Annotated in this window: 32 protein-coding genes and 1 pseudogene (2 of these 33 running past the window's edge); 9 read left to right on the top strand and 24 right to left on the bottom strand. The window is 53.3% G+C overall.

Going from position 1 to position 57671, the window contains the following annotated elements:
- The 10 genes from SCARR_RS27710 to SCARR_RS27755 form a co-directional block, all read right to left on the bottom strand.
- Nucleotides 1-153, bottom strand: partial view of an IS4 family transposase gene (locus SCARR_RS27710; RefSeq protein ID WP_136060137.1) — the 5' portion only. It extends 1092 nt beyond the left edge of the window; 153 of the gene's 1245 nt are visible here — the first part of the coding sequence; the start codon lies at nt 151-153; its stop codon lies off the left edge, out of view.
- A gap of 395 nt (nt 154-548) precedes the next feature.
- Nucleotides 549-1367, bottom strand: a complete 819-nt coding sequence (locus SCARR_RS27715; RefSeq protein ID WP_136065987.1) for a hypothetical protein — start codon at nt 1365-1367, stop codon at nt 549-551.
- A gap of 99 nt (nt 1368-1466) precedes the next feature.
- Complete coding sequence (locus tag SCARR_RS27720; protein WP_136065988.1) at nt 1467-4823, bottom strand: hypothetical protein; 3357 nt, start codon at nt 4821-4823, stop codon at nt 1467-1469.
- 430 nt (nt 4824-5253) lie between these two features.
- Nucleotides 5254-6060 carry a response regulator transcription factor gene (locus SCARR_RS27725; RefSeq protein WP_136065990.1) on the bottom strand — a complete coding sequence of 269 codons (807 nt, stop codon included), beginning with the start codon at nt 6058-6060 and terminating at the stop codon, nt 5254-5256.
- Complete coding sequence (locus tag SCARR_RS27730; RefSeq protein ID WP_168433677.1) at nt 6057-9200, bottom strand: sensor histidine kinase; 3144 nt, start codon at nt 9198-9200, stop codon at nt 6057-6059. Before SCARR_RS27730 ends, SCARR_RS27725 begins: the two co-directional genes overlap by 4 nt.
- Before the next feature lie 84 nt (nt 9201-9284).
- Nucleotides 9285-10247, bottom strand: coding sequence for a type I phosphomannose isomerase catalytic subunit (locus SCARR_RS27735; RefSeq protein WP_136065994.1), 963 nt, complete (start codon nt 10245-10247; stop codon nt 9285-9287).
- Nucleotides 10248-10399: 152 nt separating this feature from the next.
- Nucleotides 10400-11800 (bottom strand): Gfo/Idh/MocA family protein, encoded by a 1401-nt coding sequence (locus SCARR_RS27740; protein WP_136065995.1) that lies wholly within the window; start codon nt 11798-11800, stop codon nt 10400-10402.
- A 58-nt stretch (nt 11801-11858) separates the two neighbouring features.
- Nucleotides 11859-13604, bottom strand: a complete 1746-nt coding sequence (locus tag SCARR_RS27745; protein WP_136065997.1) for an arylsulfatase — start codon at nt 13602-13604, stop codon at nt 11859-11861.
- A complete protein-coding gene (locus tag SCARR_RS27750) occupies nt 13605-15230 on the bottom strand; it encodes a sulfatase-like hydrolase/transferase (protein ID WP_168433678.1) in 1626 nt (541 codons plus the stop codon).
- Nucleotides 15231-15329: 99 nt separating this feature from the next.
- Nucleotides 15330-18179, bottom strand: coding sequence for an alpha-mannosidase (locus tag SCARR_RS27755; RefSeq protein WP_136066001.1), 2850 nt, complete (start codon nt 18177-18179; stop codon nt 15330-15332).
- Nucleotides 18180-18285: 106 nt separating this feature from the next.
- Between SCARR_RS27755 and SCARR_RS27760 the strand changes: the two genes are divergently transcribed.
- From SCARR_RS27760 to SCARR_RS27780, 5 genes are all read left to right on the top strand, one after another.
- A complete protein-coding gene (locus SCARR_RS27760) occupies nt 18286-19269 on the top strand; it encodes an HAD family hydrolase (RefSeq protein WP_136066003.1) in 984 nt (327 codons plus the stop codon).
- Between the two features lie 127 nt (nt 19270-19396).
- A complete protein-coding gene (locus SCARR_RS27765; protein WP_136066005.1) occupies nt 19397-20374 on the top strand; it encodes an aldo/keto reductase in 978 nt (325 codons plus the stop codon).
- 12 nt (nt 20375-20386) lie between these two features.
- On the top strand, nt 20387-21367 hold the full coding sequence (locus SCARR_RS27770; RefSeq protein WP_136066006.1) for an aldo/keto reductase: 981 nt from the start codon (nt 20387-20389) through the stop codon (nt 21365-21367).
- 21 nt (nt 21368-21388) lie between these two features.
- A complete protein-coding gene (locus SCARR_RS27775; protein ID WP_136066008.1) occupies nt 21389-23404 on the top strand; it encodes a sulfatase family protein in 2016 nt (671 codons plus the stop codon).
- A complete protein-coding gene (locus SCARR_RS27780) occupies nt 23404-24162 on the top strand; it encodes a carbohydrate-binding family 9-like protein (protein WP_136066010.1) in 759 nt (252 codons plus the stop codon). Before SCARR_RS27775 ends, SCARR_RS27780 begins: the two co-directional genes overlap by 1 nt.
- Before the next feature lie 41 nt (nt 24163-24203).
- Here the strand turns inward: SCARR_RS27780 and SCARR_RS27785 are convergent, their stop codons facing one another.
- The 11 genes and pseudogenes from SCARR_RS27785 to SCARR_RS27835 form a co-directional block, all read right to left on the bottom strand.
- Nucleotides 24204-27494 carry a sulfatase-like hydrolase/transferase gene (locus SCARR_RS27785; RefSeq protein ID WP_136066012.1) on the bottom strand — a complete coding sequence of 1097 codons (3291 nt, stop codon included), beginning with the start codon at nt 27492-27494 and terminating at the stop codon, nt 24204-24206.
- 227 nt (nt 27495-27721) lie between these two features.
- Nucleotides 27722-29563, bottom strand: a complete 1842-nt coding sequence (locus tag SCARR_RS27790) for a metallophosphoesterase (protein WP_136066013.1) — start codon at nt 29561-29563, stop codon at nt 27722-27724.
- A 136-nt stretch (nt 29564-29699) separates the two neighbouring features.
- Nucleotides 29700-32741, bottom strand: coding sequence for a glycoside hydrolase family 71/99-like protein (locus SCARR_RS27795; RefSeq protein WP_168433679.1), 3042 nt, complete (start codon nt 32739-32741; stop codon nt 29700-29702).
- 8 nt (nt 32742-32749) lie between these two features.
- Nucleotides 32750-37315, bottom strand: coding sequence for a discoidin domain-containing protein (locus SCARR_RS27800; protein WP_168433680.1), 4566 nt, complete (start codon nt 37313-37315; stop codon nt 32750-32752).
- 125 nt (nt 37316-37440) lie between these two features.
- On the bottom strand, nt 37441-38196 hold the full coding sequence (locus SCARR_RS27805) for a PEP-CTERM sorting domain-containing protein (protein ID WP_168433681.1): 756 nt from the start codon (nt 38194-38196) through the stop codon (nt 37441-37443).
- Nucleotides 38197-38268: 72 nt separating this feature from the next.
- Nucleotides 38269-41016: a fibronectin type III domain-containing protein gene (locus SCARR_RS27810; protein ID WP_136066021.1), complete on the bottom strand. Its 2748-nt coding sequence runs from the start codon at nt 41014-41016 to the stop codon at nt 38269-38271.
- 249 nt (nt 41017-41265) lie between these two features.
- A complete protein-coding gene (locus SCARR_RS27815; RefSeq protein ID WP_168433682.1) occupies nt 41266-42108 on the bottom strand; it encodes a response regulator transcription factor in 843 nt (280 codons plus the stop codon).
- Nucleotides 42101-43258, bottom strand: a complete 1158-nt coding sequence (locus tag SCARR_RS27820; RefSeq protein WP_168433683.1) for a sensor histidine kinase — start codon at nt 43256-43258, stop codon at nt 42101-42103. The genes SCARR_RS27815 and SCARR_RS27820 overlap by 8 nt, the downstream gene beginning before the upstream one ends.
- A 152-nt stretch (nt 43259-43410) precedes the next feature.
- Nucleotides 43411-44763 (bottom strand): annotated as a pseudogene (locus SCARR_RS27825) (transposase); the annotation flags it as partial.
- A gap of 68 nt (nt 44764-44831) precedes the next feature.
- Nucleotides 44832-46880, bottom strand: a complete 2049-nt coding sequence (locus SCARR_RS27830) for a ligand-binding sensor domain-containing protein (protein WP_136066027.1) — start codon at nt 46878-46880, stop codon at nt 44832-44834.
- A gap of 20 nt (nt 46881-46900) precedes the next feature.
- Nucleotides 46901-47857 carry an aldo/keto reductase gene (locus tag SCARR_RS27835; protein ID WP_222846500.1) on the bottom strand — a complete coding sequence of 319 codons (957 nt, stop codon included), beginning with the start codon at nt 47855-47857 and terminating at the stop codon, nt 46901-46903.
- Between the two features lie 148 nt (nt 47858-48005).
- Between SCARR_RS27835 and SCARR_RS27840 the strand changes: the two genes are divergently transcribed.
- Genes SCARR_RS27840 through SCARR_RS27855 form a run of 4 tightly spaced genes read left to right on the top strand, consistent with a single transcriptional unit; the run spans nt 48006 to nt 53939 of the window.
- Nucleotides 48006-49313 (top strand): Gfo/Idh/MocA family protein, encoded by a 1308-nt coding sequence (locus SCARR_RS27840; RefSeq protein WP_136066029.1) that lies wholly within the window; start codon nt 48006-48008, stop codon nt 49311-49313.
- Nucleotides 49314-50714: a sulfatase gene (locus SCARR_RS27845; protein ID WP_136066031.1), complete on the top strand. Its 1401-nt coding sequence runs from the start codon at nt 49314-49316 to the stop codon at nt 50712-50714.
- Entirely contained in the window at nt 50711-51340 is a 630-nt protein-coding gene (locus SCARR_RS27850; RefSeq protein WP_136066033.1) for a 3-keto-disaccharide hydrolase, read from the top strand. The genes SCARR_RS27845 and SCARR_RS27850 overlap by 4 nt, the downstream gene beginning before the upstream one ends.
- Before the next feature lies 1 nt (nt 51341).
- A complete protein-coding gene (locus tag SCARR_RS27855; RefSeq protein ID WP_136066034.1) occupies nt 51342-53939 on the top strand; it encodes a glycosyl hydrolase family 28-related protein in 2598 nt (865 codons plus the stop codon).
- A gap of 25 nt (nt 53940-53964) precedes the next feature.
- Here the strand turns inward: SCARR_RS27855 and SCARR_RS27860 are convergent, their stop codons facing one another.
- The 3 genes in view from SCARR_RS27860 to SCARR_RS27870 are tightly spaced (at most 10 nt apart) and all read right to left on the bottom strand, a layout consistent with a single transcriptional unit that may run on beyond the window.
- Nucleotides 53965-55326, bottom strand: coding sequence for a Gfo/Idh/MocA family oxidoreductase (locus SCARR_RS27860; RefSeq protein ID WP_136066036.1), 1362 nt, complete (start codon nt 55324-55326; stop codon nt 53965-53967).
- Nucleotides 55327-55336: 10 nt separating this feature from the next.
- Entirely contained in the window at nt 55337-56950 is a 1614-nt protein-coding gene (locus tag SCARR_RS27865; protein WP_136066038.1) for a sulfatase, read from the bottom strand.
- Between the two features lie 4 nt (nt 56951-56954).
- Nucleotides 56955-57671, bottom strand: the 3' portion of a protein-coding gene (locus tag SCARR_RS27870; protein WP_168433684.1) for a sulfatase. The gene runs 690 nt beyond the window's last position; 717 of the gene's 1407 nt are visible here — the last part of the coding sequence; the start codon falls outside the window, past its right edge; it ends in the stop codon at nt 56955-56957.

Raw genomic sequence — 57671 nt, forward strand, 5'->3', positions numbered from 1 at the left:
ATGGCTCCATGGCGTGTACGTCCGGCTTCGGGCATCGACGCCATGCTTCTTCGCAAGGTTCGTGACCATGTGTCCGGGAATCAGATTGCACAATTGCTTCAAGGTTGTATACCTATGTCCGGCTGGTTTGTGTTTTTGTCTCTGTTTTTTCATACCCTCCGAGTGGAGGATTTAGAGCTCACAAGCCAGCCTTTTTATTTAAAATCTATGGGATGACAGTGCTTCATTCGGATTGTTTAAACATATGTTGTGCGCCCGTACTTTTCTTTTAACGGCACATCTTTTTCGACAACACAACGCCCTTTCCTTTTACCAACACTGATAATAAACCAAAGATGATAAAACCTTTCTCAACGCTCCCCGTCATTCTTTCGACAATGACTCTCGAAGTACCTTAAAAATGAATAATTAGCGCCTAATCCAATCTGTAAGAGTCCGGCATCACATCAGGATAATGATGCGCATAGCATGGTATATCCCTCATTATACCGACAAAAAAACACCCCAGCGTGCGGGGTGTTTTCTCATGCTTCAATCTTGGCTCAACCTCAAAGCATAAAGCGGCGACGGATGAACAGGATACCCGCACCACAGGCTGCCACCATGCCGAGCGTGGCTGGTTCCGGAATCACGTCGAAAGTAAAGTCAGCCGCTCTCCATTTTTCAGTAGGCCCACCACTCACACCAACTCCCATAACGACGATATCGCCATCGTTTAGCACCCAGCTACCACCCACGCCATCATCTATTGGGCTGCCTGCAGTAGTACCATTGTATTTCATATCCCACTCTTGGAACGTGATCGTATTATCCGTCTTGTTGTAGACCAAGAAATCAGTACGGTCGCCGGCAGTCATTAAATTAAAATCAACCTGCTGAAGAAGAACTGACTGACTCACAGAAAGACCGCTATTCTTGACTTCAAGGAACAAAACTTCGCCCTGAGCTTCAAGAGTAGAACCATTCCCCAACCCATCGCCATTATCTACCCCAAATCCAAAAATAGGTTCTCCAGAGAGACTATTGCCGCCACCGTCAACGGTAGCAGCAGTCAAACCGGAAATATATGTTCCGAATGTCCCTGCGGTAATATTAGCCTGCGCAGCAGAAGCATTCCAGTTTGAGGCCGCGGAAAAATTGAACGTAATGCTCGCCGCAAGATCTATATTACCCGCGGCCGAAAACGTACCACCGGCTTGCGGGGTATTATCACCCGTTACAGTAGGCGCGGTGTTGTTTAAATCCGTCGCCACCCACTGCCGCGTTAGCCCAGCCTGGCCTGAGTCAAGCTCAAATATAACACTCGCCTGAGCACTCATCGCCCCGATCAATGCCACTGCACATATTCCAAATTTTATTTTTTTCATTTATTATTCTCCTTTATTTTTTGTAATCAAAGGGTGATCCGCACTACCTGAATATACCTGTTGGCGACCGGCCGGAACCGGCCACCACAACGTATCGTTCTATTCAATGTTCAGCTGAACAAACTTCACAGTCGTATTCGTGGTCGGGATCCTGTTAACCACGGTATAGAAGCGATCGTCGCCTTCCCATTGAACGAGGGTATTGACAACCGCATTGGTCACATCTGTGAAACCCGTATACTGCAGGTTATCTGTTTCCGTCAGATTGTGGTCCGGCGACGGCTCTTTCACCATCGCATGCCGGACGACAAAGTAGTTCGTATCACCACCGTTCTCAAGTGACGTAACCATCTCCGTATAGCCTTGGTCGTTGACATCCAGCGGATCGCCGCCCAGACCCCATTCCGAGGCATTGTTGTACCCGTCGTTATCCGGATCGGTTGTGCGGACCGCATTCTCGTTATAGAGGCTGACAGTGTCGGCCCATTTGTCGAAGTCATTTGCGGCAGACCCGGTTGTCACTGACATCTCGATGACCGCAGATTTCCCGCTTACATCCCAGACATAGTAACCAACGGCATCAACGGCGGTGAGGCCTGCCACCGGGGCATAGGTCAGATCAAGAGGATCGGCCATCATGGTGGTCGTAGAACTGGTAGCGATTTCTATTTCCGCCCAGTTTGCATTGCCCATATCCGTAAGGTTGACAAGCGCGTTCTGAGCACCATCGAAGTCAGTCTGGCTGATGTACCATGTGCCGGCATTCCGGATCGCAAAGCGCATTTGAGTACCCGATAGACTACGAGCATACGCTGCACTGTATACATTATTCGCCATATCGAGCGGTGCCGCTGGTTTCATATATACCACTGCTGTATTTGTCGCCAAAGCAGTAGCGCCTTGTACAATGCGATCGGAGGGGTTCGCGAAGCTATCTATACCGGTCTTGCCATCAAAGGACGCGCCTACAGACATCTGCAGAACACCATACAGAGATGGAGCTTCACTGTAGTTTGCCTGGGTCGAGTGCATTAACGCATTATCTGTTCCATTGCCTTCGCTGAATATCACATTGCCAACCACTGCATCGGGCGTACGTGTAAAGCCGATATCTGAGCCAACGATGTTTTTAGATGGACCCCAACGGAGTTCCGTGACTTCAACCGTACCTAGAGCACGGGCAATCAGGATTTCCGAGTCTTCGCTGTCGACACTTCCCGGATAATTAGCAACGAACTTGTAGAAGTACGTGCGTTTGTCGGTCAACTTAGCGCCTTCGTCGTCGTCCGTATAGCTGAACGGAGGAGCGGCGAACGTAATGTTGGTGATCTCCGTGTATGGCCCTACATCCGGATTCGTTCCGTCGGAACGCCAGATGGAGAAGCTGTCGGCATCAACGGCACCTTCCCACGTCAGATCAAGCTCCAGGTTGCCGTTAGCCGCGCCCAACTCAATGGGAGCAAATGCCTCGAATCCGTTGTTCGTGTGCGTGAGCGAAAGCGAGTCGATCGATACATTCACCGGGTTAACTGCGCCTAAGCCTTCTTCCAGCGCCTGCGCATCATGGACTATACCGAAATACACGACATCAGCCGGCCAGACATTATCGGGCTCGGAGTCACCACCTTGCAGCGAGCCAGGATAAATATATTGAGGAATAATGTCCCATGTATTCGAACTCACAGCTACGTCGACCGTCAACACGTAGGCATTGGTTACCGAGAGTTTCCGGATTTTCCAGTTCACCGTGATCGGTTCGGTCACGAAGCTGGGGGCACCGTTGGAAGAGTCATCGCGCCACTCAGGGTCCCAACCGACATCGCCGCGTTGTAATGATATTCCAGGATCATTGAAGCTGTTCATGTTGAAGCCAACTTGCACAGCGCCATTGCCTTGCGTGCGAACCGCAACCAGCGCATCTCCGCCACCATTTGACGCCAGAAGATCGAGTTCCTTGTCGTCGGTGACGCCAAATGAGAATATATGATTGTTCCCCAGATCGGCCACCTGCTGGATATTTTCCACGACATCATCGGAATTGGTTACATAGAGGCCCGGCTCCGGTTCGACATTCAGGCTGAACACCGTGGTGCCGCTCCAAGCCGCATTGACGCCATTCGACATTATTTTGTTGTAGATTATCGCGTTGCCGACATTCGTGTTAAAACTGCCTGTAAAGGTCGCGGTTTCGGCAAATCCGGATCCGGAGGAATCCACGTTGAAGGCATCGTCAGCTTGCGCCGCATGTGCTATCCAGCTATTTTGACCTACAATATTGCCATCCGCATAGTCGGAGGAATCAAAGGTGGTGTCAAATATGGGGCCGGTGACAGCCGTATTCGGTTCGCCCAATACAGGAGCGGAATCCACAGAGGGTACGCCGGCGCCATTGGCGGTCACAATATAAGTGTATTCAGTGCCGTTCACGAGGCCAAGATGTTCATAGCCGTTTGTAGTAATAGCGCTGCCGCCGCTGAGAACATTGGTGACGCCTGCGGTAATCAGCTTCACGTCATAGGATGTAGCCTCAAGGACATAATCCCAGCTCAGGTTAACGAATTGGTTGCCTGATTCAGCGCTGACGTTTGGCGCAGCGAGCGGTACCGTTACACCTGATTCTTTGATTATACTCAGGTTGTCGATTTTGATGTCGACGACTTCTGTATCGTTTGAATAGGTGGCGGCTTCGACCTGCCCCATTAAGATGTAGGGCGTTGCGAAGGCATATAGCTCCGGTTTTGTCAACGTCACTTCATTGCCATAAAAGTTGGTGTGGGTGACCATGTTGCTCACAGAAGCACTCATGGTGTAGTAGTCGGTCAGTTCGCCGGTGCCGTTGCGGGTCTTGCGAACGTCCCATGTGAGTCGCAGCTTGTCGGTCGTGATGTCGTTGGTGCCGTTCCATCCAACGTCCGCGGCATCAATATTCATGAAGAGGCCATTTTCGCCACTACCGTTATTGGATCTGAAACCGACTCTTCCGTCATCAAACGAGGCTACACGCACAAACAGCTGATTCGTGGAATCGACGCTGCTTGACAGATTGGTATTGATGACGGTGGAAAGGCCCAGCCGCCATATATCCCCAGCCGCGTCATCAAACCCACTGGCGGTGGACAACGAGAGTTCGAAATCCACTACGCTGGTCCATTGGTCGTTCGCTTCATTGCCTGCCGAGGCTCCTGTGAGGTAAACAAAGTCGCCGGTATTGGTGTCAACCCCGTCCGTTGGGGCCGTGTCTATAAAACCGTCATTTGCGGTATCGGTGACATCGAATGCGTTGGCGCCGGTATTGGCCACCGCGGCCCAAGCCGCGTTGTTGACCAGGTCACCGTTGAGATATGTACCGTCGCCCGGATCGCTTGTGAAACCGGTGTCGATAATGGTCGTTTGCGCCTGCGCGCCGATTGCTGTGGCCATTAAGGCCGCTACTATTGCTGTGTACCTGGCTTTCATCTCTATCCTCCTGGTTTTATGCATTAGTCCTGCATTCATTCGATGAGCTTGCGTCATCTGCTTTCTTCCTGCCACTGGATATAAATAATCGTTTCATCATTTATAAACATATTAAGCTGGACCCGTTCATGAAACATACCTTTGCCCAGCTACAGTTAATAATTAACCAAAAAAAACAAAATCATACTCAACACTGAGCATCATAAATTCAACTGAGACTGTCAATTATGCTAAATATGCGGTATTTTAATGGATTAACGGAAGTTAGTACCCCAGAGTGAAAAAAAACTACAGCAGAGATGGACCGAAGGCTATGCCCTAGGCATTCGCCTATAAAACAGAGATAACGTTTTCTCCATTGAAAAACATACCGAAAGTGAACCTTTCAGGAATCAGGTCTTACCGGAGTGTTTCCGGGGCGCCCTTCGATCTAAGGTGCCGAGGAATCGGCGCGATACTGCGATGGCGTTACACCATACTGCGCCTTAAAGAGACGACCAAACTGGGTTGACCCGTCGACGCCGACTTCGTAAGCAATCTCTGTTATATTCAGCGAACTCTCCGCCAGTAGCCGGGCAGCCGTTTTCAGCCGCACCTCATTGATCATCTTCATCGGTGTGTGGTTTGTGATGGCCTTCATTTTGCGATGCAGTGTGCTCACACTCATGTGCATTTCTTCGGCAAAATGATCAGGATTGAAGGTCGGTTCGCCCATATGCTCTTCCACCACACGGAGAGCCTGTGCCAGGAAATCACGCTCCATAACACTTTCCGGAAGCGCTTGCTCGGACATGGATGAAAACTCCACCCCCAACCGTTCCCGGAGTACGCGGCGCGATTCCAGCAAATTATGAATCCGAACCTTGAGCAACCCCATGTGAAACGGCTTCGTGACATAATCGTCCGCCCCGGTTTCCAATCCTTGGATCTGGCTTTCAACGGAATCCTTTGCGGTCAACATAATGACCGGAATATGTGAAGTATGCGTGTTGCTCTTCAGCTCCCGGCAGAGTTCAACGCCATCCATGACCGGCATCATCAGATCCGTAATCACTAAATCAGGAATCGACTCCAACGCCTTCTCCAGCCCGACGCGACCATTCCCGGCGGTCACAACCTGATATTCATCCATCAATTCCAGCTCAATCAGTCGCTGCATATCAGAATCATCTTCAACAACCAGCAACGTCGGTTTTTCAATCTCTTCGTCAGCCGATGCGTTAAATTTTCGGATCATATTGAATCTCCTGTTGCTGGCAACTTGCCAGAAGCATTGTTCGGGGGAATGGGTAAAGAAACAATAAAGCGTGTGCCCGGATTCTCCAGCTCAGCACGAACCGGACTTTCAGCCCGGATAGTCCCGCCCAGAAGTTCCACGAGCTCTTTGGTCAAGTTCAGCCCAATACCGGATCCATCCACAATCGACTTTTCGGGAATTCGGTAGAACCGATCAAAAATACGCTGCAAGTGAACCGGCTCTATCCCCGGCCCCGTATCCTCCACTTCCAAAATAAGCAGCTCGCCCCCTTCTTCAGTCATGCGCTTGCTGAGTGCCACCCGAACCTCGCCGCCTGATGGAGTAAATTTGATGGCATTGTTAACCAGATTTTGAACAATCTTTTTCACCATCTCCGCATCGAACCAACCACACCACTGATCGGGACTGGTCACCGTGCAGCTGATCTGTTTTGCGATGGCCGCCTGCTCCAACCGTTCGATCACATCGCGCACACAAACCACAATATCCCCTTCGGCGATATCGACCCGCATTTGTCCCTGTTCCAGTTTTCGAAAATCCAGCAATTGGGAAGCCAGATTCCATACGCGACTCGCATTGCGCTGGGCCATGGAAAGCATTTCACGCTTTTCGTGATTTTCTTCCGATTCAAGCAAACGCTCTAACGGTCTTAAAATCAATGTCAGCGGCGTACGGAGTTCATGCGATATATTCGTGAAAAACCCGGTCTTTATCTGATCAATCTCAACCAGATGACGGGCACGATCTTTTAGCCGTTTGTCATGGAAATAAATGAGCACCCCGACAAACGCGGTGGTCACGATGGTCATCATCAGAACCATGCCGACAAACCAGCCCCTTTTCCAGACCGGCAACGCTACCGAAAAAAAGCTTATCGCCGGCGTCGCATCGACATTAAAGTCACGATCGCGCGCGCGCACTTCCAGCGCATGCTCCCCGTTGTCTAAATTGAGAAACGTCTTGCTGACTTCGTAAGAAAACGGAGCCCACTCCCCGTCATCTATTCTCCAGGAAAATTGCAATTGGTCGCGCCGGGTATTTGACCACACGTCCCGCCCGGACCATGAAATATGGATATTCCCTTCGGAATCCACGTGCTCAAGATGGTTTTCAATAAAGGTATCCGGAGACTGATCATCGCTCACATACCGAACGGTGCGATACCGTTCCACGCTATCAATGTTCATGGAAACCTGTGATGACCGCACATCTTTACTCGTGAAATTGAACCAGACAGAACCGTCTGCCGATTGTCGCATACTGCCGCTTCTGGTCGACATTCCGAAGTCGGAACTGAACATGTTTCCCATCCAGCTCTTCCCGTCAAAACGGCTGATCCCAAGATCAGATGCCGCCAGCAGTGTTCCATCCATCAGCGGAAGCAAATCGACAACAAGTTTCCCGCCAAGCGCATCTTTACCGGATATTTTTCTCCATCCGGACGCCTCTTGCCGATAGACGCCGGTTAAGCCTTTGGCGATCCACAAATGATCGGTACCGTCCACAACCATATCCTGTGTATGAACCGTAGGGAGTTGAGGTACAACTTCGACCTTTTCCTTCGCTATGTCATAACGCTGAACCACAGGAGCCCCGAGCCAGAGGGTTTTGTCCCGGGTTTGCGCCATTCGCGCAATGGTATAGGGAAATACACTCGATGCATGATGCCTCAAACACCGGACCTTGCCGTGCGAAGTCACTTCATATTGCAGCGCTCCCCCGGTGCGGTTAGCCGGGAGACCCAATCGGTCGCCCATGGCCCCGAACCACATGGTGCCGTCCGCACTCTCAAGCACGGCTCCTTCAATCATCATACCGAATTCCGGATGCTCAAACCGCGTCCATTTCATTCCGTCAAAGACGCCGATGGCCGCACGCCCTTTATGACTGCCCGCCGCCCAAACCAGCCCATGACTGGAAACATGCAGAGACCGGGGCCAATCAATCACTCCATCAGCCAGCTTATAATATATCCAATCCCCGGTCGTAGGGTTATGCGAAACCACACGACGGGTTCCGGTCAGAAACCACTGCTTTCCACCCGGTTCGTCACACTCATAATGAAGGTCTTCATACGTCAACCACTGCCCATCGCCGGGATCCATGGCATAGACATAACCGCCACGCCCAATCACCCACCATTTTCCAGCGGCCGTTTCGTGAATTCTCAGAGGACTGCTGGGCAGTCCCAGTCTGGATGGGGAATAATAGGTCCCCCCGGACGCCTTGATGGAATAGAGCTTGCCTGTCCCCCCTGCCCAAAGCGTTCCGCTTTTATCCTTTATCAGCGAATAATAACCCTTCTGAGAGTCCGGCAGGTCCGCGACGGTCCAGGTCCCGAGAGCTGGGTCAAAGAACCAGATCGCGTTATTAGCATTGTTGTCCACATACCAGATCTTGCCGTCCGGGCCGGGGCATATCCGCGGCTCACGCCCCGTACTCTCAAGTTCAACCGGATAACTTTCCCAATCCTCTTCATATTCCGGAGAAACTTTTAGTAAAGGGATATGTATTAATTTTGCGGACTTTTGGAATGAGTTCAGGATGACCCAGATATCCCCCTGCTCATCATGGCACATCGTCGTCAAACGTTCTGCAGGCCCGCCTTCGAGCAGTATATACTGCTCCGTCAGATCTTCGCTGATACGCCAAAGTGCATTTTCGACCAGCAACCAAATCGTACCGTCTTCCGCCTTTTCAATCCGGGTTTGATACGAGGGATTTCCAACGTTTGGAATAACAACGCTCCATTCCCCGTTTATCCAGCGCACCAGGCCGGACTCTAGTACGACAAGGAGGCTTCCATCCTGCAGGCAGAGCACGCCCATGGCCCAGGGTTCGCGGTTTTCATTGTGTGCAATGCCCGACAGAAGTTTCTCATCAAACGGAATCCGCTCCACCTCAAGCCCGTCATACCTGGCCAGCCCGCCGATGCAACCGAACCAGAGCAATCCGTCCGCCGCTTCATCCATGCAGAACACGCCCTGCTCCGCGAGCTCTTCCATCTCCTGCCAACGCCAGGGCTCCAGCACCGGATCAGCAATCCGAGGAACATATGAATCAGCGGCAACACACCCCAGCGGGAGCAGCAGACTTAAAATTATGACTTTCCAGTTCATTACAACACGCATACCACAGACACTCGAATCATGCACGACCGTATTACCCAGCCCCGAAAAATTAAACGTCCGAAAACGGATTCCTCATTCAGGCATCGATGTTTTCAAAATCGTTATTTTTTGGACGGATGTAAGTTGATAAGCCCCGATCTCGGCAGGAATCAGGACTGACTCTCCTTTTGCAACCGATTCAACCTGTCCATCCCCATACGTCAGTTCAAATCCACCCTCGGCAGAAAACAAAGCGTGGAAACTTTGTCCCTCGGTATTTTGCTCCGCTCCATCTTCTACAGTAATCTCATCCACCACAAAGAAGTCGGACGTGCAGATGTTCCGAACATGGGAAGAAACCTGAACCGGTTTACATACCGGATCATCCGCGTCGTCAAAATCAATCACCTGCAGCGCTTTATCCAGATGCATCTCGCGCGGTTTTCCGTCGTTGCCTACGCGACCCCAGTCATAGACACGATAGGTGGTGTTTGAGTTTTGCTGGATCTCAAGGATCAGACAACCGGTATCAATCGCGTGCACCCTGCCGCCCGGCACAAAAGCCGCCCCGCCCTTTTCAGCCGGCACCGCACGGAGGATCTCTTCAAAAGATTCATTTTCCATCGCCCGGATAAAATCATCGCGGGTCGTTCCCGGTTTGAGACCGCAATAGATCTGCGAAGGCTCGTCGTTCAAAAAATACCACATTTCGGTTTTCGGTTCTCCCTGCACCCCTTCAGCATTTCCATTGTTTGGATGAACCTGAACACTTAAAGGCTTAGCCGCGTCGATCAGCTTAATCAGCAGCGGAAAATCATTGCCCTCAACGTTCGACCCCAGAATTTCAGCGGCGGATTGCTTTATTACCTCCGACAGCGTTTTTCCGGCCAGCTCTCCGTTCGCAACCACGCTTTCCCCATCCGGATGGGTGGATATTTCCCACGATTCGGCATAAACACCTTCCGGCGCTTCCCGATCAAACAGGGAAGGAAGTCGCGTGTTGCCCCACGGATAGTCCTTGTAGACGGGCTTAAACATGAGTGGATATAAATTCATAATGGATACCTTAGTTGTATTGGATAGATTCCAGCGTCACAGCTTCAACGCGCATGTTTTTAAAGGCCTTGTGATTCGGCGTCATCATGACCCGCCCCAGACAGGCCATCAGGAACAATAAATATTTCATCAATGAATATGCGCCGGCGGTGTCAGGCGATGCTTTTCAGCGGGCCCCAACCTTTACGTGGTTCGCGCCAGGCCAGTTCGTTAATTTTCGGGTCACTCGTAATTTCACCGGCTTCGTTCAATACCAGTTTCTTTCCGGCGCGGGCACAGAGGTTACCCAGCTGAATATTTGCGGTCATCGGTCCGGAATAGGAAAAGTTTGACTGGCTGAATTCGCGCGGTTTTTCACCCCGGCAGGCCATCAAGAATTCAGCATGATGCCCCGGAGAACGCTCCAACAACTTTTCCGGACGCCCGAATTCTCGGCGTTTCGCTTCGGGAATAATGCGCGGGCTGTTCCAGTAGTCGCCCTGAACCAGCATCTTGCCTTTACTGCCGACAATCAGGTTTCCAGTCCTTGGAAGTTTTGACCCGTCCTTGATCAGCTCTTCCGGCGTTTCCGGCATGTAGGCTTTACCCTTCTTGTCCTTGCCCTCGTACCAATAGGTCGCAAATCCAGGACGCTCCTGCGTCGCCCGATACGTATTTTTGACCACCATGCCGGCCGGATATTGATCCCGCACTTTACCATTCATTTCCAAAGGTTGTGCGGTTTCGGCATACCCGGGATTCATCAAGGCATAGATGCCGTCGGTGGTGTGACAGGCCATATCGCCCAGCGCGCCGGATCCGAAATCAACAAAACCGCGCCAGTTCCACGGATGATACGGCCCTCGCGGAGTTCCATCTTTCGCACGAGGGGAATGCTCATTTGGACCGACATACTCCCTGAATGCGGCAGACCCCAGCCAGGCATCCCAGTTTAGATAACCCGGCACCGGTGAGGTGTAGTCCGGTTTGTCCCCACCCTGCGGCCAGACTGGACGATTGGTCCACGTATGAAATTCTTTCACATCTCCGATCGCCCCGCCCTTGACCAGTTCGTAGGCCACACGCCACCCTTCCATAGCATGCCCATGATTCCCCATCTGGGTGACAACGTCCTTGTTCTTTTCATAGGCTTGTGTCAGCAACTGCGCTTCCCGCACTGACCAGGTCAACGGTTTTTCCGTATAACAATGAATTCCCATGGAAACAGCAGTCATACTGGGAGCAAAGTGGGAATGGTCCGGCGTGGCCACAAAAACCACATCAATCTCCTTACCGTGTTTCGAGAACACTTCACGCCAATCGGTATATCCTGCGGCACCGCTCCAGCCTTCTTTGTCCAGCACCCCTCCCCACGTCCGTTCATCCACATCGGCAAAAGCTACGCATTGAAGCCCTTGATTATGGCATTCCAGCGTATGGGTCTTGGCCTTACCACCCACTGCCACAAAGCCGACCTGCAGTTTCTCGTTCAAACCCCGCGCACGTACAATCCCCGGAAAACCAATCGATGCCGCAGCACCTGCTTTCAAAAAACCCTGTCTATTCAATTTCATCAGTTTGCTCCGTCCTGAGTTATTTACTCTATTCGTTTCTCTTAAAGTGGTCCGAATGCTAGTCGATACGAGTCAGCAGCATCAACCGAAAGTCCATCACCTGTGCACCGAGGATTTCCAAAGCCTGAAGTTTCAGTGTGCCCTCGCCTTTTTTCAGGATAATCGTACCGAAGGTAACACGTTTAAAATCCTTGTTGTACGACTCGGTTCGTTCAACCCGGTCGCGTTCCATTCCGAACAGTGGCGGATTATGAGCTTTAGTAATTTTACCAACCATTTTTTCGTCGTTAAAACTAAGCTCAACCGTTGAACCGGCATCAGCATCGGGGCAGGTGTAGAACAGTTCGACTTTATACTTTCCCGTCTGCCCTACTTCGCAATGCCATTCGATCGAATCCTCAAGACTCGTCCAGTTCGTAAAGTAGGAATCGTTGGCATGCTTGCAGGAACGCTTGATGCCGCCCTTGCCCACACCATCACGGGCAGGAATCTGCGTCATCTTCGCTCCGGGATGGCCGATCACAAAAGGACGATGGTCAAATTCCTTACCGTGCCGGCTCACCATTTCGGCCCGCCATTTCTCGGCATATTCCTTTAACGAAGCCGCGGTTTCCGGAACCTGATCGTTGATCGCTGTACGTTGTCCGGGATCCGTAACCATATCGTAAAGATTGCCTTTCTGATCCAAACGATAGCCCGGCGTGCGAATAGAAAGCTTGTGCCAATAATGGGCCAGCGTCCGGTCCGGCCAGTTATTCACTTCACCGAAAAGTAAAGGTTTCAAACTCGTTCCATCGATCGGCTTTGTTCCAGACATTGGAACATCCGTCAAATCGGCAAGCGTCGGCAACAGATCATAAGCGGAACAGATCGGGAGCACTTCCGTACCGGGTTTTATTTTGCCCGGCCACCGGATAAACAACGGCGAGCGCACGCCGCCTTCGTCCGTTGATCCTTTTTTGCCACGCATGTCGCCGTTCCACCGGTTGCCGTTGGGACCGTTGTCGCAGAAGTAGACCACAATGGTATTTTCCGCCAACTTCAACTCATCGAGTTTCGAGAGCAGCCGTCCCACATTCCAGTCGATGTTCTCGCACATCGCCAACGCGGCACGGGTGTGATCGATGTTTTCTTTCTTTTTATCGCGGTGGTCCTGTGTCAGTTCCAAATCCTTAAACTTGTTCCACCAGCGGTCAGGCACCTGCATGGGTGAGTGCGGCGTATTGAGCGGCAGGTAGACAAAGAACGGTTTCTCCTGATGCGTCTCAATATAATCCATAGCACGTTCGGTAAAGTCGTTATTCACATAACCGGTGCCCGTGGTGATATCCCCGTTATGGTCGATCATGGTGTCGTAATAGTTGCCCCAATGCCCCGAACAGAAACCATAGAACTCATCAAACCCCCGCGCATTCGGATGATAGGGAAACTGCATGCCGCTATGCCACTTGCCGAAAGCCGCCGTTTTATATCCCGAACGTTGGAATAGTTCTGAAATCAGAACTTCGTCCGGGTTAATCCGTTCTCCACCAGCGGTCACCCCGTAAACCCCGGTCCGGACATGATGCCGCCCCGTAAGAAACTCGGCCCGTGTCGGCGCACAGACTGGACTGACATAAAAACGGTCAAACATTGCACCGTCCCGCGCCAGGCGGTCCACGTTGGGCGTATCAATGGCCGTATTGCCGTTGATACTCAGATCGCCCCAGCCCTGATCATCCGTAAGTATGACAACGACATTCGGCTTTGCCGAAATATGAAACGTAATTAGTGAAATGGCTATAACAGTTAAAAATTTCTTCATCTATTGTCCTGCATTAACGGCGCCTCGTTTCTTCACTCCTGCGAGGTGCGGTGAATCCGTTTTTTCCAACCATTGGACGAGCAGGCCTTTCATGAACTCAGCCTGTTTCCTGTTTTTCTCCGCCTTGGGGTTGTTGCCCAGCAGGTTATTCATTTCCAGCGGATCATTCTTTAGATCATAGAGTACGTTCATCACCTTGGAATCAGCCGTGTTGGGAATAAAATATTTCCATTGTCTAGTACGGACCATCAGGTTGGGCTGCACGGGACCGCGCCAGTTCCATTCGGCCACTGCACACGCATCCTTTTCGTTCGATGTTCCTTCAATATAACGTCGCAGACTCTCTCCATCGGACGCGGTTTTCTCTATTCCCAGATAATCCTGAATAGTCGCATAGAGATCGATCTGAGAAACCGGCGCATCCACCTTTGTTCCGGCCTTGATTCGGCCCGGGAAGCGGATCATCAGCGGAACATGGACCGATTCTTCGTAGAATATATTCTTTTCGCGCATGCCGTGCGCTCCAAGCATTTCACCGTGGTCGGAGGTAAAAATGACCATCGTGTTTTCCGCAATACCCAGCTCATCCATTTTATCCAGGATTTCGCCCAGCCAGATGTCTATCTCCTTCACCAACGCATAATAGTTGGCGATCATATATTTTATTTTATCGTGATCCCGATACTGCGATAGGCGCTTGCGCCCGTTTTCATTGATGTAGGGCGAGTTATCCATTGGATCATCAATGCTTTCCGGAACCGGCATATCCTTCGGCTTATACATTGAAGCATAGGGTTCCGACGGCGTGATCGGCGAATGCGGACAGTGGAAAGAACAGTGCAGCGAAAACGGTTCGTCCCTCTTCGCAAGGCGCTCCAGCGCCGCGAGGGTCTGCTTGGCCTGAACGGCCGTAATCGTATGTTCCTTCGGCACGGTCGAGATACCATGCTGATCCGGCTGAGCCACTTTCAACTTATCCCCGTTTCCATCCGTCTTTATGCCCGGCTCCATGCCATAGCGCGTGTCGAGCGGATTGGGTTTATAGGAGCGATGATCGAAGGTTTGTTCCTGCAGGCCGGAGTTGGCATATTCCGGATTGTTGTAGAGCTTGATTCGATTGACCTTACCCTTGAGATAGCCTTCATATTCCTTCGAGAGACCAGGCCCGCGCTCCCATTCATGCATCCCGGCGGGTGCAACAGCATTATCGTATTTCAAGGCACGCCCCAGCGGAGCGTGCCACTTGCCATAGTATTCCGTACGATAGCCCGTATCCGACAACAGTTCGTCGTAGCATGGCATCGGGGTGATATCCCGCTCATCGGTGGCCATATTGGTGCGCACCTGAGTCTTTTCAACCGAGCGGCCCGTCATCAGGCTCGTACGGGCGGGACCGCAAACCGGACACTGAGAATTTGCGAGTGAAAAATAGGCGCCCTCTTTGCCAATCCGATCCATGTTCGGCGTTTTCAGGATGGTGTTTCCTGCCAGGCTCAGCGCATCGAACCGCTGTTGATCGGTCATGATAAACAGCAGGTTCGGGCGCTGCGTTGCTTTGGCTTTCGATTGCAGAACCGCTAAAGTGGCGGTCGCGGTTAGTGTAGTAAAAAAGCGTCTATTTATCATATTCTTCCCTGTTAAACTCATCCTCTCCGCTTCGCTCCGAGAAGACTACAAAGACACTCCTTCGTAGTCCCGTCGTAGTGTAACGGAGACGGATCTCGGCTAGGACGAAACAGAGTGCTGGCGGCTTACGCCCCCAGTCTCCAATTCCGCCACTTCAATCGTAATGATCTTACCCTTCGGAACCGATAGGGAAACCGCGCCATCATTCAACGAAATCTCTTCGCCGCGCTTTTCAATCATGTTGTTTTTCCAAGCCTTGGAAACCGGAAGACCAAACTTAAGGATACCTTCCTGCGTTTCTTCGGTCGGGTTAAACAGGCGGACAATGATTGCATCGCGGTCTTCCGCTTTTTTAACAGCGGAGAGTACCAGCGAATCGTTATCAATTGCATAGTGCGATGCGACCGTCGGCAAATCGCCGCCATGATTCATCGAAATCTGCGTTGCGGCCGGTTTGGCATTCAGCTTGTCGGCCTCGGCATACACCTTTCCTTCATCCCAGTTGCCCGCGTGCGGATAGATGGCATATTCATAATCGACAGTCTGCAGCATCTGGCTGCCGAGCGACTCAGGGAATTCGGAAGATACGCGCGATTCGGTGCAGATCCGGTTGCGCATGGCGCGAAGCAAGGTGAGTGCGATGGTACGACGATCATCATCGACGAGCTGGAACTCGGTCAGACAGTTATTAAGCACCGCCACGCCGTTGGTTCCATCGGAGGCATCGCAGAACACACTCATCGGGCGCAGTGCCATTTCCGGGTAAAACTTTCCGTCGTCATCAATTTCATGAACCATGCCGCGACGGTCCACCGTGAAGTGTCCGGCCGCATCGGAAAAGTCGGTCTGGATATCCGATGGAATCATCAGGCGTACGCGATGGTCCTTCGCCGTGTTATCGATGGAGGTTTTCACCTTCACGTGTTTGCTGTCTTTGTTCAGCATGATGCGCGATGTGATCTTCATTTCCACCAGACGCTCGCTTCGTTTTCCGTAACCCTGTACCCGAACATTGCGGTATTCCGCATGTGCCGGAACCTGCATGGTGGTTTCAATGCCGATCGTGGCGCTCAGCGGTCCGTTGTCTTCCATCCAGATGCGTGATCCAAAGCCTCGGCTGGTAATAATCTGGTTTCCGTACGGTGCATAGTAGGCCCAGTAGTCGCCCGTGTCGCCTTCGTCTTCAAAGTAATGCATGCCTTCAATCACACGCCCGCTCTGCTTGTCGGTCAGATCAAAGGTGCCGTCGGAATTGACGACCACTTTCAAGAAATCATTTTCAAGTTTACTGGAACCCTGTCCGATAAACCCGCCGGCGCTCTTGCGCATCGCCGGCCACCATTCTTCTTCACGCCAGTAGCTACGATCATTCACAACCTTCACCACTTTATATCCACCCGCCGGAATTTCGCCGGTATCGAGATAGAGCTGATGGCGGTCGACATAAAACGGCCACGGCCGCGCTTCAATGTCGTGCACCGGTTGTTTGTGTTCATCGCGGGTAATTTCCTGTACGGCAAGTCTGGAGCCATCGGCATCTTCGATGCCCAACGTCCAGACATCGTCGTCCTGCGGCGTATCGATGCCGACGCGGATCACTTCACGAACCGGACGAGGCTGCGGGTTATGCAGAAGCAACAGCGTATCGGTCTGACCGTATGCAGAAAGGTCGAGTTTTTTCAGCATACCGGCCATGCAGTCTTCATAAACGGTTTCGCTGATTTCAATGGCCTGGTTGAGGCGATAGATATTATCGTCGACGGTCTTATCCTGCGTCACCCCGTTGATGGAATCGTGCGGGTGCGCTTTGAGCAGATAGTTCCACCCTTTGGAAATCATGCCGGACGAATGCGTTACCCCCAACGTGGCCAGCGTAGCTGCCAACGGCTCCGTGCGGCGAATCATGGAATTTTCCGCGGTCTTGTTCAGCTGCTTGATATGGATGCGGGTTGCCAGCGCATTGGCCGAAGCGTGGCTCGGTTCACCGTCGCGCAATTCGCCCTGCACCACGGGAACAATGGAACGGTCGAGGCGCTCTTCCACACCCTGGAAATATTCTTTCAGCGTGCCCATACGGAATTCGATTTCCGGAATGGCCTCATTGGAGTCCTTCACCATTTGCGGCAGGTATGGATTCGGCGTAGAGAAATCGCAGCCGCACATGAGCAGGCGCCAATCGTCGACCAGCGTCTTGTCCATGTTGTCCCAGGTGCGCTGGGCAGCGTCTTTCACATTTTCCTTGAAGTAGCCGTCTTCGTGGTCGATGCGGAAATAGTCGTTCTGATAGTTGTTTTCGTCGGCGCGATGATACGCCACGCCGGTTTTGCCCCAGTCCCATTTATACTGGTTGTCGTCGTAGATGTTGTTTAGACGAACCGGGAAGTGAAGGTAAAAATAGCCATTCTGACGCGTAAAGTGGCCGAGGCGCGACGTCAGCAGCTCAGAGCCGTCCGGTGCGGTCCACATAAATTCGCAGTGCGGAGCACGCTCTTCAGACACTTTTTTGGCGGCAACGGCATAGTTGATGCCGATGTCTCTATAGATCTGAGGGAATTGGGCGGTCTGCCCCCAACCAAAGGTGTGGTAGGCAATCGGATTGTATCCACCGAGATCTTCAGCAAAACGAATTCCTTTGTTCAGGTTGCGCACGAGACATTCTCCAGAGATTGGAAAAAGGTCGGGCAGCGTGTACCAAGGCCCTACGGACAGTTTACCGGCTTTTACCAGCGCTGCGATACGATCGCGGTTTTCCGGTCGGATTTCCAGATAGTCATCCAGACAGACCGTCTGCCCATCCATCAGAAAGCTCTCATAGCTTGGATCGTTTTCCAGAATATCGATCAGCCAATCCATGAACTCCAACAGCAGGGAGCGGGTTTTCCAGATCGGATAGCGCCATTCACGGTCCCAATGCGTGTGCGCAACAACCAGAGCAGTTTTCTTCGACATAATACGTTTCCTTTAGTTTCGGTTAAAATAGGATTGACGAATCAATAGCCACTATAGGATAAACGTTTTATCTCACAAGCACATTTTTAACTAATTGGAGCATTACATGCATTTTCCAGACCTTGGAAACTCGGCGGAGTCGCTTGGACTCGTTGAACTCGAAAAAACATCCGACCTTCGTTTTTCCGCTGGAAAAGACGGTGTTCAGGCCGTGGCCAAAACCGGCGATGGCAAAGTCGAATTCATCGGTTTCGAAAATAATACCCTGGCGTTGGTGAATTCCGCATTGGGCTATCCGGCCTACTACCCGGTCCCGGCACTGGATAAAGAGGAGCCCATTAAAGCGGTCCTCATGGATCTCGACGGTACCACCGTGCATAGCGAGGAATTCTGGATCTGGATTATCCAGCTCAGTACCGCCAGCCTTTTGGACAATCCCAAATTTGAATTGGAAGACGCCGACCTCCCCTATGTATCCGGCCACTCGGTATCTGAACACCTGCAATACTGCGTCAATAAATACTGCGCCGACAAAACGGTTGAAGAAGCACGTAACTTCTATTTCGAGCACACCCATCGCGAAATGAAGCTGATCCTTGATGGCAAAGGCAAACCCGGCGCGTTCCGCCCGTCACCCGGCATTAAAGAATTCCTGCTCGAACTGAAAAACATGGATATGAAGCTCGGTTTGGTGACCTCCGGCCTTTACGAAAAAGCCTATCCCGAAATCCTTGATGCCTTCAAAACACTTGATATGGGCGATCCGGCCTACTTCTATGACGCGATCATCACCGCAGGATTTGCACTGCGCAAAGGCGAAGCCGGAACTCTGGGCGAACTTTCTCCGAAGCCCCACCCGTGGCTCTACGCCGAAACAATGCGCGTCGGCCTCGGCATGGACTTCAACCAGCGCTACTCCGCCATCGGCATCGAAGACAGCGGCGCTGGTATTGTTTCCATCCTGCTGGCCGGTATGCAGCCGTGGGGTATCGGCGGCGGAAACATCAATCAATCCGGAACGCGCGGCCTTTGTTCACACTACTTCAAGGACTTCGAAGGCCTGCTGAGCAAAATCAAGGAGCGCATCTAAATTGTGAACCACGAACCACATGAAAATAAAACCTGCAGGTACTTTCGTGTATTTCGTGGTTTAACCAGCACCCAGGTCAGTACAATCATCCAATGCAAATAGCGTCCACTCTGAAGGAGTTCAATCAATGACAAAAACACGCGACAACAACATGCTCTATAACCGTGTTGGAAACAGCGGCCTCAAACTGCCCGCCATTTCTCTCGGAATGTGGCACAACTTTGGAAAAGACGATGATCTATCCAAACAGCTGGACTTGCTGACGACCGCCTTCGATCTGGGCATTACCCACTTTGATCTGGCCGATAACTATGGCGGCGGATTCGCCGAGGTCAACATCGGCGGCTTCCTGAAGAACGAGTTTAAAACCCACCGCGATGAACTGATTATTTCTTCTAAAGCCGGGCACCAGATGTGGGACGGGCCTTACGGCGACTGGGGTTCGCGCAAACATCTGATCGCCGGCATCGACCAGAGCCTGAAACGCCTCCAGCTCGACTATGTCGATATCTTCTACCACCACCGCCCCGATCCCGAAACCCCAGCCGAGGAAACGGCGCGCGCGCTGACCGATATTATCCGTCAGGGTAAAGCACTCTATATCGGTATTTCCAATTATTACGGCGCACCTTCACGCAACATGATCCAGTTGCTGAAACAGGAAGGCGTCCCCTGCCTGATCAACCAGCTCCCCTTCAATATGTTTGATCAGAACGCGGCGGACTCAGGCGAGTTCCATGGATTGGAAAAGGATGGCCTCGGATGCATCACCTTCAGCCCATTGGCGCAGGGTCTTCTTTCGGGCCGCTATCTCAACGGCATTCCTGAGGGGTCCCGGGCTGCGACCGACGGCACCTGCCTTGAATCCGAACGGATCACCCCCGAGCTGCTCAAAAAAGTTGGTGCACTGAATGCGATCGCTGAAGAACGCAGACAAAGCCTGGCTCAGATGGCGCTGTGCTGGAATCTGGACTTCAGCCCCGTGGCATCCGTCCTCATTGGCGCCAGCCGCCCTGAACAAATTAAAGAAAACGTCCAGGCTTTGGAAAATCCATCCTTCACCAACGAAGAGATGCAGCAAATCACTGATGCGTTGAACGCATAAAAAGGAGCAACCATGCAATATAGCCCACTTGGAAAAAACGGCATGAAGGTTTCGCGCCTCTGCCTCGGCACCATGAATTTTGGCGACTGTACCACGGAGCAGGAAGCGTTCCGCATGATGGATGAAGCGCTCGATATGGGCATTAACTTTTTCGACACCGCCGACGCCTATGGTTCCGAGCGCGGCGAAACGGAAAATATGATCGGCCGCTGGTTTGCCCAGGGCGACGGGCGGCGCGACGCGGTCATCATCGCCGCCAAAGTATTCGGCCATTGCGGCCCGCACTATGAACGGTACGAGGAAAACAGCTTTAACGACGGTCTCTCGAAATACAAAATCATCAAGCACTGCGAAGGTTCGCTGAAGCGGATGCAGACCGATCATATCGAACTGCTCCAGATTCATCACATCGACCGTGCCTGCTCGCATCAGGAAATGTGGGAAGGCATGGACATTCTCGAGAAGCAGGGAAAGATTGTCTATACCGGCTCCTGCAATTATGCCGGCTGGGATATCGCCGACAGCTGCTGGACGGCGAAGTCGATGCACAAGCAGGGACTCGCCAGCGAGCAGAGCCTCTACAACCTCAGCAACCGCGCCCTTGAACTGGAAGTGATTCCGGCCTGCCGTCGTTTTGGAATGGGCCTGCTCATCTACAGTCCCCTCGCCGGCGGCCTGCTCGGCGGGGTGCTTGCCAAACCGACCGAAGGACGGCGTGCCGCACTACAGGATCAATTGGAAAAGCGGCGTCCACAAATCGAAGCCTATGAAGCGCTATGCTCTGAACTCGGTCATTCTCCCGCCAACGTCGCCCTCGCATGGCTTCTGCACAATCCGGTGGTGACGGCGCCGATCATTGGACCGCGCACCTTGGAACAGCTGAAAGAAAACAGTGCGGTTCCGGAAATCGTATTGTCAGACGAAACTCTCCGCAAACTGGACAAACTCTTCCCGGGGCCCGGCGGCGAAGCTCCGCAAGCCTACGCCTGGTAACACACACAACTGGTGATAAATATGAAACCGATACTCTCTATCTTTCTCGGTCTTGCCGTATGCGGCTCCGTGGCCGCCAAAGCGGCCGACTCACGCCCGAACATTATCTTTATCCTCACGGACGACCAACGCTTCGATGCGATGGGGTTCACCGGCCGCTTCCCGTGGTTGGAAACGCCGAACCTCGACCGCATCCGGCACGAGGGCGTCCACTTTGCCAACGCCTTCACCACGCATTCGCTGTGCGGCCCGTCGCGCGCCGGCTTCCTGACCGGCATGCATTCGCACAGGAACGGGATCACCACCAATCAGGAGGGGCGCGAACTCGATCACGACAAGACCCCGACCTTCGGACAATATCTCCAAAACGCCGGCTACGACACCGGCTACATTGGAAAGTGGCACCTCGGCGAGTTCGACGATCCGCGGCCCGGCTGGAACTATTGGTGCAGCTTTGAAGGCCAGGGTAACTACGATAAAAACCGGCTCAATATTAACGGCACGCAAATCGTGAAAGAAGGCTACGTGACGGATGTGCTCACCGACTATGCCGTGGACTTTATCGAGAAGGAACGGTCCGCGCCGTTTCTACTCTACCTCTCGCACAAAGCCGTACACCAACCCTTCATCCCCGCCGACCGCCACAAAGATCTGTATACCGGACTGCCCGCACCTGAACCGCTGAGCTGGATGGACAATATGGACGACAAGCCGGAGTGGCAACGCCGCATGGTGATGCCCCCGGAGCAAGGCACACGCCTGCGCCGTAAGCATCCGATTCCCGTTCCCGAAAAACGCGGACTCGGCACCTGGCCGGCTAAAATCGGCACCCATCAACAGCGCAACTATCTGCGCTGTATCCCGGCGGTTGATGATGGCGTCGGGCGCATTTTCCAGGTCTTGGAAAAGAAAGGGCTGCTGGACAATACCGTGATCGTGTTTGCCGGCGACAACGGCTATATGCACGGCGAACACGGCATGGGCGACAAACGTCAGGCCTACAATGAATCGATGCGTATCCCGCTCATTATGCGCGGACCCGGAGTGAAGCCCGACAGTACCGTGGAAGAAATTGTACTCAATCTGGATGTTGCACCTACGTTCCTTGAATATGCCGGTGTAAAGATTCCGGACGCCATGCAGGGAAGCTCGCTGCTGCCGCTCGCAGAAGAACTGCCCGTCGCAGATTGGCGCACCTCATTTCTTTTCACCTACTGGCGCGACCTGATCACCGCCATACCGCGCATCACCGCCGTCCGCAGTATCGATAAAATGTATGCTCACTATCCCGACGGCGACAGCATCGACGAACTCTACAATCTTGCCAACGATCCCGGCGAAATGAAAAACCTCGCGCTGCTGCCCGAGTCGGCACCGCTCAAACAGAAAATGGAGCGCGAACTTAAACAAGTGATGGCGGAAGCGGACTACCAGGCCGTCGTCGCCCGCCCCCACCCCGAAGATCTCGAAGGCCGCCCGCTCGGCGTGCTGGTGAATGAAGAGTTCGGCCCCGATGGACTCGCCTGCACTGGTACCGTTGTGCAAACCATCCCGATGAATGAAAAGCTGGATTCGCACTTTGGCTGCATGGTGTTCGAATGCATCGTCGAGCCGGAGAGCGACGGCATTATTCTCTCCCATGGCGAGCAGCGCACCGGATATATGTTCTATGTTCAAAACGGCGTTCCCGGATTCTGCTTCAGCGGCGGCAACCGTTTCCATGCATTGGATGGCGATGTGTCCTGTCTGAACGAACCGACCCACCTGTTGGTGAACATGGACAACCACACCAGCGAAGTTAAATTTTTCGTAAACGGCAAACTCGTCCAGACCGAAACCATCTACTGCAAGCTGCACCGTTGGATCCAACAATATGGAGACATTGCCCTCGGCGGCGATCCCGACTCTCAGGTGGATCCCTACGAACTCTCCAAACTCGGCGGGTTTACCGGCACCATCGACTCCTTCAAAATCCAGCGGAAGCGGATGCCCGATTCCGAGCTATCCGCCTATGCGCGGGAACAGGCAGCAAACTGATGAAAAACAAAACGAAAGCCATAGGGATGGGTGCATGCGCCCTGCTGTTTTCCTGTGCCGCACACGCCGAACCGGCGCCCCCCACCGAGGCCCATTTCACCCACACCGCGGTCAATATTGACGGCATGCTTAACGAGCCCATCTGGAAAACCGCCCCGGTCTATCAACTGGAACTCCCGAAAAACAAATCGCGCGAAGGGCAGCGGGTCCAGGAAAGCGGAACCGTTCAACTGGCATGGAATGAGACCCACATCTATTTTGCCTTCCACCTTCAGGACTCGGATCTGGTGGCCGAAGGGACCGAAAACCAACTACACCATTACAAGCTGGGCGATGTGGCCGAAGTTTTTCTTAAACCGAAAAATCAAACCTGGTACTGGGAGCTGTATGTGACCCCCGCCGGCAACAAAACCAGTTTCTTTATGCCCGGTCGCGGTCGGCGCGGACTGGAAAGTAATTTTAACTATGCCTGCGGCTTACGGGTCGCGTCTCAACAGGATGGCACGCTGAATAACTGGAAGGACCGCGACACCGCATGGACGGCGGAAATGGCCATGCCGATTGCCGACCTGACGGCCAACGGCGATGCCTTTGATCCGGAAGCCGATTGGATGATCTTTTTCAACCGCTATAACTTTTCACGTTATCTTTCCGACAAAGAGCAGACCATGCACCCCCCGCTCCGGAACCAAGATAATCATCTCTACGAAGACTACAGCCCGCGAAAGCTCGTGCTGTTACTCCCGGCTAATCCATGATTGGTATCCGTTTATCTTTTTTGCCTATGCTTTAGTGATTCCTAAGGAATTGTTATTCCTGCAGCAATGAACTGTAGGGGTTTATCTGCCACAGGGGTCGTGCTGCGTAGAATGAGCTGGGTATCCGTGCTCTCGGCGATCTCGGTTTCAGGTGCACCAACCGCCCAGTCGGACAGGTTGGTTGAAACGCGGCCGGAAATCGTAACGTCGCGACGCTGGTCGCGCGGCACCACGATCTGAAGCCAGGTATTGGTTCCATCCGGGTTGAGCTCGCCATTGATCCGGCTCCATGAATTGGAGTCGAGCGGATCGGTGGCGAAGGCATATTCCCAAATGGTTTCGATGCCATCACTATCGGCATCAACCACCCACTGGCTATTGGAACTGGTGGTGCTGCCGAAGGTGCGGTAGCGCCAATTTTCGGGGGCGAGCAGATCCACATCCGAAGCGGCGGCAGAATCGCCGAGCACATTGTACGAGGCAACCCGCAACACAATATCCTCCACCCCCGCATCCAGCGCTACGGTGGTGGAGTTGCTGCCGGACGGTAGCTCTGAAACAATCTCGAAGATTGTTCCGTTGGTAGACTGCTGCACGATGTAGCCGAGTTCATTGTTGGCCATATCGGCCCAATCAAGTTGAACCGCATTCACTCCTTGAAACTGCATCTGCACGCTGGCAGGAGCGGCCGGAACCGTTGATGGAGCCGGGGAAAACTCGGTGGAGGCATCGCTGAATTGACGGAACGGGCGATTCGGAATGGTGCCGATATATCCGGCCAGCCGCTTCTTGAGATCGTAGGCGACAGCCGGGAATTGTCCATACAGGTTGTTTTGTTCATCGGGATCCGTGCCCAGCGCGTAGAGCTGGTCATCATCGTAATAGCCCGGATGGGTATTCTGGGTAAGATAGCCCAAACTGCTGTTGTTCACATAGTAGGGTCGTGGTTCGGTAGGCAGCCCCGTACTAAAATTATTCCAAAGATACCCGCTATCGATCTGGGCATAGATACTTGGTGTATAGCGCACGGCAATATATTTCCAATCCTTGGAACGCACTCCGCGCGCATAGCCAATCTCGCAGAACACTTCGTTGTGCAAGGCGGCATTGCCGCCATTCAGCACCGGCACCAGGCTTGCGCCGTCTATTGCACGGGAGGGAAGATTCGCTGCCCCGGCCAGCTCCAGGAAGGTCGGCACTAAATCAGTATGTTGAACAAGCTCGGTATATGTGCGCCCCGGTGAACTAATCCCGTTTGGCCAATGCATCACCAGCGGCACACGCATGCCCGAGTCGAACAGCGAGGACTTGCCCCATTTCAGCGGCACACCGGGCAGGGTTTTTTCGCCATGGTCCGCGGTGAAGATGACGAGCGTATTACTTGAAATTCCATGCTCGGCCAGTTTGTTCATGATGGCGACAATCGAATAGTCCACCCACGTTTCCCGTGCGGAAATTAGATCCTTTGCTGCCGTGGTCACTTCATTCACAATTGCGGCACGCGTCGGCATAAAGGAATAGTCTTCATTCGGGCGATAGCCCGCACTCGTATAATTCGGGTCGGCCAGCAGCGACTTACTTAGATCGTTGCGAACCGGCCCATGATTGATGGTCGGCGCCATGTAGAGGAAGAAGCGTTGCGAGTGATTTTCATCAATAAAATCGAGGGCATTTTTCGTGATCCACTCCTGATTGTGGATATTAAGTGCATCGTTGCGGAGCTCCGCGAGATTGGCTCGATAGAATCCACCGACAAAGTCAAACCCGTATGGACGCATACGCTGGGAAAGCACGCGATGGTTGTGATGCATCGCCCCGTTCACCACAGGATTCACCGCTGGATCATCCGTCTGCCCGTAGGTTATCAACCCTTTCGCGGGCCAGTTGACCGTGTTGATCAAGTCGTCATCGATCAAATGGGCTTTCCCGACAAAGCCGGTGCGGTAGCCCGCGCGCTGCAGCCAGGCACCGATATTTTCCCCATCGTCCTCCAGTTGCGTGTCAGATACACCGAAACGCCCCAGCGTTCCGAGGGGATATTTTGAAATATAGTTGGCGCTGGTATTGCGCGAAGGCCAGCGCCCCGTCATCAGCGCATAGCGCGATGGACCGCACACCGTGGATGCAGCGAACGCCTCTGTAAAATGGATTCCGTTGGCCGCCAGCGAATCCAGCGTCGGAGAAAGACAGTCGCGCCCTTCGAAGGCAAAGTGCTGTCCGCCGATCATGTCGTCGACATTCACAACAATAATATTCGGCCCCGTCGCAGCGGTTTGCGCGACCACTTCGTAGTAAAGCGAGGTGCTGGTGTTGACCAGCTGGAGATCGCGATCAGCGGGCAATGCAAAGTTGCGGTAGCGTATGCCCATTGTGATTCCGGCAAATAAGCCATAGCTGGCCAGTTCAAAGCGATCACCCACGGTAAAGGTATTGGAATAGCTTGAACCATCTAGAATCCATTGTGAACCGAGTTCGAGAGACAGCCCCGATGCGCCCAGTTCGACCGGGCTGGTACCGCCCGCATCGGGCACCGTCAGGATGGTGGCCGCCGATCCAATCGTCAGTGTATCGCTCGCAGAACCCGACCAACTGAAGTTGGTTGAGGAACCGGCCATCACCACAAGCACTTCATCGGTTAGATCGGTGCCGATCGCCACGGAAATATTGGTTGAGGGAAGGACATCAAACGTAAATCCGTAAAACGAGCCGCCAGCGGACGTTGCTTTTGCGGGATCGGTTGAAATGCTCAGGGTCTGGTTGTTTTCAAGCGAAAATCCGCTGACGCTCACGGTTCCGCTTTTGGTCGCCGTGAGGGGCAGCAGATAAGTGGTGGTGGTATCGTTGTCGCTCAGTTGGAAGTTCGAATCTCCGGTGGCGACTCGTTCTGCATAAGCGAACGATTTAAGTTCAAACGATGCATCGTTCCCAGATGAAAACTTCCAGGATATGACCTCTGATCCCGCCCCAGTGATGAGGGCGTTTGCCACCCCTACTCCCTTTTTGGGGGCGACAGTTGAAATATTATTACCCGCTCCGGAAACGGTCGCCGTTCCGAGTAGAGAACAGCTGGTGTTAAAGAGAGCTGGATTCGTAACCATCCCTACATTCGCCGAGTCCCAGGCATTAACAACGGCCTGCACGGCCGCGACGGTTTTTGTTGTTGATGCATCCAATGCAACCGTTCCACTGCCACCAATCGAGAATGTCAGCGTGAGATCAGGAATATTCCGAAGCGTAGTATCGGTTACAGGAAATGTTACCGTTACATCGCCCAGCGCCACACAAGCTCCTCCAACCAGAACGGCACCTATCCACTTTATTTTTCTGTTCATATTTACACCGATGTTCCTGTAACTTTAATGGCCTCGTTATTTCTGAAGCCATAAACTGTGCGGGGTTATACTACTGTTTTGCCGGCCGCTCCAGACGGAAGAAACCTGCACTATTGGTATACAGAATCTAGTGACGGACCCCTCCTGCTAAACCTTTCGCTATAAAACCGCTTACCAGAATGACTTTTTGGGGCGAGTGCCCTAGGCGTCTGAAAAGCGATTTCCTATCAATCTGAGACAAGAACAGTGTGCGTCTTTGTCGATTCACCAAAGCCAGTCGGTTCTCCCGTTTTTTTCATTTGCCACTGGATGTCATAGCTTCCGGGTTGGTCTGGTGCTGTCAGATCAAAAAAGAACGTATAGGTCATGTGGCGCACAACCTGGTTCACTACCGAGATATCTGCTAAGGTAGTAAATGCATCTGAAGATTGTTGAGAGAGTGCATCTTGTCCGGTCCAAGTCCGGGCGCCTGTGTTTTTCATTTGAACCGACACGCGGTGAGTCGACCCTGGTGCCATAACGTTAGGCAGTGATGCTGAGATGAAGGTTGCATCTTCAGTGGAAGGAGAAGGACCCGATAGTTGCGTAACCGCTACGTCATCCACGTATGCTATTCCTGAAAAGTTATTTGGGAAGATTCGAATGAACATCCTATCTAGGCTACTGTTGGTAAAGGTACCCGTGTATTTCTTCCATGTGCTTGAGTTTGACGCGTTGTGAGCAAACTCTGCAGTCGAATCAAATTCATCCCAAGTATCGACAATAATTCGGCCGGTTGATTCTGGTGTGGTTTTAACCGATGCTGTTAGCTGATACGTTGCCCCTTTCTCTATATAAACTTGGTGAATTGCTGGAGCCTCCGGTTTGTTTGTTTCGAGCTTTAGGCTCCATTGTCCAGTAGCTGCTTCTTCATTCGAACGGGTGAAGGACGCGTTGCTGAGAAACCAGCGTTCCGGATACGAGTCTTCTTTGTAGCCGGCGAATTCAAATGATGAGTTGGGGATGAGGTTGCCGGGGTCTTTGACGGGTGGGGGCGTTGGTATTGCTCTCGGAGGTAGATTAGAAAAAGGTCTTGAGGCCGTTGGGACGTTATCGTCTGTGTCAGATATGTGGTGCTTTCGTTCGTCAAGGATGCGACCGTCGTATAGCACGTTTCTGAAAACAGGTTTGCCGTTTTTCATGGTAACCGTCGTCACGTGATTAAAGCCACCGTTTTCGATGGTTCCGTTTCCACCTGTGCCACTCCCTGAGAGTGTAATGTAATCCCGTCCAAACCGTTCGTGATAGATGTATCGGTGTTCATGTCCTGAAATAACCGTATACGGGCGATTGTTTTCGTGAAGAACACTATCGATTTCCTTCCACATCATTTCCTTATCGAGGCGACCTGCATTGGGCCAGAAAGGGTGATGAGTAATAATAAAGGTCCACTGTACGTCGTTATTCATCTTTAATGTTTTCTCGAGCCAATAGAGTTGGTGCTGATATTCACCGTTATCGAAATGTCGTCCCTTTGGGTCAGAGTTATCTTTCATGATGAACGCCGAGTTCAGAATTACAAAAAGAACATCCTTATAGATGAACGAGTAGTAGCTGGGGCCGTATCGTTCCTGCCAAACCTCTGCCTGCTCCATATTCCAGTAGTCATGATTTCCAGCCGCATAAAAGAAGGGCGCATGGACAATTGAGTTTCGCTGCTCAAACTCGTCCCACATGTCATGGTAGAATTGTTTATAAGCTGGGTCGGTTCTATTCTTATCATTGTCTCTCTTTCCAGCAATGAGGTCTCCAACTGACACAATGAATTCAGGTTCAAGCTGGTTGAGAAGCTCTAAACCTTCTTTCCATAAAGCAGGGTTTCCACCTCCGGTGTGGTCACCAATAAAGCCAAAGTAGAGTGGAGTGTCGTTTGTTTCAGCTGTATTGAGGTGGGTGTATGGAGGAGGGGTGAATTGTTCAATCTTAAAACTGCCTGCATCAACACAAGGTATCATCAGTAGTAGTGTTATGCATATATAGCTTGTTTTTTTCAGGGATCCGGTGGCTGTAAACATCATGATTTTATCCATTTCTTCAAAATAGCTTTTGATGACGGTCTGTCGAACATTTCGGCGGACCAAAAGTTGAAAAATACAAATATGTAAGACGCTGTTTCACTCCTTTACTGCTATTCCCGAAACGAATAAACGGCCTAGTTAGGCCGACCTATTGGCGTGCCGGACGGCGGAGCTGATAGAATCCGGCGCTGTTGGTATACGTCATTTCGTGACGGACCACTCCGTTTGTAATTACAATCGAAGAAGTTTCCTGCCAGTTATTACTGACGAGATTATCGCTTTCAGACAATCGCCAACCAACCGCATCGTACTCGACCGGCCATTCCAGGCCATCGTTTACAAATTCCAATGCAGCATCATCGGCACCGCCTTGCTCTTCAGGTAGGAACACACTGACGCGGTGGATGGCAACGACCTTCCCGCCGGGTATGGAAATACGGAAGTCGGATGGACCGTTCTGCCGGTTGCCGAAAAATCCGTCGGTTACATTCCATCGGATGTTCTTCCATCCACCGGTTCCTGGTGTCGTTGTGATGGTCGGATGCACCGTGTAGGCGGCGGAGAGGCTGTCGTAATGCAAGCGAATTACCGTGCCTGCCGTATCGTCATAGTATTCGAGTTCAATGGTGGCGGCCTGTCCTTCGGATACGCTGTTGCAGAACGTGTCGTCGATGTTGAAATAGACGTAGGGATTGGCATTGGTGCGGCAGTCTTGATTGCCAATAAATGTGCCGCCGGTAAGCCCGTCGCCAGGTTGCGTATGAATCAGACCGGCTTCCACATTGTTTGTGCCAAGAAATACCGTCGCGTCATCGCCGCCATAGGCGACCGGCGATGCAGACCCCGCCGTCGGGGTCGCTCCGTTAAGAGCGCGAAAACCGTTGAGCATATCACGCCCGGTTCCGCTCAGCCGAAGCCACCAGAAGGGATCGCGCCCAGCGTTGTCGATATAATGCCCCCACGCCGTATGCGGATCGGGATGGTTGTCCGACATGGGCATAATGGCCGTGCCTTCATCGTATTCATCAAACATGCCCAGGAAAATTTGGTCGGCGCCGCAACTGACGGCATTGTAGAGGCGATCCCAATAAAAATCGCCGCCGTTTCGAGCCGTGTAGGCAGACGGGTAGGTAAGTTGTTTAAGATTGTGCCAGGAGAAACCGGGCCAGGCGTGCGGCAGGATTTTCATGCCCCAGCTATTGAGCTGGATTTTCTGGCTGTTGAGGTTGCCCAGGTTGGACTCCATCCAGCCGAGCAACTGGTCGTATTTTTGGTAGTGGCCATGCCAGGCGGTTTTGCTTTGCCAGTCGTCATTGACCCCTGCAATGAGGTAAAGCCCCTGCGCAGCAAACCAGTCGACGATCTCGTTGGCCTGCGCCACGGTAAAGTTGCGACCGTCTACCGAAAAGCCCCAGATAAACAGCACCGGTTTCCCATCTTCATGGATATAGCGCGGGTCGTCGAGAATATCGCATTCGTTGAGGAGGAAATTCCAGTCATTGGTTATGACGGCGAATGGATCGGTCGCGGTGTCGAGTGAGCTGACATCGTACTCAATGGCCCAGACTCGTCCTTCGCTGGCAGCTGCCTTGCGGACATTGTCGAGAACGAATTCGGGACCCCCGTTATACCCCCCGCTGTTTTGACTGACAAAGCGCTGGAGGTAGGCACCGTCGATGTTGTGTTTGCGCATCCATCGGAAGTGACGCTGCACCACATCGGGATTTCGTGAAGAAAAGAGGTAGGCCGGACGACCGTCCTGATGAATCATCTGACCGGCCGGAAAAAGATCGGAGGGCTGGTAGTCGTTTAAATGGGGCCACATATCGATGGTGATCTCGGTTGGAGATGGATCGACATTCGAGGAGCGTCCCCAGTGGCGCCAGCCTAGATCGTCTGGATCGTTGGGCGTGGCGAACCAGCCTTGGTAGCCTGTCATTACCTTGCCAGCCAGCGTCTGGTTGTCGGTGAAATCCTTGACCGGCCCGGTGTTGGGCAACAGCCAGGGCTTGCTGAGCGCGTACTGAAAATCGCCAGCGCCATATGGCGTCGTGCTGATCTGCACGCCCGCGATGCGCAACGGGGTGCCGTCTGTTCCCAGTAGTTTAAACCTAAAATCGTTTCCTCCAGTCTGGCCACCCGCAAATTCCGGAGACTCAAACATCTGATAGGAATAGATAAATCCGCCCTGCCCGACTCGGCTGGAGCGGGCATGGATTTCCGCATTCTTATAAGTATCACTTTGGTTTGAATCGTACTCGGCAAACAGTCGTCCGCTGCCATCATCATGGTATTCAATGCGCATGTATACCGGTTGGCCAGGAATAAACCCGAAGGAACCTGGCACATTGAAAAAAAGCTGCGTGGCCGTATTGTCCGGCACCCAGACCGTGCGGCCATCAAAACTTTCGGTCGTATAGGATCCGGCGGAGACTCCGGCATCCGGAACCAGGTCGGCGAAGGCAGGAGGGGGGGTGCCGTCGACCACGTCGAACGAAATCCCGGCCAGTGCATAGCCATCGTTGATGTCTCCAAGATTGGCATTTCCAAGCGAAAGTTGCTGCCCGCTGAACAGCGACACATCGTTGCCACTGACATTCCAGGTTCCGGCCAGTGCACCCAAACTATTGCTGTACGAGCCACTAGGCGCGTTAAGCAGCAGTTCGACCGTCGTATTGGCTCGATTGTTCCACGAAACGGCATTCAAACTGACCTTGCCGTTGAGCGACCCGACGGTTGCAACAATGGATTCGGTACCCGGCCGGTCGATCCGCCATGCATTCTGCCCGCCGACGCCCAGTCCGCCGCCGCCATTGCTCGTGAGCTTCAGGCCGGAGCCGCCCGCATCATTGAGCACGAGCGAAAAAACTGAACTGAACGCCCCCGTATGGCTGATGGCTCCAACCAATCCATCCCAGGCGTTCACGGCGTCAATCACGATCTGTTCGCCGCTGGTGGTCGAAGCATCCAGCGTGACCGATCCGGAACCATTGATATTGAACGACAGCGTCAGCGTTCCCAGCTCATTGGTCGTAGCCTGCGGCAGCGTGCTGTTTGTAAACACCACCGACACCTCCGCTGACACCAGCGATGACGCACAGAGCATCAGCCCGATCCACGTTGTTTTTAAATTAAGCACATGCACCTTTTTTTCGTTATTAACCCGGTATTGACCGGATTGATTTTTCACCGTTCGGCTTACTGCTGCTCAACCTTCAGCTTGATGAACAGTTGATCGGCAGCGGTTCCGATCGTGTTTGTGTAGGACTCCATATTGCCGCTTTCAGAGGTGACAGATACTGTCGCATTGGTATCCCAGCTTCCCGCCACCAGATCGGCATTGGTGAGCACGTATACCGTCAACGAATTATCTCCACGCAACAGGTAAATGTATTTACCGCTGATGTCAAACGACGGATTCGTCAAGTCATCCAGCGATCCGTTGGTCGGGTTGCCGCCGAAAACGTATTCGCCGAAGTCATTCAGGGTGTCTTCGTCGTCATCATCCGTTGGTGTTCCCGACAGACCGTACAGGCCCGCCCAGACAGCAAAGCCGGAAGGCGGCTCAATGTTCTCTCCACACACGCTGAACCGGAATCCAACAAACCGCTTCTGGCCCAAGGTGCTTGTAGCCCAAATGGCGATCTGGTCGCCGGTATCGACCGACTGCCCGACGGGTTGGATCACGGCATCTCCGCCGGCCAAGGCATTTCGTTCTCCACTGTCTCCCGTTAGCTGCACCGCATTTGTGGCGCCGCCTTCCAAGAGGGAGATTCGCTGCCCGCCCGGAATGTCCGTCGAGCCGTTCTGAATCTTAAAGCCGTTTACATAGAGCTGTTTTCCAGACGGAAGCGTCAGATTGCTAAGATCGAACGTCATCAGCATCGCCTCGCCGGGCTGGATTTGAATGGTGGCATCCGTGGTTGTTAAAGTCCCATAGTTATCCACCGCACTGTTGTAGGCCCATTTATTGCCGCTAATATCACTCAACGTGTTGGTGAAGCTTATTTCATCAAAATTTTCTACCGACGAAATCGTTACCGTAAAGGAGCCTACCGCGCCCTCGCCGGCAAGCGAACCGGCCAGCCCGTCGGCTACACTGCTGAAGGTATTGCCGCCGGACGTCTGCTGAACCTGGCTGCCATCTGCCTGGAACACCCAAACATGGGTCGCATTGGCCAAACCGCCGGGCGTTTTGAGCAAATCCAGCGTAAGTTGCGCCGGCATCGCATCCACGCTGATTTCCAGCGCAGCGGCAGCGACACCACCCGTGGCACTGACCTGCACGGTGAACGTGTTCAACCCCACATCGCCGGAACCCGGCGAGCCTGACAGCGTTCCGTTGGAAGCCACGTTGAGCCACTCCGGACCTAATAGTTTCAAGAACGTCAACGGATCGCCTTCCGGGTCGCTTGCGTTATCGGCAATCGTTCCGCTGTAGGCCAAGCATTCCATTCCGTTGCTTTCCTCCACCGGATCAGAGTCAAAGGTCGGAGGCAGGGAGTCGTCGGTAAGCTGAAGCTCTGCCAACTGCACGGAATCGGCCGATGCAGGATCCTGCACCGCCGTAATCTCCAGCCGGTACAGTTCAAAATCTCCACTGCTCGCCGCCGTAAAGTTCCGGGTCTGGTTACGTGCGCTGAACAGTTCATTGCTGCGCGTATCCAGAATGGTCCACGTCGCGCCGCCATCATTGGAGCCCATGAGTGTCCAGTTTTTCGGATCGTTGGCCTGCGCCCCGGTGCCGGACGTGATGGAATATTCAATGACCTTCAGCGCCGCCGGCAAGGCAGATTGAATCCAGCTTCCATAGGGGGAATGATGTTTCCAAAGCGTATTCACATTTCCGTCGAAGGCATTTGCCGCCGCATTCGCAGCGGTCTCACCGGCCGCATACTGTATGGGCGTGGCATACACCTCCATCTTATCCAGATTCGGCCCGTTCATCAGTCCGCTCGGCTGAATGCGGACGATATTCGTGCCGCGTTCGAGCTCCACCAGAACCAGTTCCGTATCCCAGACTTCCCACGACCCAAGAGAGGTAAACGTTGCCGTCGCCTGCTGAATGCCATTCACCGAGATGGCACAGACGCGGTCCCCGGTATCTCCTCCGCCGTAGCGGATCATCATCGGAACCGATCCGCCCATTCCGCCATCGACCGCCATTTCGACCCAAGTACTGGTACCGTTGATATCGACATACCCGAATCCGGTAAAAGCATGTCGATCCCACCGCACGCTCGTGCCGCTCTGTCCGCTGAAGTCTTCAAATTGACAGGTGGCGGGGGCCGGCGATTCCTCCGTTGAAAGGTTAACCGCAACGGTATTGCCATACGCAGAAGAGCCAATCGGATTGACAGCTTTGAGGCGATAAATATAGCTCCCGCTTTGGGCAGCCGTTGTGTCCGTAAACCATTCCCGATCCGCCGGCAGGTTCGCGATGGCCGCATATGAAGCTCCGCCGTTGGCTGATCGTTCCAGCACATACGACGTTTCATCCAGCGCTAGATCGTCCCACTCCAGTGCCACAAACGGAGAAGCGGTATTTACATAATGCGTTACCCGCAACCGGGCGGGCGCGTCCGGTCCGACGCCATATGTTTGCCGTTCCGCCAGCTGGGCATCATAAAGCGATGGAATCGACATCCCCCCGCCGGTGCCCTCAACAAATCCATATGGATAACTGCCCCGAGTGATCGTGGCATTGCAACCAATCGCGTAGTTCTGACCGACCGGCGGCTCCTGGCAGGCAATAGATTTCCCGGCGGCCGCTAGATTCCATGCAACCAGCCCGGTTCCGGTCCAGCCGTGCGAAGTGCCTTCGTTCCCGCGGTTGTACATGCCGAGCACCATGTCCGTCGACGCGTCGCTCCATACGATATCATCCCAAAGGAATCCCGAACCCCAGCGCCGGTGGTTTTCCGATGACGCATAGGCATTCCGCGACTCGCATCCGCTGAATACAGCACCGCTCGTGGTCGCCGTCCCGTTACCGACAAAGCAGTGCCGACCTTTGGTGGCCAGACAGTCTTTGAACAAAACATTATGACAGTTTCCCCCAACATAAAAATTGTACCGCCGCCCCCCCGTTATTATGGAGACCGGGTCAATGGCCTGGCAATTCTGGACGGTGCTACGCGCGGACCGGGAGAACCGGAATCCCGATTCAACAAAACCTTTGGAGATGGTATGCTTGGCCCAGCAGTTGCGCGCGTCGATAAAATGAACACAGTCCCTGCGGTGATTCTCGTCGGTGCCACCGGCATTTTGGCTGATGACCCGCATGTTTTCCACACCACATTCCGAGATGATCCCCGCTCCGCTGTGACGGTAGACCACCGACTGGGAAAGGGAACGATCCAGCGGATGGTAGATTGGGGTGTCCAGCTTGACCTTATTTCCTGAAATCGCGGTCACTGTTCCATGAAAATACATCTTCAGGTCGGTCTGGCCCGGCACCCAGGGAACCTCATCGCCATACACATTGCCGTAATTAATGGCCTCGAGCCAAGCTTCTGTCGGATCATGCTGAATGACCAGATAATCGCCGACCGAATAACCGGATCCGTTTTCGACCTCAATGGTCCGGCTGCCGGTGGGAAGGAATTCATTGAGAACATTCTGCCTTGTGCCGGGTTCTTGAATAGCCCCGGTCGTTTCCGACTGAATCAAAATAATTCCCAGCTCCGCCATCTGAGCGGTTCCAGTCCCGACCACCATCGTATCATCTGCCATGCTTCCGTTGCCTTCGCCGCGCAGCACAATACCGTCCGCATTGATGGTTACAATCCCGGAAACGTTATAAGTGCCCTGGCGCAACAGAATCGCACCGCGATGTCCGTTCGCATCGGGAGTCATGGCCGCAACCCAATCAATCGCGGCCTGGATGTGGGCGGTATTGTCGCCCGCCAACGGGCTGATTTCGAGAACCACCGGCAGGCTGGGAATCGGATCATCTCCACCATGATAGCCCGCATGGCTGAAATCCGCGAGGCAGTTGCCCGCAGCATCCGAATGATAAACCAGTCGCCCGTTGCTGTTTGTATGCAGGATCGATGACTCCTCAAGAAGAACCGACAAATCCGCATCAAACACGATGCCGGCCAGTCCCACTCCGCTTGCGGAATTTGTCGGCTGCGTAAACGAGATCGTTTCGCCGCTACTCAGGATTATACCGGTAAGATTCGTGCTTCCCGACACGCCCATGCTGTTCCAGCTGTTGGTCGAATTGCTGTCGACCACCATCATTTCGCTGTTGACCGCTCCGTTGCCCCAATCCCAAGATACGAAATCAACTTGCACGTCCCCGCTCGCAACCGTCCAGTCAATCGTTTCACGAGCCGGCGTGGCCAGCGAAGCACCGTCGATACGCCCCGAGTTCTCGCCTTGGCCGGCAAGCACGCCCGTGTCGTCTCCCTGCAGTACAATATTTCCGTTTAAACCATCCCTGAATGCCTTGGCTTGAAGTGTAAAGGAGGTATTGAACAGGGCGCTGTCCGTCACCGTGCCAACGCTGCCGTTCCAACTGGCCACCGCGGCAATGACATTGGCATCAAGCGATGAAGGGGACGCACTCAGCGTAACACCGCCGGTTCCATCGACGGAAAAATAAAATATCAACGAGCCGCCTGTGCCGTTAAAAAGCCTGTTGGCCCCCGAGTAGGCCGGATCCACATTAAAATCCAACGTAACCGCCGCCGTTGCGGTTGTTGCGGCTGCCACCAGCGCCAGTATTCCACAATATGCAGTCTTCAGATTCATCATACCTATTCCTTTCCGGTTGGACATTCGGTATTTCAAAACGTTGGAAATCTCTTTTTCCCAGACAAACCAAACCCCGCTTTAAAGCAGGGTTTCGCATACAGCCATAGCTCATCTGCGCATTTGGGTTACATCATGAATCGACGGCGGATAAAAAGGATACCTCCGCCGAATGCCGAAATAAGACCCAACGTGGCCGGCTCCGGAATCACTTCAAATGTCATCCCAGTGACCGAAGCACCGGCAGAGGCAGCTCTCGCGGATAGATTATTTCGCAAATCGTCCGTCGTCATAATAAAGCTATCCCCGTTTGCCAGAGAAAATCCCTCTCCAACAAGGTCAATCGAACCACTGGTCGACGTATTGGGCAACAAATACTCTGTGCGGGTATCGCTGTCGAGGAATGTCAAGTTAGAGTCGCCATTTGCAACGCGGTTGCCATAGTCCACTCCCTTGAAGTTTAATCCGCCGGTACCGGAATACGTCCATACAATTTCTTCCGTCCCGGCTCCATTGAGGATCGGATTCATGACTCCAAGCCCCGGGCCTGGTGTGTTAGCATCGGTACTAAGGTTAATAACCTGACTTCCATTAAGCTTCGCAACACCGGTAAGTGTGAAACTGGTATTGAACAATGAAACCGCTGAAACCGTTCCGGCAGCGCCATCCCATGCATTTACAACAGCCTGAGGTAACGCACCCCCATTTGAGCTTTGGGCATCCAGCGTCACGTCACCAGAGCCATCCACCGTGAATTCCAACGTCAATACATTCAGGTTTCGTAACACGGTATCGGTAACCGGAAAACTAACACTCACATCGGCCACGCTGGCTAAAACTCCAGTCAGCAGACCAATCATAATTATGCATCTTATCTTATTCATTATAATCCCTTTCATTTTTTTTAAATTCTCAGGCGGCGCGTTGCCTCCCGAGAATATAAGTTGCTTAGTTTTTTACTGTTGCTCGACAATTAGTTTGATGAACTTTTCCGTATTCGCATCAACCGGAATTTGGTTCGTGACGGTCTTGAAGCCTGTAGCTGCATTTGCTTCGCCTTCGACCGTATAACCACCATCCGTCCAGTTTGGGAACAGCAGACCAGCCGTGGATACGTTCAGGTAGTAAGTCAATCCTGACGGAACCGGCTCGAGACGGGTATAAACGTATTCAATTACATTCGACGATCCACCTGCATCTACAACAGTCGATACGGGCATGTTTGCTGGAGCCACCGTTCCATTGACCGGGTTGCCCCCTACACCAAACTCGTAAAGGTTGCTTAGACCGTCGTTGTCGTCATCGCCATCCGGTCCGTTTATCAGACCGAAACCAGTCGCCCAATCAGAATAGACCAGCGCTATCGGCTCCAGAATATCGAAGGAGAAAGAGGCCAGCGTGTACCCGTCATTCTCATCGCCTGCGTCGGGATTGCTGAACGAAATAGCCTGCCCATCCAACAGGGAAACGCCGGTCAGATTCATGGTGCCGGCGCTGGTCGCCAAATTGTTGGTCTGCGTAACCGACGGGGTGCTCAGCAGCATGTCGACTGTGCTATTGGCCCGATTGACCCAACCCACATTCTGGAAATCGACCGTTCCGCCTGCCGCCATCGAAAGACCAATTGCAATACTTTCCATATTGGTGGACGAGGCTCTATCGATACGCCATGCATTTTTACCGAACACACCGAGTCCACCATCCGAAAGAGAAACCCCTAAATTTGATGTAGTGTTTGTATTGCCGAGCGCCGAGAAGGTCATTGAAAATGCGGTGCTGTAGGCTCCGGTGTAGGAGACGGATCCAGCCGGGCCATCCCATGCATCTACCGCCGCAATGGTCGTGGCTTCCGCGGCCGTGGTTGATGCATCAATCGTTACATTGCCCGAACCATCGACGGTAAAGTCGAACGTCAACACATCTACCTTATTCAGGTCTCCCGAAGCAACAGGAATGCTATTTGGGAAGGTCACAGTAATGCCGGGAGGAGGCGGAGAAGGAACGGCCTCGAAAACAAAGCCGAAGAGCGATGCACCTGCGGAGGATGCTCTCGGAGTGATTCCGTCGTCTTTGAAATCATCCGTCGTCACCACAAAGGTATCCCCGACGGAAAGTGAAAATCCTTCACCGATCAGATCAATCGATCCACCCGAGGAACTATTCGGCAGAACATATTCTTCGCGGGAGTCTTCGTCCAGGAAGGTCAGATTCGAGTCCCCATTTGCCACACGGTTGGTATATTCAACGGACTTAAAGTTAACTACAACGTCATCCGCCGACGTCAATGTCCACTCGATTTTTTCCGCACCGGCATCTTTAATAAGTGGAGTTTTCACACCCAAACCCGGCCCCGGATTGTCTGCCCAGGTACTGAGGCTAATAGTCGCTACGTCATTGGTCTTCGCAATGCCAGTAAGCGTGAAACTGGTGTTATACATAGCTGAATCCGATACGGATCCCACGATTCCGTCCCATGCGTCCACAACCGCCTTGGGAGCTGCACCGCCATTGGAAGTCGAAGCGTCCAGCGTAACAACGCCTGCACCATCTACTGTGTAGTCGAGAGTCACCGTGATTAAATTCCGCAATACAGGATCGGTAACCGGGAAGCTGACGACCACATCCGGCGATAGTTCGATGGGTGTTGCGGACACTTCGTCGCTGTACGTGGTTTCAAACCCGTTGGTATCCGTCGCCGTAACCGCATAGAAGTAAGGGGTTCCGTTCGTCACATCGGTGTCGATATACGCACTGGCTGAAAGATTGGTCTGCGCAACATAGTTGTTTGTCCCACTAATGGTCGACCGGTATACCGTGTAAAAGTCCAGAAATCCCGTTCCATCATCTGCCCAGTCAAGTACCGCAGAGGAAGCGGAGCCCACCGCAGAAACCCCTGTAGGCGTATTAATACCTGCGGCAACCGCCCATTTATCGGTCAGCTCGGTATATTTGTTGGAAAATGCTGAGGCATCCAAAAATTCGTCATAGACCAGGAATTCGCCAATTGCGCCATTAATGAATTGTCCGCCGTTATCTGTCCGGCCAAGCCACATAGTCTGCGTGGAGGAAAAGTTGCCATTTGCAACCGCGTTGGTGTTGAGTGAACTCATATTGTTGGAATCCCACAATTCGAAGGCTCCGGTTGCCTTATTGTAGTTGAAGGCTATGATCAGGGTATTCCCCGCCGCGACCGGCGTCCCGCCGCTCTTGGAAAAGGTTTGGCCCGCCATAACGGCCCTGACTTGGCCTCCCTCATATTTCAGAATAAAATTATTTAGAATGGTTGCGTTGCCATGATTACCAAAGACCGGATCTCGAACGACGGGAGCATTGACGCTGTCGACTTTCACTGCTGCAAAAACCGCAAAACCGCTTTTTGCGGATGCTGCACCGGTGAAATCGAGAAAACTATCCTGCTCGGCCGAACTAAAAAGCCGATACCCCGCATTGCCTGTTGTAAAATCAACACCGGACAGGCCGGATACCGATAGACTTGCGCTTGGAAAAAGAGGGTCTCCGACTCTGGTCAGATCTCCCGCATTGTTTGCATTGCCGGACTGATCCACCCAATCCGTCGCAACGCCGCTGGCATTCGTGACCACACTGCCCGGAACGGTTGCATCCAGATCACAAATCAGTGCCGCCTGCGCCCCTGCTGCCAAGCCGACCAAGATTCCTACTAATGTTAAGCATCTCTTTCTCATTTCATACCTCCTGCTATTCAGTCTCTATAAATAGGCTCACCATGAACCATCCCGACTTGATTGGCATAACGTATCACCATTTAAAGGGAAGAGATTGCACCTGACCGACAAATGCTTGACTGTGAAGGACAATATTTACAAAAATATGGATTTTTTGATGTTATTCTCAAAAATAAACGTTTTATCATCAGGTGGATTTTTATACGGATTTAATTTCGATTAGAGACCTGTCCGGTGCCTGCGCCCCAACTATTCCTGGGTATCAGGCGATGTCTGTTTTGCACGGTATTCAGAGGGTGACATGCCATAGAATTGCTTGAAATACCGACTGAAATGAGCGGCATCCGAAAACCCCACGTCATATGCGATATCGGTAACTCTCAGTTCCGAGGATGCAAGCAGCGCTGCTGCTTTTTTCAGACGGACATTCCAAATCATTTTTGCCGGGGTTAATCCGGTCAAGGCTTTCAGTTTCCGACTCAGCGTTCGCAACCCCACATTCAGCTTCATCGCGAATAGCTCGACCGAAAAATCAGTATCAGCGCAATGCGTTTCAAGCACCTCAAATATTTTCCTTAGGAATTCCTGATCTGGAGACAATTCCATCTGTGGTTGGTTGGGCACCATAACATCCTGGATGAAGCGCTCGCGCAACTTTCGTCGCGACTCAAGTAGATTGTGAATCCTTGCTACTAGCAGCGCCATATTGAACGGCTTGGTGACATAGTCGTCGGCTCCCGTCTGCAATCCCTCGACCTGGCTTTGCACCGAGGTCTTGGCGGTCAGCATGATGACCGGGATATGGGAGGTTTCCGGGTTTGATTTAACTTCGCGGCAAAATGAAATTCCATCCATGACCGGCATCATAAGATCGGTCACGATGAGATCGGGAATATATTCCCGTGCTTTATCAAGCCCATCCTGACCGTCGGCCGCTTGAAGCACGTCATAGTCGCTCTTCAGCCCAAAAGCAATATACCAGCGAAAGTCGACATCATCCTCGACCACGAGAACCCGTGGCAAGTCGTTCGCTTGTTCCTTATCCGGGGAGCTATTCGCTTGATCCTTTGAATCGTCTGTTCCGTCAGCCATGACTTGATCCTTTATTGGAAATGTTTTCCAAGTCAACCGGTAAATGCACCAGGAAACGGGTGCCGGGTCGCTTAACATCCTGATGGATCGGGCTCTCGGCACGAATTTCCCCTCCCCACAAATCCACCAGTTCCTTCGTCAGATTGAGCCCTATCCCGGAACCGTCGACAATCGTTTTTTCAGGAACCCGATAAAAGCGGTCGAATATGTGGTGCAGATGCTTCGGCGCGATACCGCGGCCGGTATCCTCCACGATCAACGACAACGTCCTGCCCCCGCCTTGGCCGGGCACGGCATCCAGCAGCACCCTGACCTCACCATCGGAAGGACTGTACTTGATTGCATTAACGATCAGGTTCTGCACAATTTTTTTGAGCTTGTCCGCATCGAACCAACCCATGCACGGTTCAACCATCTCAAGATGGCAGGACACCTTGTGTCGTTTCGCCAGCGGCTGCAACAAGTCGACACATTCCCTCACCGGCCTCGAAATATTCCCCTCTTCGGCTTCGATCCGCATCTGGCCCTGTTCGAGTTTTCTAAAATCCAACAGCTGCGAAACCAGGTTAGCGACCCGATCAACATTGCGCATCGCCAAGGACAACAGTTGCTCGCCATCTTCGTCTGGCCCGGCTTCCAACATGCTCTCAAGCGGCCCCTTAATCAATGCGAGCGGCGTGTTGAGTTCGTGGGAAATGTTTGTAAAAAAACCGGTCTTGATCCGATCCATCTCCACTAAATGCTTTTCGCGCTCAACCTGCTGCTCAATAAGATGTCGTTCCCGGATGCGGATGATGATCCAGATCAGCATCGCGACCAGAATTAAAAAAGAAATCACCATAGTTACAAACCATGCCTGAAGCCAAACCGAAGGAACCACGCTGAATCCTGCAACCGCCGGGGTTGGATCGACATTATAGTCCCTGTCCCTTGCGCGGACCTCGAGTACATGCCGCCCATGCGGAAGATCCGGGAACATTCTATCTGTTTCGAGGGAATACCGAGACCAATCCCCGTGGTCCAGACGCCATGAATATTCAAGAAGCTCTTCCGGGGTATTGTCCCACGAATCCCGGCCCGCCCAGGCCATCTGGCTGTTTCCCGGCTGGGCCACCCGCTCTAGCAGTCTGTCGGAGTTAGAACCCCGCACTGGCGACATCCCGGCATGAACTTATCAAGTAAAAGAGGCAAAGGCCGGGCGAAGCAAGAAAATGTCTGAAAATACGCCCGAAAATGTGCCGACAGTGCATTGGCGTGCTGTTTTGCGGTTGCCGCCGGGTGTTTCGGGGCACGCGCCGCCATGAGCTTGAATATTTTCTTTAGATTGTAACTGAGGCAGACGAGGCTCCATTCGGTTTCGGCTTTCTCCTTCCCCCTCATCGAGAAGCGGCGGAAGCCGAGCACTTCCTTGATAACCCCGAAAACGGGTTCGACGGTTTGCTTGCGCTGCTTGTAGAGCGCCTTCCCTTCGGGGGTCTTGAGACGGTAGGCCATCTGTTCCTTGATGGGTGCGCCAGGTGGCGGCGGGGTCGGCAGCGGTTGCTTCTCGAGGTCGGCAACGCTGACGTGGTGCGAGCCTTTGGCCATGGCGCTGTACACCGTCGGCCCGCCACCGGTTTCGGCGTCTTTGACGGCCTTCTCACTGTAGTAGCCGGTATCGGTCAATACGCTTTCCGGAGTGGCCGCTTCCTCAGGAATGCTTGCGAGAACAGGATTGAGCTGCTCTTTGTCATTGGGCGCATCGGTGACGAGCTGACCAACGATGAGATAGGTTTCGGTGTCTACAGCGGCCTGCGCGTTGTAGGCCTGTTCGAAGTGGCTGCCGTTGCCGGCCTTCATGATGCGGCTTTCGGGGTCGGTAAAATTGTATTGCTTCTTATCCGGCGGCTCTGCGGATGGAGGTTTAGGTTCTTTTCCCCGCGGTTTCTTGTTTTTACGCTTTTCCTCGAAGGCCGTTTTCTTCTCTTCGTACTCGGCCTGTTTTTGTTTGCGCTCCTCTTCGTAGCGCGCCTTGATCACTGCCCGGGCGTGCTCCAGGCTCTTGATGCGGTCTTCGCGCCGGACGATTTCGTCCGGGATGCTCAGCCCGTCATCAAGCGGGACGTTATCGACCTGCTCGGCTTTGGCGGCGAGTTGTTCGACTTCCTTGCGCAGCAGTTCGACCTGCTCGCCGGCATGCTTGTAGCTGACAGCGGAATGCTTGCTGGCACTGGCTTTGATCTTGGTGCCATCGACGCTCACGGTGCCGACCTTTTTGAGACCGGCGGTTTCCTGCGCCATGAGCAGCACCCGTACAAAAGCCTTTTCGAACAGCTCGCGGTTCGTGCGGCGAAAGGCACAGATCGTGTCGTGATCGGGATGCAGGCTGCCGCCGCAGATGTAGCGAACGATGACGTCCGACCAGGTCGCATCCTCGATCCCGCGCGAGGAGAAGCGGCCCGTGGCGTAGCAATAGATCAGCAGAGTCAGCATCATGCGCGGCGGATACTGCTCGTCGCCAGTTCCCCGAAGGTTGAAGCGGAAGTCTCCAGCGGGAAGCCGGTCCACCGCATCGATCAGGAAATGCACAATGTGCTTCTGAGGAATCCAGTCGCGCAGGTCTGGCGGAAGCAGCATCGGGGTGTCGCGGTCGAGGTTCTTGAGTCGTGTGGCCATCACTTCCTTTTGGTTAAGACAGGCATAGACTGGCACAGTCTCATGAATATTGAAATATTATTCGCAAGCTAAGTCCGACAGACTGCTAGGCAATAGGTTATGCGGGTATCCGGCGGAGCTGCATCCGCAACGTACCTGACGCTGCAGAACTTTGTATGCTCTCCGAGCGATGCCGTAGGCGCCCGCGTCCGAAGCTGCCAGTCGCGTTCGCCAAAGTTCAGCCACACCGCGTTATCTTGTGCTTGATGCATGGTGCCGCTGTTTCGGGTCATCGAAATAGTCGGGGGAAACGCATGCATCGTCCAGCTTCTCCCGTCAAACCGGCTGATACCGCTGCCGGATGCGGCAAGCAAAGTGCCGTCCCGCAACGGAAGCAGATCCGAAACCAGACTGCTGGCCACCCCATCTTCCGTGGAATACCGGATCCAACTGTCGCCCTCCTTCCGGTATACGCCGAAGCCTCCTTTGGCAACCCAAAGCACCCCGGCGGCATCCACCGCCATGTCGTCCGTGATACGCCAAGGCAGTGCCGTAATGAGCTCCATGCGATGATCGGTCAGATGATAGCAATCGGTCTGGACACCACCCAGCCAGAGCGAATCCGTATCCTGCTGGGCAAAAACAGATATCACTTGCTTGGGAAAAACCGGTGGAACATGCTGCTTCAGCAACCCGACATCCCCGTCGGCGGAAACGCCGTACTGCAAAGCACCCCCCTTCGTTATCGGTTTCAGGTATCTTACTGTCCCGAACCACATCGTACCGTCCATCGCTTCAAAGACCGCTCGGGGAGCGATGGCTTCGGCAAACTCCGGGTGCAGGAAATGCTTCCACTGTTTCCCGTCGAAAACCGCGATTCCCGCCGCCTCGCCGTGGCTGCCCGCCGCCCAGACCAAACCATGGCTGGAGCACACAAGCGCTCGGGGCAGGCTGATCATGCCATCGGAAACCTCATGTTGAAGCCAGCGCCCGGAATCCAGGTCATGACTGACCGCGTGGCTATCCTTCGTCAAAAACCATTGGATACTTCCATCCGCAGATTCGCATTGGAAATGTAATTGGGGATAGGTCTGCCATTGGTGACTACCCGTATCCACGTTGTAAATCCGACCGAACTGGGTAAGCACCCAGATTCTTCCGCCGGACGACTCGAACAGGTACAAAGGAACAACCGGCAGCCCAAGCTGGTAGGGCAGATAGATTGAAGGACCGCGTGCTCCTAGGGAATATATTTCGCCTGCTCCACCGGCCCAGAGGGTGCCATCACGGCTTTCGAGCAGGGAATAGTGTGAATTGCTGTGCGGTGCGGATGCGGCGGCGCGCCACGCCTCCTCTTTTACATCAAAATAAAGAACACCATGATCCCCCGAGGCATCGGCAAACCAGATCCGCCCATTCCGTCCGGCCAGCAGGCTGACATTGCGCAATCCGGAAGAGCCCTTTGCCGGAAAATATTCCCACTCCGCCGCCGGCAGCGCCTCGCCGTCTACCACCGGAATATGGATCAGTTCGTCATCCCGGTCTTTGTATGACTGAACGAGCCAAACATCCCCCGTCGCACCAGCACATGCTGAAAGCCGGCAGCCTTCAGGAACTCGCGCAACCACCTTGCCCCCGCTCAGGTCGTCGTTAATTCTCCACAGCGCGTGCTGCATCTGCAGCCAGATGGTTTCATCCTTACCCTGAAAAAGACGGACATCAAAATTCACAGGTTCCAGTGCTTTGACCAGAACCGCCCACTCCCCTTGGTGCCATCGCACCAGGCTCTTGCCTGCCACAACCAGCAGATCCTCCTTCCCCAGGACCAGCACCGCGCTTGCCCAGGGAACGGGGCGCTGGCTTGAAATCCGGCGAAGCAGTCCTTCGTCGAAGGGGATCCGTGTCACCTCCTGCCCATCGTCCCGAACCAGACCACCGACGGCCCCGAACCAGAGTGTACCATCCGGAACTTCATCCATGCAGAGTACCCCTGCACCATCGAGATACTCCACATGCTGCCAGCGCCACGGCTCCAGCATCGGATCCGCAATCTCCGGCGTATACGGCACAACCGCCGCACACCACAAAGGCAGCAACGCCAGAGTCAACGCCAATAGTTTCAGAAATCCGTTTCGCATGGAGATAATTTCCAACCCGCTCAGTCCGATACGGGGAAAAGTGGCGTCAAGTTCCTGACCGAAGCCAGCAACGCCACCTGTTCATCATCCGTCAGCGGATGGAACCCGGCTACCAGGTTTTCCGCCATGCGGTAGATGCGCTCATCGCCCGGTGGAATGGCAGCGGTTAAATCCTGCGACAAGGTAAAGTAGAGGGCATTCCGGACGAGTTCTAAATCATCAATCGGTCGGTACCAACATTTGGTATAACCGCTCTCTTTCTTTTGCTCTTTGTTGTCCCAGGGCGTGTGAGCAAGCGCTTTAAGTGCAAGTCGTGCCACGTCTTTTTTCTTCGCTTTTTCCAGCAGCTGTTTGCCGAATCCACTGGTGGCAAAACAGACATGGTTTACCGGGAACAGCACGGAGTCCCATTCAAAGCGATCAAGCAACTCAAGTGCAACATCCTCGTCGTGTGCAGAAAAACCGAGATGGCGTACCTTGCCCTCTTCGCGCGCTCTGACGAGCAGCTCCATCACGCCACCCGGAGCGAACGCCTGCTCGATATCTTCGGGCTTGTGCATGTTGTGCAACTGATAGAGGTCAAAATAGTCGGTCTGTAGCGTTTTCAGCGAATTTTCAAATTCCCGCCGTGCACCTTCAGCATCCCGCTCGCCCGTTTTACATGCGAGAAATACCTCTTCGCGATAGGGTTTCAACGCCGGTCCCAGCTTGCGTTCCGCCTCGCCCTTGCCGTACGAGGGCGCCACATCGAAATAGTTTATGCCGCGCCCGATGGCTCTTGCGACCTCGTTGTTTGCATCTGACTGTTCCTGGCCCATCAGCACGATGGCGCCAAAACCGATGATCGAAAGATCGATCTCTTTGTTATACGCACGTTTCGGAATCGGCTTGCCTACATCCTTGCTCATTGCTTTCTCCACCATTGACCAATACCCACTCGCAGCAAGCGAGGTTTTCATAAACGGTCTACGTTTCATTTTTTTCCTCTCCTATTTAATCCATTTTTAAAAATTGGCGGAAACTTGCAACGTCAGACGATTGACACCGGATAAACGTTTAAGCATAGTGTTTTTAAATTTTCAATGCTATTTAGTTGCATTCATCAATCCCCCAAGGAGATTAGCCATGGAAACAGAGAAAACCTTGTCTCGCAGATCCGCCCTTAAAACAGGAGCGATTATAGCTCCGTTCGGAATTCTTGCAAGTCAGTCTCTTGGAGAGCCCTCGGATAAACTGAACGTGGCCTGTATCGGCTGCGGAGGAAAGGGACGATCTGATGTTGCTGACGTGGCCGGAGAAAACATCGTGGGTCTATGCGATGTTGATTCCGCCCGTGCAGCCAGCACATTCAAAAAACATCCCGATGTCCCGAAATTTAAAGATTATCGCCGGATGCTTGAAAAGCTCGACAAGCAGATTGATGCCGTAACCATCAGCACCCCCGACCACACCCACTATCCCGCCGCCATGATGGCCATTGAAATGGGTAAGCACGTATTTGTTCAGAAGCCGATGGCCCATACCGTATGGGAAGTCCGTCAGCTCATGGCCGCGGCAAAACGAAACAACGTGGTCACCCAGATGGGCATCCAGGGGCACTCGCACGACGGGACGCGCCGGTTGAAGGAATGGATCGCTGCCGGAGCCATCGGCGACGTTCGTGAAATCCACTATTGGACCAACCGCCCGATTTGGCCGCAAGGCATCTACACCCCGACGGATAAACCGGCCGTACCCGGCTCACTCGACTGGAACCTGTGGCTGGGCACGGCACCCCAACGGGCCTATAACCCGGCGTATGCCCCCTTTGCGTGGCGCGGCTGGTGGGACTATGGCTGCGGCGCCCTCGGCGATATCGGTTGCCACGCAATGGATGCCGCCTTCTGGGCATTGGACCTGGGAGCACCTACGAGCGTGGCCGCAGAGACCTCGTTGCAAACCGACGATGTCGCACCGGCGTGGTCGAAGGTCACCTATGAATTTCCAGCCCTTGGAAACCGCCCGGGCATCAAGGTGCTCTGGCATGACGGCGGTCAAAAACCTGAACGCCCTGAAGCGCTGGAAGAAGGTCGCGATCTGAACGAAGGTATCGGCGGACAGCTGCTCTACGGCGACAAGGGGGTCATCATGGCCGATACCTATTGCAAAAGTCCGCGCCTGATTCCGGAAACCTCCATGCGCGAGTTCATGCCCAATGCTCCGGAAAAATCGATTCCGAATTCGCCCGGCCATATGAAGGAGTTTCTGATGGCCTGTAAAGGGGAAGGCACGCCCGGCGCCAGCTTTGACTTTTCCGGACCGCTTACCGAAATGGTGCTGCTCGGCAACCTGGCCGTACGTACCCGCAAGCACCTGAAATGGGATTCGGCCAACATGCGCACCGACGACAAGGATGCCAACCAGTATTTGACCAAGGCGTATCGCAAATTTTAAATGAAGGGGTTGCCAACCAGCATAGTCTTACTGACCACCTTGCTTTCTGTTCAGGCCGGAAGCATCAGCAATGTGCTTTTCATTGTTTCCGATGATCTGAAGGCGAGCGTGCTGGGATGTTATGGCGACAAGGTGTGCCAAACGCCGAACATTGATAAACTCGCCAGCGAAGGCATGGTATTCAACCGCGCCTACTGCCAAGGGGTATGGTGTGCGCCGTCGCGGAAGTCGTTCATGTACAGCCGCTACAAGGACGACAAAGGCGTCAATCTAGGTGAGCATTTTAAGAACAACGGATGGTATAGCGCGCGCGTCGGCAAGATCTACCACATGCGCGTGCCCGGCGACATTATCGACGGCACCGATGGCGCCGACGTTCCCAGTTCTTGGACAGAGCGCTTCAACTCCCAAGGGATGGAAGCGCACTCCCCGGGTGACTATGCCTGCCTGAACCAAAACATTTTCACCACCGAGCTGGAGGGGCGCGAGTCAACCAAGATGCCCAACCGCATGTTTGTTTCCGTCAGCTACGAAGGCGACGGCTCCGATCAGCCCGACTTCAAGACCGCCGACAAAACCATTGAACTGCTACGCAAACACAAGGACAAGCCGTTCTTCATTGCAGCGGGGCTGGTGCGCCCGCATTACCCGAACGTCGCGCCGGAACAATACTTCGCGCCCTACCCGTGGCAGCAGATCGAACTGCCGGAGGTGCCCAAGAACGATCTCGCCGACATTCCGAAAGCGGGACTTGCCAAAACGAAGAATGCCACCAACCTCATCGGAAAATATCCCGACAACCAAAAGCGCATGTGGTCGGCCTACTATGCCACCGTAACCTTCATGGACGAGCAGGTCGGGCGCATCATCAGCGAGCTGAAACGGCTTGGCCTGCGCGACAGCACTGCGATCGTCTTTCTCAGCGACCATGGCTACCACCTCGGCGAACACACCTTCTGGCAAAAGAGCAACCTTCACGAAGAGGTAACGCGGGTTCCGCTGATCATTGCCGCGCCCGGCTTTAAGCCCGCTCAAACCGACGCCTTTGCCGAGCTGGTCGACATCTACCCCACCCTCGCCGAGCTTGCCGGACTTCCAATCCCCGGAAACGTTCAGGGAACGAGTCTGGTTCCAATCCTTGGAAATCCTGATGCCTCCGTTCGGGACGGGGCCCTGTCGTTCAATAACGGCACCGCGTTGCGCGAAAACCAATTCGCCTACATACGCTACACGGATGACTCCGAAGAACTCTACGACATGAGGCTAGATCCAAAGCAGTTCACCAATCTGGCCAAGAACCCCGAATATGCCATACAACTCCGGAAACTAAGGAGCAACCTCGACGCCCGCCTGAAGGCGGAAAGCATCAACATCCAAAAGAAAAAAGGAAAAGCCAAATGAAGATAATCCCAACAATCGGAATCCTGCTCGCGACGGCGGCGGCAACACTCGCGGGCGACTGGCAGACACTCTTTGACGGATCCAGCCTCGATGGATGGAAGGCCAGCGAAAAGGAAGGCTGCTTCAGCATCGTTGACGGCGATACGCTCAAAGTCGAGGGCGGGCGCTCGCATCTATTCTGGATGGGCACCGACTCCATTCCCGGCACATTCACCGACTTTGAGTTCAGCGCGAAGGTTAAAACCACAAAAGGATCTAACGGCGGCATTTTCTTTCACACGGTGTATCAGGAAACGGGCTGGCCGAAACAAGGTTACGAGGCCCAGGTTAACACCACCCACAAGGATCAGCGCAAGACCGCCAGTATCTATGCCGTGAAAGATGTCATGAATGATGCGCCGTCTAAAGACAACGAATGGTTCAATTATCTGATCCGTGTAAAGGGCAAAACCATCACCATCCTGATTGATGGAAAAGTGGTCAATGAATACACCGAACCCGCCGATCTCCAGTTACCGGAAAAATTTAAGGATCGGAAACTCAGCTCCGGCACCTTTGCCCTTCAAGGCCACGATCCAAAAAGCATCACCTACTATCAGGACATCAAAGTCCGCGAATTGAAATAACATGACTATCAAATCCGGCAACAAAAACTCTTTAGGCAGAATAATTTTCAGGCAGAATAATTCACACAGCAGGGAAAATTATTCTGCCACAAAATTATTCTGCCTTTTAATTCCATTCCTCGTTACAGGCGTTCTGAATGCTGCGCCGAATCAACCGGAATGGCAGATTGTTAAAACCAAATACCCTACTGCCGATGTGGTTATTGCCGGATACAATGTGGAGGACTTTGGCGCGAAGGGCGACGGCAAGAAAGACTGCACCAAGGCCTTTCAGAATGCACTGAATGCGATGAAGGAAGCCGGCGGCGGAACGGTTTTTGTTCCTGAAGGGAAATATGCATTTAAGGGAAGTCTTAAGATCCCGCCCTCTGTAACGCTGCGCGGCGAATGGAAAGAGCCGTCCAAAGAGGATCCCGGTGTACGAGGAACGCTTCTGATGCCGTTGGGCGGAAAAAGTGATCCGGACGGAACGCCGTTTATCTCCGTGGACTATTGCAGCGGCATTATGGATCTGAATATCTGGTACCCGGCCCAATCCTCGCTAAAGCCGGAACCTTATCCTTGGACGTTGATCCAGAAAGGCGGCGACAACGCCACCTTTGAAAACCTGACGTTGGTTAATCCGTGGCAGGGCATCCGGATCGGCCCAGGCGGCAACGAGCTGCATTTGGTTCGTAATGTCTACGGCACCCCGCTCAAAGTCGGTATTCAGTATGATTCCACTACGGATATCGGGCGTTTGGAAAAGGTCTACTTTTCTCCGCGTTGGTGGTGCCAGAGCAAGCTTCCGAAAGCGCCGCGTAAAATCGATTGGATCAAACAGAACGGCACGGCGATCCATATGCTGCGCTCCGACTGGGAATATGTCGCCAATGTGGAGATCGACGGCTATGCGCGCGGCTATCTGATTTCAGAGGGCGTACGCGGTGCGGCTAATGCTCAGTTTTATCATTTGATTATCCGCGACTGCCAAACCGCCATGGAAGTGGAAAAGACCAACCCCTTCGGCATGGTATTCACCGAGTGCTATTTTGACGGCGTTGAACACGGGGTATTGCTGGATGAAAAATTTAACTCTGCGGCCCTCTTCTCCACCTGTATTTTTGGCGGCAAGGAAGCCATCCGTTCGAATGGCGACGGCAATCTCATGCTCGATCAATGCCGCATCGCCCGCGGCAACGTTGTGCTTGAAAAAGGGGCACATACGATACTGGGCTCGACCCTGAAGGATACAAGCAGCCGTATTCAGATCGGCAAACAGGTTGCCGGCACCGTGCTCGCCGGCAACAGCTATCCCTCCAAGCTGCCCGCGGTGCGGAATGATGCAAGCGACAGCGTGCTGCAGAAGTCAGACGATCCGCTCCCGCTGAACCCCATTCCGGACTATCCCAAAAACTTTGTTAAAACCTTTGTTCCTCCCCGAATTGATATGGTCGTGATCCCGCCGACGGGAAGTGATGACACTCCGGCCATCCAAACAGCAATCGATGAACAGGCGCGTAAAGGCGGGGGCATTGTCTTTCTTCCGAGCGGCGATTATCTGATTAAGGGGCACCTGAATATCCCGACCGGCATTGAGTTGCGCGGCATTCACGATGTCCCCCACCACACCATGGGTGCGGGCAGCGTGCTTCACATTTTCCCGAATGATGAAAATCCGACCATTACCATGGAAGCCGGCAGCTGCATGCGAGGACTTTCCTTCAACTATCCGGAGCAGCGCATCGAGGAGGTTAAAAAATACCCCTTCCTCATTCAGGGCCGGGGCAGCGATATCTGCATCATTAACGTCAATGCAGCCAATCCGTTCAAGTTCATGGATTTCATGACGCACCGCTGCGACAACCATTTCATCGACTATCCCTCCGGTGCGCCTCTGATGGTAGGGATTGCAGTCGGGGGCGGCAGTGAAAACGGGGTTGTTCAGAACATGCAGTTTAATCCGCACTATTGGTCGCGTGCGCCGCGCAGAAACTCACTGTATGCCAACAAGACCCAGGGCGGTGTTTCCAGTGGTACCGGAAAGTTGCTGTGGGAATACCAAAAAGAAAATCTCGATGCCCTCGTGGTCGGACATTGCGTAAATGAATTCCTCTACCAGAATTTTGTCTTCGGTTCCCTCTATGGCATCCATTTTATGGAACAGAACGGGCACGGCGCGATCAATTGCATCAGCCACGGTCACGGCACCGACGGCTCAAAAGTCGGCTGCTACTTTGAATACGGTCATGGTGAAATTTTTATGATTAACAATGAACTCGTTGCCATGTCCTCACAGGATAAAACCGCCATCAAGCTTTCCGAAGGTTTCGACTCCGAGGCCACGCTGATCAATTCCATGGTCTGGGGCAACCCCGACATTCTGGCGGATGTCGGCAACGGCACCCTCACGTTGCAAAACCTGCATGCCAACCGGCACGGCAAGGGCCTTCAGCTTTTCAGCGGCACCCTGCACGCATTCAACCTCAGCTTTAATCAGGCCGGCACCCACCTGCAGACCGCCGACACGGCCGAAGCCCAACTGACCGGCTTCATTACAAAAGGCGCCTTCCAATCATTGAAAGGACGGCAAAAACCAACCCATATCATTGAGCGATAATGAATCGCTTTAAACGCGCACGCGATTAGAGCGAATAGTATTGCTCCCAGCCCTTGCGCGGCGGCGCACCCACGAGCAGTTCGTTTGCGACCGAACTGTTCGTAAACCGATTCGTTTTCCGATCAAACTCCAGCGTGCCGCCTAACCGCTGCGAGATACATCCGAGCGACAACAACTGTGAAAGCGGGCCGGAAATCGAAAAAGGCGTCCGTGTTTCCTCTTCGCCTTTACAGGCCAAAATGAAGTTCAGGAAATGATCCGAATTTTTACCGAAGTCGCGCGGCAGCTTTCCTTCCTTCAGCAACTCCCTCATTTTTTCGTAGGGGATAATCTGCAGCGGATTCTCGTGAGCGGTGCCATGGAAGACATAGTCTTTGCCGTAGATAAACTTGCCCGGCGTGGTCAGCTCCTTGCCGCCCCACTCTTCCGGAAGCGGCGGCATGTTATCGACTCCGTCGTACCAATCGATATCCATGGAAGGCATATCCCCTCGGGAAGGGAATTTAAAATTGATCGTAGAAGCCATGGGATAAATAAACGGATTCTTTCCTTCGAGTTTCTTTGCGGTCAGCTGCTCCGGAAGCCCCAGCTCCAGAAAGCGCTGAATCGTATCGAGCATGTGCGCCCCCCAATCGCCAAAACACCCGGTTCCGAAATCATACCAACCGCGCCAGTTTCCATAATGAAGGTCTTTGCTGAACTCATGATACTGCGCCGTGCCCAGCCACACATCCCAGTCCATCGTTTCCGGCACCTTTTCACCGGTGCGGAATCCTTTTACATCACCATAGGGATGCCAACGCCGCGATTTATTCATATAGGCGTCAACGTGCTTTACATCCTTGATAATACCCGCTTCCTTCCAAGCCTTGAACTGGAAATAGTTGGCGCCCGAGTGCCCATAGTTCCCCATCTGCGTAGCCACTCCATGACGCTCTGCGGCATCCATCATCAGCGTGATTTCATTAAAGGTGCGAGCCAATGGTTTTTCAACGTAGACATGTTTGCCCAGTGCCATGGCCGCCATCGTGATCGGGAAATGGGAATGGTCCGGAACACACACCACCACGGCGTCGATCTGTTTTTCCATCTTATCGAACATGACTCTGAAATCTTTAAACGTCCGGGCATTGGGAAAAAGCGCTTCGCTCTTAGCGGTCCACTTGCTCCCCATATCCACATCGCAGATCGCGACCATGTTTACGAGCTCCGGTTGATTGAACGATTGGATCAGGCTGTCGCCCCGCCCGCCGATACCGATGAAGGCCATGTTGATTTTTTCATTCGCCCCCACAAAGTGTGTCCGGGCGCAGCCCGGCAGCAGAGTAAGTGCCGACCCCATGAGTCCGGCTTTTGTAATTTGTCTTCTTGATATGCGTATGCTCATTGAACCCACCTTATTTAGGTTTTAATGGAACCGTTTCAGAAAAAGGAATTTCATCCCGCAAAAGTTTTCCGGCTTCGTCGGAATTTTGCCGAGGCATCTTCAGTGCACCCTTCACATTCTTCAGCAGTTTTTTCGGCGCGGGCTTCTTATTACTAACCCACTTATAGGAGTCGCCCTCGATCACCAGCGTCAGTTCATGCTTCAATACACCGGGCTCCGCAAAGGTTTCCGGCGCAGAAGCGGCCAGCTTCTTTTTCACCTCTTCAAGCTCAGGGTTGTTCGCCAGGTTTTCCCATTCATTGGGATCCTGTTTAACATTGTACAGTTCCTCGGTGCCGTCGGCGTAACGGATATAGCGCCAGCTCTGATTAATGATGGCATATTCCTCCGGCTTCATACCCGGCAGCAGCACATCGCGGTCTTTGGCGGTCGAAGGATCTTTAAGCACCGGCACCAGTGAGGTGCCGTCGCGATCCTGACCATCTTTGACGCCGCACAGTTCGGTCAGCGTCGGGAACATATCCATCAGCGATACCGTCGCGTCCACCATCGCATCTTTGCTGATACCGGGTCCGGCCCAGATGAACGGCACATGCGACGTCCGCCCCCAGAGCGTATGCTTGCCCCAGTCAAACTTTTCGCCATGGTGATATCCCTGATCACTCCACAACACGACGATCGTATTATCCGCGTTCGGCCCCGACTCAATCGCCTCGAGCAGGCGACCGAGCATGGCGTCCTGATAGGAGATGCAGGCTAAATATCCATGTATGGCATCATCCACCGCATCCAGCGACTCCAGCCGTTTATGGATCGCGCTGCGACTGGTCTTGGCCTTCTTGACTGCAGGCGGCAGGTCTTCGAGGTCGTCCGCCTTGTAGGGAGGCAGCTCAATCTTATCCGCATCGTAGAGATCGAAATATTTTTCAGGCGCATAGTTTGGAAAATGCGTCGCATAAAGCCCCACCCCCACAAAGATCGGTTTGTCGTGTTTTTGTCGGAGCAGCTCACACGCCCATTCGGTGCGCATGGTGTCGGCCATCTTTTCCTCGTCCTCGTTCTTGATTTTTCCCCACTCGAGGAAAAACTTGTTGGCGGGTTCGCGGTCATGATTGAAAATACTGTTTGGATACGGATCAGGCAGAATTGGATCGTCGAGCAACCACGTATTGATGGCCCAACCCTCTTTCCGCTGTTGTTCCGTGCGGAAGTAATATTCGGTCCAGCCACGCTGGTCGATGAATCCCGCCGTATGATGAAACAGCTTGCCCGCGCCGTAGGTGGCATAGCCGCCATCCTTGAGCACTTTATGGAGCGGATTAATTTCCGGGTTGTTGTGGAAATAGACCTGCGTAGCGTAGCAGCCGGTGGTGCTGGCATGACGGCCTGTAAAGATGGCAGCCCTCGATGGCGCGCAGAATACGCCGGCGGTATGCGCATTCAGGAAATTGACCCCGTTCTTCGCCAGCCGATCCATATTCGGTGTCACCGCCTGCGAATATCCCATCGCCCCGACCCAGTCGTTCATATCGTCCAGCGAGAAAAATAGCACATTGGGTTGCTGCGCTCCTACGCCAAGGGCTGTGGATAATAATAATCCAAGGCAGGTTAACTTAATCTTCATGACATCATTTCCCTTTAGGCTCAGGCATGGAATCAATCAGGGATTTCATGCGCTTCACGACGGGCGCGCATTCGGGATTATCGGCGAGGTTATAATGCTCGCCGGGATCTTTCTGATGATCGTAAAGCGCGTGGCCGCCGCTCTTCCAGACTATGTAACGAAAGCGCGGATCGCGCACGGAACGGTCGGCATTGCAGTAGGAATAGGCAATTTCTTTACGCTCGGCGTTCGGATTTCCAAGTATTGGAACCAGGCTGGTGCCGTCGAGTCCTTCGAGATCATCGAGGCCACAGAGTCCGGTCAGCGTCGGATAAATATCCACAAACTCCACGATTCGTTCGCACGTTTCACCAGCGGTCTTCATGCCGGGCGCAGCAATAATGAGCGGCGCGCGGCAGGAACGCTCAAACAGCAGGCCTTTGTTCCAATAGTTCTTTTCACCGACCTGATAGCCATGGTCGCCCATAAAAACAATGACGGTGTTTTCGAGCAGCCCCTTTTCCTCCATGTAATCCATGAGCAACCCGAGCTGTTCATCCATGTAGGAGATCCCGGCATAGTATGCCCGCATGGCTTCGCGCTTTTTGGGTTCGTCCATCGTTTCAAACGCTTTCTTAAAAACGGAATAGAACGCGTGATCCGGGATCGCGCTCGCGTCGGAGGGCGTTACCGGAAGCGTGAGCGACTCCAGCGGATATAGATCAAAGAATCGCTTCGGCGC

The organism is Pontiella sulfatireligans, assembly GCF_900890705.1.
Taxonomy (GTDB): domain Bacteria; phylum Verrucomicrobiota; class Kiritimatiellia; order Kiritimatiellales; family Pontiellaceae; genus Pontiella; species Pontiella sulfatireligans.

What these genes read in the sequence shown, in the direction of transcription:
- SCARR_RS27805 (WP_168433681.1), bottom strand. Translation starts at nt 38,196, where the DNA reads ATGAATAAGATAAGATGCATAATTATGATTGGTCTGCTGACTGGAGTT.
- SCARR_RS27800 (WP_168433680.1), bottom strand. Translation starts at nt 37,315, where the DNA reads ATGATGAATCTGAAGACTGCATATTGTGGAATACTGGCGCTGGTGGCA.
- SCARR_RS27755 (WP_136066001.1), bottom strand. Translation starts at nt 18,179, where the DNA reads ATGTCGAAGAAAACTGCTCTGGTTGTTGCGCACACGCATTGGGACCGT.
- SCARR_RS27840 (WP_136066029.1), top strand. Translation starts at nt 48,006, where the DNA reads ATGGAAACAGAGAAAACCTTGTCTCGCAGATCCGCCCTTAAAACAGGA.
- SCARR_RS27785 (WP_136066012.1), bottom strand. Translation starts at nt 27,494, where the DNA reads ATGAACAGAAAAATAAAGTGGATAGGTGCCGTTCTGGTTGGAGGAGCT.
- SCARR_RS27860 (WP_136066036.1), bottom strand. Translation starts at nt 55,326, where the DNA reads ATGAGCATACGCATATCAAGAAGACAAATTACAAAAGCCGGACTCATG.
- SCARR_RS27835 (WP_222846500.1), bottom strand. Translation starts at nt 47,857, where the DNA reads ATGAAACGTAGACCGTTTATGAAAACCTCGCTTGCTGCGAGTGGGTAT.
- SCARR_RS27845 (WP_136066031.1), top strand. Translation starts at nt 49,314, where the DNA reads ATGAAGGGGTTGCCAACCAGCATAGTCTTACTGACCACCTTGCTTTCT.
- SCARR_RS27810 (WP_136066021.1), bottom strand. Translation starts at nt 41,016, where the DNA reads ATGAGAAAGAGATGCTTAACATTAGTAGGAATCTTGGTCGGCTTGGCA.
- SCARR_RS27750 (WP_168433678.1), bottom strand. Translation starts at nt 15,230, where the DNA reads ATGATAAATAGACGCTTTTTTACTACACTAACCGCGACCGCCACTTTA.
- SCARR_RS27765 (WP_136066005.1), top strand. Translation starts at nt 19,397, where the DNA reads ATGACAAAAACACGCGACAACAACATGCTCTATAACCGTGTTGGAAAC.
- SCARR_RS27850 (WP_136066033.1), top strand. Translation starts at nt 50,711, where the DNA reads ATGAAGATAATCCCAACAATCGGAATCCTGCTCGCGACGGCGGCGGCA.
- SCARR_RS27740 (WP_136065995.1), bottom strand. Translation starts at nt 11,800, where the DNA reads ATGAAATTGAATAGACAGGGTTTTTTGAAAGCAGGTGCTGCGGCATCG.
- SCARR_RS27830 (WP_136066027.1), bottom strand. Translation starts at nt 46,880, where the DNA reads ATGCGAAACGGATTTCTGAAACTATTGGCGTTGACTCTGGCGTTGCTG.
- SCARR_RS27865 (WP_136066038.1), bottom strand. Translation starts at nt 56,950, where the DNA reads ATGAAGATTAAGTTAACCTGCCTTGGATTATTATTATCCACAGCCCTT.
- SCARR_RS27735 (WP_136065994.1), bottom strand. Translation starts at nt 10,247, where the DNA reads ATGAATTTATATCCACTCATGTTTAAGCCCGTCTACAAGGACTATCCG.
- SCARR_RS27720 (WP_136065988.1), bottom strand. Translation starts at nt 4,823, where the DNA reads ATGAAAGCCAGGTACACAGCAATAGTAGCGGCCTTAATGGCCACAGCA.
- SCARR_RS27770 (WP_136066006.1), top strand. Translation starts at nt 20,387, where the DNA reads ATGCAATATAGCCCACTTGGAAAAAACGGCATGAAGGTTTCGCGCCTC.
- SCARR_RS27775 (WP_136066008.1), top strand. Translation starts at nt 21,389, where the DNA reads ATGAAACCGATACTCTCTATCTTTCTCGGTCTTGCCGTATGCGGCTCC.
- SCARR_RS27725 (WP_136065990.1), bottom strand. Translation starts at nt 6,060, where the DNA reads ATGATCCGAAAATTTAACGCATCGGCTGACGAAGAGATTGAAAAACCG.
- SCARR_RS27745 (WP_136065997.1), bottom strand. Translation starts at nt 13,604, where the DNA reads ATGAAGAAATTTTTAACTGTTATAGCCATTTCACTAATTACGTTTCAT.
- SCARR_RS27780 (WP_136066010.1), top strand. Translation starts at nt 23,404, where the DNA reads ATGAAAAACAAAACGAAAGCCATAGGGATGGGTGCATGCGCCCTGCTG.
- SCARR_RS27790 (WP_136066013.1), bottom strand. Translation starts at nt 29,563, where the DNA reads ATGGATAAAATCATGATGTTTACAGCCACCGGATCCCTGAAAAAAACA.
- SCARR_RS27760 (WP_136066003.1), top strand. Translation starts at nt 18,286, where the DNA reads ATGCATTTTCCAGACCTTGGAAACTCGGCGGAGTCGCTTGGACTCGTT.
- SCARR_RS27730 (WP_168433677.1), bottom strand. Translation starts at nt 9,200, where the DNA reads ATGAACTGGAAAGTCATAATTTTAAGTCTGCTGCTCCCGCTGGGGTGT.
- SCARR_RS27715 (WP_136065987.1), bottom strand. Translation starts at nt 1,367, where the DNA reads ATGAAAAAAATAAAATTTGGAATATGTGCAGTGGCATTGATCGGGGCG.
- SCARR_RS27815 (WP_168433682.1), bottom strand. Translation starts at nt 42,108, where the DNA reads ATGGCTGACGGAACAGACGATTCAAAGGATCAAGCGAATAGCTCCCCG.
- SCARR_RS27855 (WP_136066034.1), top strand. Translation starts at nt 51,342, where the DNA reads ATGACTATCAAATCCGGCAACAAAAACTCTTTAGGCAGAATAATTTTC.